This window comes from Hymenobacter sp. DG25B (assembly GCF_000801315.1).
Classification (GTDB): domain Bacteria; phylum Bacteroidota; class Bacteroidia; order Cytophagales; family Hymenobacteraceae; genus Hymenobacter.
Genome location: NZ_CP010054.1, coordinates 286,041 through 341,739, shown reverse-complemented (window position 1 = coordinate 341,739; position 55,699 = coordinate 286,041). Strand labels below are relative to the sequence as shown.

The window sequence follows — 55,699 nt, the reverse complement described above, 5'->3', positions numbered from 1 at the left end:
AACATCACCTCCAAAAAGACCCCCACAGATGCCCCCGCCGGCCACGAAAACTGGTTTGTGATGGTGAACGTGCCCCACGACCAGGGCCAGGACTGGCCGGCCCTCATTACCCACACCCGCGCCGCCGTACTGCGCCGCCTGCAGCAGGCCCTGGGCCAGGATGTGGCGCCGCTTATCCGGGCCGAGCAAGTGTGGGATCCGCCGGGCATTGCGCGCCAAACCTCTTCGTTCGGGGGCGCGTTATACGGCAGCTCCTCCAATAATATGTTGGCCGCTTTTCTGCGACACCCGAATTTTTCCCGTAAACTGGATGGCTTGTATTTTTGCGGGGGCAGCGTGCACCCGGGCGGGGGCATTCCTTTGTGCCTGCTTTCGGCCGCTATTGTAGCCGACCTGGTTCCTGCCTGACCTATTGTTTCTCATGCCGATTACTGACTCTATGTTACATCCGCCCGCGGCTCCGCCCGTTCTGCCGGCGCCCAGCCGCCAGCGCCTGCGCGTGGCTCAGGGTATTGTGCTGTTATTTCACGCAACCGGGTTTCTGGGACTGGCGTTTTCTCAGGACCCCAGCTTCTACCTGCGCTTTGTTCCCCTGAATCTGCTGCTGACGGCGGCCCTGCTGCTGGCTTTTCAACCCAACCGCAACCGGGAGTTCTACTGGTTTTGCCTGGTAGTGATGGTGGTGGGCTTTGGGGTAGAGGTACTGGGCGTGCGTAGCCAGGTTATCTTCGGCAACTACGAGTACGGGCCTGTGCTGGGCTTCCAGCTCTGGGGCGTGCCCCTGATTATTGGCCTGAACTGGCTGATGCTTACCTATATGTCCGGGGTGTTGGCGCGCTACCTGCCCCTGCCTAATATTCTGCGGGCCGTAGTGGGCGCTCTGCTCATGGTGGGCATGGATGTGTGCATTGAGCCCGTGGCCGTGCGCTATGATTTCTGGCACTGGATGGCCGATGTTATTCCCTTGCAGAACTTTAAAGCCTGGTTTGCCCTATCTTTCATTCTGCAGGTGTTTTTTAACCGCAGCCATTTCGTGAAAAGCAATCAGTTGGTACCTTTCGTGTACCTGGTGCAACTGCTGTTTTTCTTTGGGCTGGGTATGCTGCGTTAAGCAGTAATACATTAAGCTTTTATTGAGTGGGGCATCTTGCGCCCACCACCTCTATTGCCGGTTTCCTCCACGCCATGAATTCTACTCCCACTACTACGCTGCACCACACCTTGCTGGAGGAAGTGCGCGTGCTTTTTCTGCGCGAAGGCATCGGTCCCTTGTCCCTGGAGCAGATCATTCAGAAGCTGAACGTGTCGCCGGCTACTTTTCACGGCATGTTCGAGGATAAGGACGACCTGGTAACGCAGGTGGTGGTGCACGACATGGAGCGCCAGCAGCGGGAGCACGCTGCCCTGTTCGCCAAAACCGATAACCCGGTGGAGCGTATCCTGCTGCTGTTGCAGGACGGCATCCAGGAATTACAGCAAACGCCCAGCACCAACTACGCCGACATTCAGCGGGAGCACCCCGCCGCCTGGAACCTGATGATGGACCACCTGGTGACGTACTCCTACCCGCAGATTCACGGCCTGCTCAACGACGGCATCCTGCGCAAGCAGTTCCGCGGCGACATCAATATTGAGCTGGTCACCAAAATCATTCTGGAGCAGATCAACCTGATTCTGAACACCGATATTTTTCCGCCCAGCCGCTACAACCTGGCCGAGGTGTTCCGCAGCATTTATCTCTACTACATACGGGGTATCTGCACCGAGGAAGGCATGCAGCTGGCGGCTTCCCACTTTGCCCGCCTGTAGCGCCTTTCAGCAAAACGCCCTAAACTAAACTGCCCCGGCAAGTACCGCTTATAGCAGGTGCTTGCCGGGGCAGTAGTATGAAAAGACAGCCGTTTAGCTAATGGAAACGCGCACTTTCTTGGTGTATTCGCGCAGGGCGTCCTTGAACTCGCTGCCGCTGTCGCGCATGTGGTTCAGGATAAAGATGGCAGCAAACACGTGGGTCAGCTTTTCGCCTTCGTCTTCGCCGGGCACTTCAAAAGCGGGCTGCTGCTCTTCCAGCAGGGCTTCTTCGGCAGCCACCAGGGCATCCAGCGTCTGGGTTTCTACCAGCTGTTTAATAGCAGGAATTTTCATAGGGCGGTGCTTTAGTTTAGTTGACCAATAAGCGCGGCTACGGCTTCTTCCTTACTGGCCGAAACGGTATCTACCAGCTCGCCATTGCGGAAAATAGCAAAGAAGGGCAGCGTGGTTACGTTAGCCAGCTTACGGGCCTCGGGGCTGGTTTCGGCGTTTACATCCAGAAACGCAATGCCCTCGTTGGCCTCGGCCAAACGCTTGAACTTGGGCGAGAACAGGCGGCAGTTGCCGCACCAGTCGGCGTAGTATTTCACTACTACTTTCTCATTGGAATCAAGAAGCTGACGGAATTCGGTATCAGTTGCTTTCGTAACAGACATAACGGAAAAACAAGGTTGGTCTTACAAAGGTACGCATCCCAGATAAGAACTATTCTTATCTGGTTGCCTGCTTAAAGTCAGAACTGGGCAAAAGGTTTCGTGGGCGGCTTGTTTTGCGCCGGGCAAACCCCAGAGCCCGGCCGGCCGTTGGGAGGGAGAATATGGTCACGTTCCTTTTCCTGCGGTGCATGCGTAGCGTGGGCAGCTGCCTGCTGCCGGCCTTGCTATGCCTGGTGGGAGCGTGCTCTTCGCCCACGCCGGCGCAGCCCCTGGCCGGGCAGCCGGCAGCTCCTCCTGTTCGTATGCAAAACATCATCTTCTTCGGTAATAGCCTCACGGCCGGCTACATGCTGCGCGCCAGCGAATCGTTTCCGGCCCTGCTGCAACTGCGCCTCGACTCCCTGCAGCTGCCCTACAAAGCCTTTAACTACGGCGTGAGCGGGGAAACCAGCGCCGGGGGCAAGCACCGCGTAGCCAGCGTGCTCACGCGCCAGCCGGTAGACGTGTTTGTGCTGGAGCTGGGCGCCAACGACGGCCTGCGCGGCATTCCCGTGCGCGAAACCACCCAGAACCTGCAGGAAATCATCGACCAGGTGCGCCTGAAATACCCCCAGGCCCGCATCGTGCTGGTGGGCCTGGAGTTTCCCTTTGATCTGGGCCCGCTGGGCGGCCACCGGTTTGTGCACTACGCCCAGGAGTTCAAAGCCCTGTTCCGCACGCTGGCGGAAAAAAACAGCGTGGCCTTTGTGCCGTTTCTGCTGCAGGACGTGATGGGCCGGCGGGAGCTAAACCTGCCCGATGGGGTGCACCCCAACGCCGAGGGCCAGAAAATTCTGGCCCGCAACGTATGGGCCGTGCTGGAGCCCGTGCTTACCGCTACAGAGTAGCCCAAGGCCGGAGCGGGCCCGGGCTCAACCTTCTATCTGGTAGCCAATGGGCTTGAAGGCGTAGTTGTTCGACATTTCCGCGGAGCACGCTGTGAGGCCCACCAGCAGATCCATGCGGGCTTCCAGCACCACGTAGTCGCCGGCTTTGCTTTTGGGCGGCAGCACGGCCACACGGCCAGTGTCGCCATCCACGGTTACGTGCATGAAGATGTTGAAGCTGATGGGAATAGCATCGGGACGGATGCCGTGTTCCTCCAGCGCGGCGCACAGGTTGCCAAAGCAGCCCCGGTGCGGGTGGGTGTGGCCATAGATAATGCGGAATGTATCGGCGCTGCAGGGCGTGAGCAGGAAGTCGTGGCGGCCCACGGTATCTTCCACCAGATCAAACATCACATTGCTGCGGTTGGAGTAGAACGGGTGGCCCTTGGTCAGCAGAATGGTTTCGGCATAGTCAATGGTGCGGCCCGAGGAAAGGTACTCGGCTTTGTCGGCCAGGTTGTAGCAGACAAAGTCCGATACCTGTTCGCCTTCGATATCCACCACTTTCAGGCGCTGGCCTTTTTTGAGCAGAAAGGAAGTGCCGCTACGCGGCGGAATGATGGTTAGTTGGGAGGACATGTTGGCTTAAAAAAGGACACTTCCAGGCCTGATCATAGGCCTTTCCGCTGTATTGATACACTTCCGAGGATTGCCCGTAGTCTTCGAGCATGGGGTTGATGGAGCCAGAGTACACCACGTCGCGCGTGCGAATGGTCTGGCGCAGGTTATCATACCGGCCCGCCTCCCGGATGCGCTCAAACTGGTCGTGGGCATTAAACACCAAGGTGGGGCACTTAAACTGCCGGGCCGGCCGGCTGCTGCCGGGGTGCAGCCCAATCACAAAAAAGGCTTCCTCTTTCAGGCTGTAGCTGAAATCCGGGGAGTTGGGGTCGGCTACCACGCGCGGGTCGTAGCCGTAGCGCTGGGAATCCAGGTTAGATACCGCCTGCAGGCGCTGCCAGAAAAACTCTTCGAACTGGGCTTCCGTAGGGTTTTCGGGGCCTTTAAAGATGATGGCGGCGCTGTGGTAGAGCTTATCGGCGGTGCGGTAGGTATCTACAAAATCATAGATAAACTCCAGAATGGCGGCATCGTCTTTGGGGCAGGCCAAGTGGTCTACTACCAGGCATTTTATCTGATTCCAGGTAAGGGCAGTTTTAGCAGCAACGCAAGGGAATTCTCGGTTTTGTATAAATTCAAAATATTCTCTTGTTGCTATATTTGATTCTTCTTCAGTCATATCCAGCAATTTTGTTCGAAATCGGGAGAGGAATAAGCATATTCCTGAATTCCGATACGGGCAAACTCCGGACGGGGTTGAGGCAGAGTAGCCGCTGACGCAGGGCCGGCACTTCTGACTTTCTGGTAGCGCCCCTCCGGCCCATACCTCGTTATTTTCCCGGCTATATCACCAACGCCGCTGCTTTCAGCTACTTAGGTGCCCCACTCCACCAGCTCAACCCGCGAATAACCACATACGCCGTGCGCCGCTAAGCGGACTTGAAAATGCCACAAAAAAAGCCGCCCAGCTGCTAGGCTGGGCGGTAAGGCAAGCAGGAAAAGGTGCCGGGGCAGTTACACCGTGTACATTTTCTCGTAGTATTCCCGCGCCATGCGGCCGGAGTCGAACGCCGGCTCTACCTCGTGCATAGCGTTTTTTATGAGCTCCAGAAACTGCTCGGGCTTATCATAATACAATGGCAGGATTTCCTGCTCCAGCACGTCCAGCACGCCGGTAGCCTCCACGTCGTCCTTCACGTGCTCCGGCTCATTAATGTTGGCCAAGGGAATCAGAAAGCCGTTTTCACCCTCGCGCACGAACTCCGGAATCCAGCCATCGGCAATGCTCAGGCTCAGGCTGCCGTTCATGGCGGCCGTCATGCCGCTGGTGCCGGAGGCTTCGCGCGGGAAGCGCGGCGTGTTCAGCCAGATATCGGAACCCTTCTTCAGCGCTGCTGAAAGGCCCAGCTCGTAGCCCGTAAGCACAGCACAGTTCTTATAGGCTTTGGTTTTCTGGATGATGCCGTTGAAGGTGGCAATTGCGCCGTAGTCCTTGGGGTAGGGCTTGCCCGCCCAAATCATCTGAATAGGCCGTTTGGTGTCCTGCAGCAGGCGCTGAAACCGCTCAAAGTGGCGCAGAATCAGGTCGGCGCGCTTGTAGCCGGCAAAGCGGCGGGCCCACACAATGGTCAGCACGTCGGGGTCGAAGAGGTTGCCGGTCTGGTCGGCCACGATGTCGAACAGTGCCTTTTTCATTTCCCGCTTACGGGCCTTCAACGCTTTGTCGTGGTGGCCGGTCAGGGCGTGGTGCAGGGCCGGGTCGCGCCAGTAGGTGCCGTTCTGGGCGTTGGTAATGGAGATAATGGGGCAGATACCCTGGTAGGAGCCCCACATCTGGTTGGCCACCTTGCCATGCACTTTGGATACGCCGTTGGCCCGGCGCGCCATGCGCAGCGCGGCCAGCGTGTAGCTGAGGACATTGTTTTCTACACCGGCTATCCGGCGCACTTCCTCGGCCGGCACGTTGCCGAAAAACGTCATGTCTTCCAGCAGCTTCATGGGGTGCTCCTCGTTGCCGGCCAGTTCCGGGGTGTGGGTCGTGAAAACCAAACGCTTCTGCACTTCCGCCAGCTGGCGGCCGTGCTTCTCATACAGGTAAAACGCCAATGGCAGCCCGTGGCCCTCGTTCAGGTGATACACATCTACCTGATGGCCCAGCAAATCCAGCAGGGTGCCGCCGCCGGTACCCAGCAATATGCTTTGCGCTACGCGGGCGGCCGTATCAGCGTCGTAGAGGTGGTGGGAAATGGTGCGCGAGATGTAGTCGTTTTCCGGAATGTCGGTGGTCAGGAAAAACATGGGGGCCGTGCCGAAAACCTCGGGGGCCAGGTACAGGGCCTTTACCTGCACCTGCGCGCCATGAATGATGATGGGGAAGATCAGGCCGGTGTCTTCGAGGAAAGAGTAGGCCTTATGGCGGTAGTCCACGCGCATGGTCTGGTCTTCGTTGCGCGTCTGGTCATAGTAGCCATAGGTCCACAGGATGCCGATGCCGACCAGGTTCTGCCGGAGCTCATAAGCAGAGCGCATGTGAGAGCCGGCCAGGAAGCCCAGCCCGCCGGAGTAGGTTTTCAGGGCCTGATCAAGGGCAAACTCCATGGAGAAGTAAGCGGCCGACGTGTAAAATTCTGGCGCGGCAGCGTAAGAACGGAAGGTAAAAGCCATAAAAAGAAGCGGGTAGAAAAGGGCGCGATAAGCAGTCTTGAAGGTGAGAAATAAGCGGCAGAAAACCGCAAAGCGGCGGGTTTTTGCTGAGTGCTGGTGAGGTAGCCGCCCGCCTACGTAGCCGGCCCGGCCCGGGATGCATCTGTTTTGGGAGAAAAGTTTCGATGGAAGTCTGTTGATAAAATATAGTAACAAAACGGTAACCTTGTATTACTCTCAGTTAATGGGTAAGCCGGTAGCTTTGCCGTCTCTACCTCTTTTTTTACCACCCCAACTCCTTTCTTACATGCACATTAACCGTATTCTCACCACGGCCTTCCTGGGCCTGGCGGTAGCCTGCACCTCGGTTCAGGACCCCATGCCACAGGCGCCGGCCGCCACCACCGCCACGCAGGCCGTTAGCGCCACCGGCTTCCCCGAGGGCTTCGAAACCGGCACCAAAACGGCTTACTCCTTGGGCTCGGTTACCCTGGGCTCCGGCTCCTGGACCCTGGACGATGCCCTGCTCGGCAACACCACCGCCGACCACAAAACCGGCGCGCAATCAGCCAGGGTGCGCAACGTGGGCAAGCTCACCATGAACTTCAACACTACGGCCGGTGCCGGTGCAGTAACCGTGCAGCACGCCGTGTACGGCACCGATGGCAGCTCCAGCTGGGAGCTGTGGGCCTCCACCAACAGCGGCAGCACCTACGCCAAAGTGGGCAGCACCATCACCACCAGCAGCACCTCGCTGCAAACGGCTTCCTTCACGGTAAATCTGAGCGGTAACGTACGCCTGCAGATCCGCAAGACCTCGGGCGGCACCAACCGCATCAACTTCGATAACATCACCGTTCAGCAGTATGGTGGCACCACCCCGCCGCCTACCGGCACGGGCAAGAAATTCCTGTTCGATGGCTCGCACGGCGAGCTGGCCGGCAACGCCGACTGGGTACTGGATGTGGACGGCGGCCTGGCCGTATCGGTTCCTACGCCCGCCCAGTCCGGCATCACTGCCACCACTTCCGAAACCTACTGGACCGGCGCCATCTCGGCCTGGGGCGTAGCCCTGGCCAAGCAGGGCCACACGGTTTATCAGCTGCCTGCCGGCGGCCGCATTACCTACGGTGATGCTACCAACTCGCAGGACCTGAGCAACTACGCCGTGTTTGTGGTAGATGAGCCCAACGTGGTATTCACCTCCGCCGAGAAAACCGCCATTCTGCGCTACGTGCAAAACGGCGGCGGTCTGTTCATGATTTCCGACCACATCATCTCCGACCGGAACAACGACGGCTGGGACTCCCCCCAGATCTGGAACGACCTGATGACCAACAACTCGGTGCAGGCCAACCCCTTCGGCTTCTCAGTAAACTCCGACAACGTGGTGGAGGACAGCAACAACGCGCTGGTAAGCTCCACCAACCCCATCATGAACGGCTCGCAGGGCCTGGTGTCGCAGCTCTCGTTCCACAACGGCGCTACCATGACTCTGAACCCCACCGCCAACAGCACCGTGCAGGGCCTGATCTGGCGTCTGGGCGTGGCTAAGGGCAACAGTAGCGTAATGGCGGCCAGCAGCACCTTCGGCACGGGCCGCGTGGTGATTATCGGCGACTCCTCGCCAGCTGATGATGGTACCGGCTCGCCCGGCAACACGGTGTACGATGGCTGGAACGAAAACGTAAGCCACGCCCGCCTGCACCTGAACGCCTCGCTCTGGCTGGCCAAGGTGCAGTAAGCGAATTGGATTTAGCATAGGCAAACGCCCGTGGTTCCTGAGGAGCCACGGGCGTTTTATTTAGGCCGTTTTCGGGCTTTGGAGCGAAATTTCGCTGTTTTTGAGGCTACGGGAAATGCAGGGCTGATTTTGGATAGCGCCGCCGGAGAGGATAACTTGCACCTCGCCCGTTGAATTACGCCCTTCCCTTATGCGACTTTCCCGCTTCCTGCCCTTAGCCCTTGGCCTGGGTTTCACCGCTCTGCACGCTGCCCCTGCGCCGGCCGCTACGCCTGCCAGTGTAATCGTGGCAGAAGCAACGGCCGCTCCGGTTAAAAAGACTGCCGCCATCACCCGCATCGACCCCACTTTCTGGTGGGTGGGTATGAAAAACCCTAAACTGCAGCTGCTGGTGCACGGCCCCGGCATTGCGGGCAGCAAAGTGGAGCTCAGCAACTACCCCGGCGTTACGCTGGAGGGCTTTCAGAAGCTGGAGAGCCCGAATTACCTCTTGGTGAACCTGACTATCAGTCCCGAAGCGAAGCCCGGCAAGCTGAAGCTGGAGTTCGAAGGCGCCAAAAAGACCAAATACGAGTACGAGCTGCGCGCCCGCACCACCCCCGGCGACAAGTCCAAGGTACAGGGCGTGACCAGCGCCGACTTTATCTACATGCTGATGCCCGACCGGTTTGCCAACGGCAACCCGAAGAACGACATCGTGAAAGGCATGAAGGTGCAGCGCATTGCCCGCGACTCCATGTATGCCCGCCACGGCGGTGATTTGCAGGGCATCGAAAACCACTTCGACTACCTGAAGGAGCTGGGCGTAACGGCCATCTGGCCCACGCCGGTAGTAGAAAACGACATGCCCCGGGCCAGCTACCACGGCTACGCCCTCACCGATTATTACGCCGTGGACCCCCGCTACGGTACTAATGAGGAGTACGTGCAGTTTGTACAGCACGCCCACCAGCAGGGCCTGAAAGTGATTCACGACGTGGTGCTCAACCACATGGGCAGCTACAACTACCTGTTCCTGGATCAGCCGGCCAAAGACTGGTTCCACCAGTGGCCCACCTTCACGCGCGGCAACTACCGCGACGGCACCGTGAACGACCCGTACGGCTCAGAGCTGGACCGTAAGATGTTCAACACCACGTGGTTTGATACCACCATGCCCGACCCGGCGCAGGAAAACCCGCTGGTGGCCAACTACCTCATTCAGAACTTTATCTGGTGGGTAGAATACACCGGCCTGGATGGCTACCGCATTGATACTTACCCCTACTCCAACCCGCAGTTCCTGATGCAGTGGGGCAAGGCCGTGCTGGACGAGTACCCCCAACTGGGCATGTTTGGCGAAACCTGGGTGCAGAACGCCGAGGGCGTGGCGCAGCAGGCCTTCTGGTCGCGCAACAATTTCCCGGCGGTAAACGGCTTCAAAAGCAACCTGCCCGGCGTCACGGACTTCATGATGAAGTATGCCATTGAAGACGCTCTGACGAAGGAAGCTGGTTGGGCCGAGGGCATTGCCAAAATCTACTACACCGCCCAAGGCGACTGGATGTACGAGGACGCCTCGCGCAACGTCATCTTCCTGGATAACCACGACATGAGCCGCGTTTTCTCGGTGTTGGGCGAGGACGTAAAAAAGCAGAAAATGGCCCTCACGTGGCTGCTCACGGAGCGCGGCATTCCGCAGCTGTACTACGGCACCGAGATTCTGATGAAGAACTTCTCCAACCCCGACGGCCTCGTGCGCTCCGACTTCCCCGGCGGCTGGGCCGGCGACAAGCACAACGCCTTCACGGCCGCCGGCCGCACGCCCCAGGAGCAGGACATGTTCCAGCACGTGAGCAAGCTGGCTAACTACCGCAAAACCCACCCCGCCCTGCAAACCGGCAAGCGCATGCACTTTGTGCCGGAGGGTAGCGTGTACACCTACTTCCGCTACAACGACCAGGGCCAGTCGGTGATGGTGGTGATGAACGCGGGCAAGGAAGACAAGACCATCGACACCGCCCGCTTTGCCGAGCGCCTGCAGGGCTACACCAGCGCGCAGGACATCATCGGCGGCACGGCCGTTTCTGACCTTAAATCCCTGAAAGTGCCGGCCATGACCACGCTGGTGCTGGAGCTTAAAAAATGAGTTGCCGGTTGCCAGTTGTCAGTTGCCAGGAAATTATCCTGCAGCTGGCAACCGGCAACTGGTAACTGACAACTGAAAACTACCTACATGGCAACAATCAAAGCCTGTCTCTTCGACCTCGACGGAGTTATCGTGGACACAGCTAAATTCCATTATCAGGCCTGGAAGTCATTGGCAGACGGGCTGAACATAGATTTTACCGAGCACCATAACGAGCGGCTGAAGGGCGTAAGCCGCATGCGTTCCTTGGAAATCATCCTCGAAATAGGTGGCGTAACCATGCCCGAGGACGAGCAGGTGGCCCTGGCTACCCGCAAAAACGAAGTGTACCTGGAAGACGTGCACCGTATGACCGAGGCCGACTTGCTGCCCGGTGTGCGCCGCTTCCTGGAAGAGTGCCGCGCTGCCGGCCTGAAAACGGCCCTGGGTTCCGCCTCTAAAAATGCCCGCCTCATTCTGGAGCGCGTGCAGTTGCTCCCTCTGTTCGATGCCATCATCGACGGTACTGACGTAGCCAACGCCAAGCCCGACCCCGAAGTGTTCCTGAAAGGCGCCGAGGCGCTGGGCGTTGCGCCCGAAGAATGCGTGGTGTTTGAAGACGCCGTAGCCGGCCTGGAAGCCGCCCGCAACGGCGGCATGCACTGCATTGGCGTGGGCGACGCTACCATTCTCAGCGAGGCTGATTTTGTGATTCCCGGCTTCGAAGAAATGACTGTAGCCCGCCTGCAGGAGCTGAAAAGCTAAAACTAAAAACTAGTTCCCCTCCTCAGCTGAGGAGGGGCTAGGGGTGGTTGACCAACCGTCAGAACGATTACTAGTGCTAGTTCTAACTTGTCGTTCAACAATTAACCACCCCGGCCTCCGGCCACCCCTCCTTAAAAAGGAGGGGAACTGAAAATAGCCTTAAATGGCACTTGAATTTCGCTTACCCTTTCTCTTCCCTTACAGATGAAAGATTACCTGAAAACAGATGAGTGGCGGATTATTGAAGAAGGCTTCGATCCGCACCTGAATAAGATTTCCGAAAGCATTTTCTCGCTGGGCAACGGCCGCATGGGTCAGCGCGCCAACTTTGAGGAGCAGTATTCCGGCGAAACCCTGCCCGGCAACTACGTGGCCGGCGTGTATTACCCCGATAAAACCCGCGTGGGCTGGTGGAAAAACGGCTACCCCGACTACTTCGCCAAAGTGCTGAACGCCGCCAACTGGATTGGCATCGGCGTGGAGATTGACGGCGAAGAGCTGGACCTGGCCAAAGCCACCGTGGAAGACTTCCGCCGCGTGCTGAACATGCAGGAAGGCTACCTGGAGCGTACCTGCACGGTGCTGCTCAGCAACGGCAAGCGGGTGAAAATTAAATCGAAGCGTTTCTGCAGCATTGTGGACGACGAGGTAGGCGTGGTGCAGTACTCCATTAAGCCGGTGGGATTTTCGGGCAAAGCCACGCTCACGCCCTTCATCGACTTCGACGTAAAAAACCAGGACGCCAACTACGACGAGAAGTTCTGGGAAGAAGTAAGCCGCTCGGTGCAGGAGCAGGGCGCTTTCGTAACGGCCCGCACCCGCAAAACCGAGTTTGACGTGTGCACCGGCATGGTGTTCACGCTCACGCAGGGCGGGGTGGAGGTGAAGCCCCACACGCACCCCATTGAGAGCGAGAAGTACGTGGCGCACATCTTCACGGTGAATGTGCTGGACGGGGAGGAAACTGTGCTGACCAAGTTTGCCGCCAATATTTCCTCCGAAAACCATGAGCGGGGCGTGCTGCAGGATGTGTGCCGCCGCGCCGTGCAGCAGGCCCGGATCAAAGGGTTTGCCGCCATGCTGAAGGAGCAGGCCGCCGCCTGGGCCGCTAAGTGGGCCGAGAGTGACATCATCATTGAAGGCGACCCGGCCGCGCAGCAGGCTATCCGCTTCAACATCTTCCAGCTCAACCAGACCTACACCGGCGAAGACCCGCGCCTGAACATCGGCCCCAAAGGCTTTACCGGCGAGAAATACGGCGGCAGCACCTACTGGGACACCGAGGCCTACTGCCTGCCTTTCTACCTGGCCACGGCCGATCCGCAGGTGGCCCGTAACCTCTTGCTCTACCGCTACAAGCAGCTAGGCAAAGCCATTGAAAACGGCCAGAAGCTGGGCTTCACGGGCGGCGCCGCGCTGTACCCCATGGTGACCATGAACGGCGAAGAGTGCCACAACGAGTGGGAAATCACCTTCGAGGAGATTCACCGCAACGGGGCCATTGCCTTCGCCATTTATGACTACGTGCGCTACACCGGCGACGAGAGCTACCTGGCTGACTACGGCGTGGATGTGCTGGTGGCCATTTCCCGCTTCTGGGCGCAGCGCGTGAACTTCTCCGAGGAGAAAGGCCAGTATGTGATGCTGGGCGTAACCGGCCCCAACGAGTACGAAAACAACGTCAACAACAACTGGTACACCAGCACCATTGCCCTCTGGACGCTGGAGTACACGCTGCACGTACTGGAGAAAATTCAGCAGGAAAACCCCGGCCGCTACGCCGCGCTGGCCATGGAGCTGAAGCTGGATGAGCAGCACGACTTTGCCGCCTGGCGCGACATTATGGGCAATATGTTCCTGCCCCGGGATGAGAAGCGCGGTATTATGCTGCAGCAGGAAGGCTATATGGACAAGGAGCAGATTCTGGTACAGGACCTGCCCGCCGTAGACCGCCCCCTGAACCAGAAATGGTCTTGGGACCGGATCCTGCGCTCCTGCTTTATCAAGCAGGCCGATGTGCTGCAGGGCATGTTCCTGCTGGAAGAGCGGTTTGATGAAGACACCATCCGCCGCAACTTCGAGTTCTACGAGCCGCGCACCGTGCACGAGTCGTCCCTTTCGCCGTGCGTGCACGCGGTGCTGGCCGCCCGTTTGGGTATGCAGGACAAGGCCTACGAAATGTACCTGCGCACCGCCCGCCTCGACCTGGACGACTACAACAACGACACCGAGGACGGCTGCCACACCACCAGCATGGCCGGCACCTGGATGGCCGTAGTGCAGGGCTTTGGCGGCATGCGTGTGCGCAACGGCGAGCTGCACTTCCGGCCCATGCTGCCGGCCAAATGGTCGGGCTTCAGCTTCCGGATCCGCTTCCGCGGGGCCGTGCTGAAAGTACACGTGGGCCGCGAGGGCGTCAATATTGAATCTGACAAGCCGCTGACGGTGCATGTGAACGGCCAGGCCCGCCAGGTAGGCTAATCAGCACGGGGCGGCCCAGGTGGGCCGCCCCGTTGCGTTGATTGCCAGGCAGGATTTGCGTACATTTTGATCATTGGCTGATGGCTATTAGCTGATAGCTATTGACTTACCATGTTTACTAAGCGACATAGCCATCAGCCAACCGCCATCCGCTAACAGCTAAACATATGACCGACCTCACCGACCAAGTAGCTATTGTAACGGGTGCCAGCCGCGGCATCGGGCGGGCCATTTCGCTGCTGTTGGCCATGCAGGGTGCCCGCGTGGTAGCTCTGGCCCGGGGCGCCAACGAGCTGAAAGACGTGGCCCATTCCCAGCAGATTCTGCCCCTGTCGGCGGACGTGACGGACGAGGCCGACGCCCAGCAGGCCGTGGACATTGCCATGGAGCACTTTGGCCGCCTGGATATTCTGGTGTGCAACGCCGGCGTGGGCAGCTTTGGCCTGCTCGAAAGCTTTGATGCCGCCGAGTGGGACCGTATTTACAATGTGAATGTGAAAGGCACGTTCCTGCTCTGCAAAGCCGCCGTGCCGCACTTTAAGGCGCAGGGGCGCGGGCATATTGTGGGCGTTACCTCGGATGTGGCGCGGCGCACCTTTGAGCACGGCTCGGTGTATGGTTCCAGCAAATACGCCCAGGATGCCCTGTTGGGCTCTTTGCGCAAAGAGGTGCGCCCGTTCGGCATTAAAGTCAGCACCATTTTCCCAGGGCTGGTCGATACCCATTTCAACAATGCCCAGCCCGGCAGCCCGGAGGTAGAACACACGCACCTGCGCCCTTCGGATATTGCCCAGGCCGTGCGCTACGTGCTGGAAGCCCCGGCCCACGTGGTGGTGGATGAGCTCATGATTCACCCGCTTACCCAGCAATGGTAAATCAGTTGCCGTTGATAGTTGCCAGGGTTTTATTAAACGAACTGATAACTGGCAACTATCAACGGGCAACTGATTATCTTACGCCTGACTATGAAAAAGCTGTTATTGCCTGCTGCCGGTGCTTTGTTCGCACTGGCATCTTTTCAACTACTCTCCCCGGCCCCGGCGCCGCGTGCTGTGACTTCTTACCAATCTGACCCCAATACCACCGACGAGGTACCCCAGGACAATAAGCTGGTTATCTATCAGATGATGACCCGCCTCTTCGGGAACAAAGTAGCTACCAACAAGCCCTACGGCACCATCACGGAGAATGGCGTGGGTAAGTTCAACGACATCAACAGCGTAGCGCTGCAGGCTATTAAGAAGCTGGGCGCCACGCACGTATGGTACACCGGCGTGATTGAGCACGCCACCATGACGGACTATACCAAGTTCGGTATTGCCCTGGACGATGCCGACGTGGTAAAAGGCCGCGCCGGCTCGCCCTACGCCATTAAGGACTACTATGATGTGGACCCCGACCTGGCCGTGAACGTGAAAGCGCGCATGCTGGAGTTTGAGGGTCTGGTGAAGCGCACCCACGCCAACGGCCTGAAAGTTATTATTGACTTCATTCCCAACCACGTAGCCCGCACCTATAAGTCGGATGCCAAGCCCGCGGGTGTGGTAGACCTGGGGGAGAAGGACGACAAGACCAAGGCTTTTGCCGTCAATAACAACTTCTATTACCTGCCCGGGCAGCCCCTGGTAGTGCCCGCGGGCAATAACCCGTTGGGGGCGCAGAAAGGCCCGAAGGAAGACGGCAAATTTGCCGAGAACCCCGCCAAAGTAACCGGCAACGACGTGTTTTCGGCCACGCCCAAGGTAGACGACTGGTTTGAAACCATTAAGCTGAACTACGGTGTGGACTACCAGCACGGCCGCGCCAAGCACTTTGCGCCCATTCCGGATACCTGGCTGAAAATGCGCGATATACTGGTGTACTGGGCCAAAAAGGACGTGGACGGCTTCCGCTGCGACATGGCCGAGATGGTGCCCGTGGAGTTCTGGGCCTGGGTTATTCCGGAGCTCAAAAAGGTGAAGCCCGAGCTGGTGTTCATCGGCGAAGCCTACGACGCCAAGACGTACAAAATGTACATCGAGCAGGGCCACTTTGATTACCTCTATGACAAAGTAGGCCTCTACGACGGCCTGCGCCGCCTGATGCGCGGCGAGGGCAACACCGAGGACATTACCCGGGTGTGGCGCGAAGAAAGCCGCGGCTTCTCCTCCCACATGCTGCGCTTCCTGGAAAACCACGACGAGCAGCGCATTGCCTCCCCGGACTTTGCCGGCGACCCTAAAGCTGCTATTCCGGCCATGGTGGTATCGGCCACGCTGGGCTCGGGCCCCGTGATGCTGTACTTCGGGCAGGAAGTGGGCGAGCCCGCCAACGGGGCCGAGGGCTTCTCGGGCAACGATGGACGCTCCTCCATCTTTGATTACTGGGGTGTGCCTAACCACCAGCAGTGGATGAACGGCGGCAAGTTTGACGGTGGTAAGCTGGATGGTGGCCAGAAGCAGCTGCGCGACTTCTACAGCCGCCTGCTGAACCTGGCCGGCAGCAGCGAAGCCATTCGGCGCGGTAAGTTCTACGAGCTGCAGGACGCCAACAACTTGGGCAAAGACTACGACCAGCGGCAGGTGTACACCTTCCTGCGCTACACCGACAAGCAAAAGCTGCTCATTGTGGCCAACTTCAGCAAAGACAAAACCATGCGGCCCACGCTGCGCATTCCCCCGCAGGCCTTCACCGCCATGGGCCTCGACCCCAACCGCGTGTACGCCTACCAGGACCTGCTGAACGGCATGCCCGCCACCGATAACCTGACCATGACGCTCACGCCCCAGAGCGCCTATATCTTTGAGATACAGGAGCGCCACTAAGGCGTTGGTATTCTGAAAGCCAGTAAATTACTCCCTTAATTTCTCCCCTTCAATCCTACCTATAGCGAATGGCAACTTCCGTAGCAACGGCGAGCAGTACCCGCGAAAAACCCCGGCTGAGCTTCTGGCAAATCTGGAACATGAGCTTCGGCTTCCTCGGCATCCAGTTTGGCTTTGCCCTGCAAAACGCCAACGTCAGCCGCATTTTTGAAACGATGGGGGCCAAGACGGATGATATAGCCATTCTATGGCTGGCTGCGCCTACCACTGGCTTGTTGGTGCAGCCCATCATCGGCTATATGTCAGACCGTACCTGGAGTCCTCGCTGGGGGCGCCGGCGGCCTTACTTTATGATTGGAGCTATTCTGGCCTCGCTGGCGCTGCTGGTGATGCCGAACGTAACAGCCTTGTGGATGGCGGCGGGTATGCTCTGGATTATGGATTCCAGCATCAATATTTCCATGGAGCCCTTCCGGGCGCTGGTTGGCGACTTGTTGCCGTCCTCGCAACGCACCACGGGCTTTGCTGCCCAAACTTTCTTTATCGGCATTGGCGCCATTGTGGCTTCGTCGCTACCTTGGATTTTTACCAACTGGTTTAACATTTCGAATACTGCTCCCGCGGGGCATATTCCGCTGTCGGTGAAATACGCTTTTTATATCGGCGGTATTGTGTTTTTTCTGGCAGTACTCTGGACGGTGTTGCGCACCAAGGAGTATCCGCCAGAAGACATGAATGCTTTTGAGGAGGAGAAGCGCCGGACTGCCGGTTTCTGGAATGGCGTGCGCGAATCCTTCATGGGCGTGTTCAACATGCCCCAAACCATGCGCCAACTGGCCATCGTGCAGTTCTTCTCTTGGCTAGCCCTATTTGCCATGTGGATTTACACCACGCCGGCCATTACTAGTCACATCTACCATACCACCGATACTACCTCTAAGCTCTATAATGAGGGGGCAGACTGGGTAGGGGTATGCTTTTCGGTGTACAATGGTGTATCGGCGGTATTTGCACTATTGCTTCCCATTATAGCCCGTCGCACCAGCCGCCGCGTCGCGCATATGCTCTGCTTAATAGCCGGGGGATTGGGTCTGATTTCAATTTACTTCATTCAGGACCCCAAAATGCTGCTGGTATCTATGGTGGGCGTCGGTATTGCCTGGGCTTCTATCCTGAGCGTGCCGTATGCCATGCTGGCTGGGGCTCTGCCCTGGAACAAAATGGGCTACTACATGGGCGTGTTCAATTTCTTCATTGTGATTCCGCAGATGGTGGCAGGCGTTACATTGGGGTTCTTCACCAAGCACGTATTCGGCGGAGAGTCAGTGATGACGCTGGTACTTGGAGGCGCCTCTATGATAATTGCCGGCCTGTTCACGCTGCGCGTCCACGATGCCGATGACATCCGGCTGCCCGCCGACCCAACGGCCCTGGCGCCGGAAAGCCCTGCCTACGACGCGCCGGCCCAGACCAACCCGCAGCTCTAACCCAAAGCGCATAATGCATTTACAAAAGCCCTGGCTGCCAGCAGTCAGGGCTTTTTTGTGTCCTTGTTTTCACTTGGGCTCCGCATTAATACGGATGCCTATCGGGGTAAAAATCAGCGTTTTCCACCGCAACGGTAGCTCCTTTATTCGACGTATGCTATTCTATCAGACTACCCGCGGCTTACTTGTTGAGGCTGCGCAGCTCAAGTGCTAATCCGGTGGGTATATGTTATTCGCTACCGTCTTTTTTAGCGTGTTCTTTGGCCTGTATGTGCTGGCGCTTCTGCTGCTTGTATGGCCCCGGCCCCGCTTGGCTGGCTGCACGGCTACTCCCCGCGTAAGCATTCTGATTGCCGCCCGCAACGAAGCCGCCACCATTGAGCGCTGCCTGCGGGCCCTGGCGCGGCTGCACTACCCTGCAGAGCAGCTTGAAATCCTGATTGGGGATGATGCCTCCACCGATGACACCCGGGAAATTGTGCGGCGCTTTATTGCTGATAAGCCTTGGTTCCGGTTGCTGCCTATCCGGCAGCGCCTGGGCACGGCCCGTGGCAAAAGCAACGTACTGGCCCATTTGTGCCGCGCCGCCACCACCAATTATTTCCTGATTACTGATGCCGATATGGCCCTGGCGCCCAACTGGGTGCAGACCATGCTGGCCGCCGCCCCGGCCGGGGTAGGCGTGGTTACAGGCATTACCACGGCCGGCGGCAACCTGTTTGGGCGCCTGCAGGGACTGGACTGGCTGTTTGGCCTCAACCTCATCCGCCTGCTCACCGACCTAGGCCTGCCCGTTACGGCCGTGGGCAACAACATGCTCGTCACGCGCGCCGCCTACGAGTCTATTGGGGGCTACGAAGCGCTGGCGTTCAGCATTACGGAAGACCTGCAGCTTTTCGGGCTGATTGTAGGGCAGGGCTGGGGCTTCCGGAACATTATTGCGCCTGGTGTCCTGGGCGTTTCCGTGCCGCAGCCCACCCTGCGGCACCTGCTGCAGCAGCGCAAGCGCTGGATGAAAGGGGCCGGGCGGCTGCCCTGGCAGCTGGTGGTGTTGTTCAGCTCCTACGGCGTGTTCTATGCTGTACTGGGCTGGCCGGCGCTTTTGCCTCTGGGCACCATAAGCGTGCTATACGCGGGCAAAGTGTTGTTACAAACTCTGTTTCTGGCTATTACCCTGCGCCAGGCCGGGCATCGGGAAAGTATGGGCGTGTTGCTGCTCTATGATGGCTACCTGCTGCTGATGTCCCTGGCCGTGCTGGCGTATACCGCGTGGCCGGGGGGCATTTGGTGGAAAGAGCGCCGGTACCGGTGGGCAGAGGTGTAGCCGGGCCCGCTGTAACGGCTAGGAAGCCTCGGCCATGGGCGTCCCCAACCACTGGTAAGCGTCTTTTTCCTCAATAAAGCTCCGAAACATCTTTTCCTCAGCCACCAGCCGGCTGGTAATCACTTCCTGATGATAGGGGGTAACCAGGTAGGCAATGCGGAAAGAGATACCCGGCAGGGCCTGCTGCATCTGCGGCCTGAATTCCTGCAAAATCCACTTGAAGTCGGCGGCCTCCGCCAGGCCCCGGGTGCGCAAATCCACCAGCCAGTGGCCGGCCTGGTGCTCCCGGGCAAACTGCAGGCCCTGCAAATACCCGGTTCTGTGCTCCTGCGAGGAAACCAGCCGCGTCCAGCGCATAAACAGAATGCGTAAATCGGGCCGGTAGGTCAGGCGCAAATAAGAGTGTTCGGCAGTAGGAATAGGCACAGGAAAGGGAAGAAACTCGAAAGGAAATGCCGCAGTAGGCAGCCAGCATTCAACAAGGAGCCCTGGGCCTAATGTTTTACGCAAAAAAGCCCCCGCGGATAGCGGAGGCTTTGTGAATATTTCAGGCCGACCAGGTAGCTTATTTTCTGGTGCCCATGCTCTTGTCCCGGGCAGCCTTAAACTCAGAACCGGCTTTCCATTGCGGGAAAGTGGTTTCGCCGGCCAGCCGGCGGCCAATGGTAAACAGCAGGCGGGCGTCCTGCTCCATCCCGCGCAGGTCCCAGGCGGGGTTGTACTCGTCGCTGGGCTGGTGGTAATGCTGGGCCGTGAAAGTTTTGTTCTGCTCCTCTATATACTCCTTGCCCCGGGCGCGGCTGTCGAAGGCGCCGCTGGCATACAGGGCCGGCACACCCACTTTGGCAAAGCTGAAGTGGTCGGAGCGGTAGAAATGGCCTTCTTCCGGGGTTTTATCCGGCTGCAGGTAGCGCTGCTGTTCCTTAGCCGCCGTGCGGGCATAGTCATCCAGATCCGACTGCCCGTAGCCGATAACCGTTACGTCGCGCATGGGGCCGTAGGGCCGGAGCATGTCCATGTTCAGGTCGGCCACGGTTTTGTTGAGCGGGAATACGGGGTGTTCCGCGTAGTAGGCCGAGCCCAGCAGGCCCTGCTCTTCGCCGGTAACGGCCAGGAAAACAATGCTGCGGTCGGGGCTTTTAGGAAGCTGCGTGTAGGCTTTGGCAATGGTGAGCAGGGCGGCCACGCCGCTGGCATTGTCCAGCGCCCCGTTGTAAATAGAGTCGCCCTTCACGGTGGGCCCAATGCCCAGGTGGTCCCAGTGGGCCGTGTAAATAATGTACTCCTGCGGCCGCGTGGCGCCGGGCAGCACGGCCAGCACGTTTTTGGAGGAGGTGCGCCGGATTTTGTTGTGGATATTGATGCTCACATTCAGGCCCAGCGGCCGGGCTTTGAAGCCCCGCAGATTGGCGGCCGCATACAGGTCATCGTAGCGCAGGCCGGCGGCCGTAAACAGGCGGCGGGCGGCGTCCAGCGTTATCCAGCCTTCCAGCTTGCACTTGCTGGCACCCCGGTCGGGCGTTTGCGGGCGCAGCTTGGCGCCGGAGTAGCTGGTCTGCACCACCGACCATGGGTAAGCGGCCGGTCGGGTTTCGTGAATGATGAGCAGGCCGGTGGCGCCGTGGCGGGCAGCCTCCTCGTACTTGTACATCCAGCGTCCATAGTAGGTCATGGCCTTGCCCTTAAACATGGTGGTGTCGTTGCCGGCATTGCCGGGGTCGTTTACCAGCACCACCACGGTTTTGCCCTTCACGTCCAGCCCGGCGTAGTCGTCCCAGTTATACTCGGGGGCCACCACGCCGTAGCCGGCAAACACCAGCGGCGAGTTGCTGACCGATACCTGCGGCTTTTCCTGCTCGGTAAAGGCCATAAAATCAGTTTTATACTGGAGGTTAAACGGCTTGCCCTTGCCGCCCGAGATGCGCATGATGCTATCGGGCCGGCCGGTAATTTCCACCAGCGGCACCTCCTGGAAATACGTGCCGTTGGGCCCGGGCTTCAGCCCCAGTTTTTTAAACTCACTGGCCAGGTACTCCGTGGTTTTAGTTTCGCCGGCGGTGAAGGGCTTGCGGCCCTGAAAATCATCGGCGGAAAGCACTTTAATGTACTGCCCGATGCCCGCGCCGGTAATTCCGTCCCGGGGCGCGGCCACCACGGCCGTATCGGTGGGGGCGGCCTCGGTAGAGTCCGGGAGCGTGCTGCGGGTAATCAGCTCGGGCGGGGAGTTGCGGCTTTGGCAGCCCGCCAGCAGCCCGCCGGTCAGGGCCGGGGCCAGCAGAAATAACGAGGAGAAACGCATAAGCAGACCAGTGAGGAAAATGGAAAAGGAGAGAGGAGTAGTAGCGGCTAAAAGTGTCGAATTACCAGGCACTTCGCAACTGCTGAATGCAGATGCAGCTTCTTGTTGTCGGGAAATGTCTGTAGACTTGTACCTTCACTTTGCCTTGGTACTTTATACATCATCTTTTTAAAATTTCTTATGCTTCAAAAGCATTTGTGGCTGCTGGGAATGAGCACGCTGCTGGTGGTAACGCCCGCGGCCGCCCAGCAGAAAAAATCGGCGCCAACAGCCAAAACCACCACTGCCGGCCCTCGCCTCGTCGAAAAAGTAGCCAGTAAGCTCGGGGAAGTGGTGATTCCCTATGAGAAGTATAAGCTGCCCAACGGCCTCACGGTCATCGTGCACGAAGACCACTCCGACCCGGTGGTGCACGTGGACGTAACCTACCACGTGGGCTCGGCCCGCGAAACCATTGGCAAGTCGGGCTTTGCGCACTTCTTTGAGCACATGATGTTCCAGGGCTCCGACCATGTGGGCGACGACCAGCACTTCAAGCTGGTATCGGCCGCGGGCGGCGACCTGAACGGCTCCACCAACCGCGACCGGACCAACTATTACGAAACCCTGCCCAGCAACCAGCTGGAAACGGCCCTGTGGCTGGAAGCCGACCGGATGGGCTTCCTGCTGGATGCTGTTACGCAGCAAAAGTTTGAAATTCAGCGCTCTACGGTGAAGAACGAGCGGGGCCAGAACTACGACAACCGCCCCTACGGCCTGGCCTCCGAATACGTAGCCAAAACCCTGTATCCCTACGGCCACCCCTACAGCTGGCTCACCATCGGCTACCTGGAAGACCTGGACCGCGCCGACGTAAACGACCTGAAAAACTTCTTTCTGCGCTGGTACGGCCCCAACAACGCTACCCTGACCGTGGGTGGCGATGTGAAGCCCGCCGAGGTAATAAAGCTGGCCGAGAAGTACTTCGGTACCATTAAGCCCGGCCCCGCCGTGCAGAACATGAAGCTGCCCGAGCCCAAGCTGGACCAGGACCGCTACGTGAGCTACGAAGACAACGTACGCTTCCCCATGCTGCAAATGGTGTTCCCCACCGTGCCCCGCTACCACCCCGATGAGCCGGCCCTGGATGCGCTGGCAGAAATCATTGGCGGTGGCAAGACCTCTTTGCTCTACAAAAACCTGGTAAAAACGCAGAAAGCCGTGCAGGCTTCGGCCAGTCACCCTTCGGCTGAGTTGGGGGGCGAGTTTACCATCATGGCTCTGAGCTACCCCGGCAAAGGCCTCGACAGCCTGGAGCTGATTGCCCGCCGCTCCCTGCAGGAGTTTGAGAAGCGCGGCGTTTCGGATGAGGACCTGCAGCGCTTTAAGGCCGGCCGCGAGTCGCAGACCATCAACGGCTTAGCCAGCGTAAGCGGTAAAGTATCGGCTTTGGCTGCTGCCCAAACGTTTACCGGCTCGCCTAACCGCATTACCAAAGACCTGCAGGAACTGCGTGCCCTTACAAAGGCCGATGTAATGCGCGTGTACAACCAGTACATTAAAGGCAAAAAGGCCGTTATTCTGAGCGTGGTGCCTAAGGGTGCTACGGCCCTGGTGGCCAAGCCCACCAACTTCACGGTTTCCAAGGATGGCTTTAAAGCCCCCGCCGATGAATATAAAGGCCTGACCTACGTGAAGGCCACGGATTCCTTCGACCGCAGCAAGCAGCCAAAATCCGGCGCTAACCCCGTAGTGCAGGTGCCCGCCTATTGGCAGGAAACCATGCCCAACGGCCTGAAGGTGATTGGCACGCGCAACACCGAAATTCCGGCCGTTACCATGCAGCTCACCATTCCCGGCGGCCACCGCCTGGAGCAGCAGGACCCCTCCAAAGCCGGCATTGCCTCGCTCACGGCGGCTATGCTGAATGAGGGCTCGCAGAAGTACACCAGCGAAGAAATGACGGCGGCCCTGGAAAAACTGGGCAGCTCTATTTCCGTATTCTCCGGCAGCGACAACACCACCATCTATGTGCAGTCTCTGACCAAGAACCTGGACAAGACGCTGGCCCTGCTGGAAGAGCGCCTGATGCGCCCCCGCTTTGATGCCGCCGATTTTGCACGCATCAAAAAGCAGACGCTGGAAGGCATTGCCAACCAGAACACCCAGGCCACGGCCATTGCCAACAAAACCTTTGCCCGCCTGGTGTATCCTGCCTCGGATATTATGCGCGTGCCCACCAGCGGTACCGTAGCCAGCGTGCAGGGCATTACCCTGGAGGATGTAAAGCAGTTTTACGCCCGCAACTACGCGCCCAACATCTCTTATCTGGTGATTGTGGGCGATGTAGACCAGAAGCAGGTAACGCCTAAGCTGGGCTTCCTGCAAAGCTGGGCGAAAAAGGACGTTGCCCTACCGGCTCCAACTACCGCCTCGGCGCAGCCCGACAAAACCCACATCTACTTCGTGAACAAGGACGGTGCGCCGCAGTCGGAAATCCGGGTGGGCTACCTGAGCATGCCCTACGATGCTACCGGCGACTACTACCGCGCCGGCCTGGCCAATCACCTGCTCGGTGGCGACTTCAGCAGCCGCATCAACCTGAACCTGCGGGAGAACAAGGGGTATACCTACGGGGCCTTCTCGTACTTCAACGGCTCGCAATATGCGGGTCCCTTCACGGCCCAGGCCGGCGTACGCGCCGATGCCACGGCGGCTTCCGTGAAGGAGTTTGTAAGCGAAATGAAGAACTACCGCAATGGTATCAGCGACGAAGAGCTGCAGTTCCTGCAAACCTCGGTGGGCCAGAGCGACGCGCTGAAGTATGAAACCGGCCGTCAGAAAGCCGCTTTCCTGGGCCGTATGGTAGAGTACAATCTGAACAAGGATTATGTGCAGCAGCAGAATGAGATTCTGCGCACCTTGAAGAAAGAAGATGTACAGGCTATTTCCCAGAAGTACTTCACGCCCGATAATATGTACATTGTGGTAGTGGGCGACCGGGCCAAGGTTTTCCCCGCCATCAATGAGCTGGGCTACGAGGTAACAGAGCTGGATCTGGAAGGCAACCCGGTAGCGGCTGCCGTTGCTCCGGCCGCCGCGCCTACCGCCGTAGACATGGCCAAGCAACTCTCCGACAGCGACGTGAAAAAAGCTAAGGAGAAGACCAAAGGCGAAAACGGCAAGAAAAAGCGCAAGATGAAAAACGACGAAAACAGCACTAAAGTGAAAGAGAAGGCCGACGCCAAGTAAGCGGCATACTCCAACCAAAAAACCCGGTTCCTGCCAAGGAGCCGGGTTTTTTATGTTTTATGCCCTTTTTATATCCTTTATAAAGTTGTCATGTCGAGCATGTGGCGCATCAAGCCAGGGAACGAGACATCTCGCGTGCTGACGTTGTGGTGATAATAATAGTATACCACACTAGCGAGATGTCTCGACTGCCTCGACATGACCGTGCTTTTCCAACAACATCAGCAGGTGAGATGCTTCGACTGCGCTCAGCAGGACGTGCTTTTTCGGCAAAGCCAGCATACGAGCCTGCCTGGCTGTGCCGGGCATAACACGCGGTATTAATTTTTCAGCAGCGCCTCCGCCACCCGGCGGCCGGTGGCCATGGCAGCGTTTAGCGAGGGGTATGCGGCATAGTCGCCGGCCCGGTATAGGGTATCCGTAAGCCGCAGGGTGTGCGGCGCCGTTAGTTCCGGCGTGTAGGTGGGCAGTGCCTGCGGGATGTTGTAGGTGCGCAGGTGTCGCCATTGCTGCGCGGCCGGGCCAAACCAGGCCGTCAGTTCCTGGCGTAGCCGCTGCGTGAGGGCTTCCTCCTCCAAGCCATGCTCCCCGTGGGTGCTTACCGATACCAGCGTCTGGCCGGCGGGCGCATAAGCGGGGCTGACATCAGACGGGAAGCACACATTGTGGGCCAGGGAGGGTTCAGTGGCGTTCAGGCGGAGCAGCCGGTCGGAGTGGCCGGGGGAGTTGCCGGGCGCGGCAAAGTAGGTGCAGGTGGTATGCCGAAAGCTGGTAGCCGGCCCATCCATAATGGTGTGCGGCAGCAGCCGGGCGGTGGCTTCGCCATCGGTAGCAATTACTACGGCCGCGGCTTCCAGAGTCTGGTCGGTCCAGAGGCGCACGGTGGTACCGTCTATGGCGGCCACGGGCGTGCTCAGACGAACGGAGCCGGCGGGTAAGCGTGCCGCCAGCTGCTCCGGAATCTGCTGCATGCCCAGCGCCGGCACCACGGCTTCGCCTTCCACAAACTGCTTGAATACAAACTGGAAGAAATTGGCGGCGGTACTCAGGTCGCGGTCCAGAAACACGCCTCCGAAAAAGGGCCGGAAAAACGTGTTGATTATGGTTTCGCTCCAGCCATACTCCCGCAAAAACTGCCGGGTGGTCTGCTCTTTCAACTCCAGCCGGGCCAGTAGCTCCTCGCTGGAGTGCTGCAGCACGTGGCGTGCCAGACTCAGAATCCGGAACTTGTCGGGCAGGGAGCCAATGGGCGAGGAGAGGGCAGAAAAGGCACCCGTGGGCTGCTGCAGAGGGTTGCGCAGGGTGGTTTCCCGGCCGTTGGGGAGGCGGATAACGGCGCCGGAGGCGAAGGCTTTGAGCTGCAGCGCGCCGTAATCGAGCATGCGCTGCACCTCGGGGTAGCGCGTGAGCAGCACCTGAAAGCCGCGGTCCAGCCGGAAACCCTCGGGAGTAATATCGGTGCGCACGCGGCCACCTACGGCATCGGCGGCTTCCAGCACCAAAACGGGGCGCCCGGCGCGGTGCAGGTAGTTGGCGCAGGTGAGGCCGGCCATGCCGGCCCCAATAATTACGATGGGTTTCTCAGCGGAAGCAGTCATACCTGCCCAAACTGAAAATGGTAGCTGAAGGTTGGGAATGGGCTTTTGGCTCCGGCTTGAATTATTACCTAGAAGGCAGCAAATGCCATTACAGAAGGAAGCTTTCTGAACGTGAATCGGGCTATAAAAGCCAGGTTCTAAACAGTAAATCCCCGCACCGCCAGCATAAACCGGCGCAGCTTGTTGGGGTCCAGCTGCCCGTTGGTGCGCACGCCGCTGCACACATCTACTCCAAAAGGCTTCACGGTGTGCAGGGCTTCCTGCACATTCTCGGGCGTGAGGCCGCCGGCCAGGAAGAGGGGCAAATTCAGCCGGTCCCGGATGCGGCGGCTCAGCTCCCAGTTATGCACCCGGCCGGTGCCGCCCAGCTCCTTCACCGCCAAGTTGGGGTTGCCGGAGTCCAGCAGAATGGCATCTACGTGCGGGGCCACGCGCCGCGCCTCCTCAATAGCCGACTCATCTACCACGTGAATTACCTGCACCAGCTGAATGCCGGGTAGCGCGGTGCGCAAATCCTGGTAGGAGCCGGTGCTGAGCGTATCCACTAGCTGCAGGGTAGTGGTGGCCGTGCGGCACTGGTGCGCAATAATGGCGCTGGTGGTGGTTTCGCTGGTGAGCAGGAAGGAGCCCACGGCCGGGGGCGTAAGCTGGGCCAGCTTACGAACCTGCTCATCGGTAATAATGCCGGGGCCGCTGGGCATTTTGGCTATCAGGCCCAGGGCATCGGCGCCGGCCGCTACGGCAATAGCCAGCTCCTGCGGCGTGCTGATGCAGCAGATTTTAATGCGGGGGTAGTAAGCAGGAAAGGCCATTGGGGAAGCTCTGGGCAAGTACGTGAAAATCAGTTAAAACAGCTTGCTTCGCTTCATAATCTTGCGCGTTTTCATGGTGTAGAACTCCGCTACGCCGGGACGCTGCAACTGCACCTGCCAGGCACCCATTACTTGGCCCAAGCGGTAACCGGTAGCCTGGTCCTGGGGGTACTGCTTTTGAATGAGAGCATAGTCGGCCGCGGAAATGTCCTTGCCCACCTCGCCATGGCAGCGTAGGCACTCCTGGCTGCTGAGCACAATGGGGCGCTGGTAGAAAAACACTTCGGCCGAGGGGCGGCGCACCACGCGCTGGGTATCCGGTTGCAGCTCCGTGGCGGGCAGGGCGGCCCGGTTGGCGGGGTTGCGCGGGCGCGGGCTCACGCGGCGCACGCTAGCCTGCAGGGTGCGGGCCAGGGTATCCATAGAAGCGTAGTGCTCCGGGCGGCAGTAGGGCAGGGCTTGGGCTACGCCGCCTTTTTGCAGTTCGGAAGCCATGAGAAGCTGCAGCTCCCGGTTGCCCTGGTTGCTGAGGGAGTCGCCGGCCCAGCGGGTGGCGCGCAGCAGGTCCTGGGGCATAATGCGCTTTACCTGCCAGTTTTCGGCCTCAATGGCAATGCGCTTGGTGTCCTTAAGGTGCTCTATCTGATCGGGGCGGCAGCCGGCCGCCAGCAGCGCCAGCAGCAAAAGGGCAGAAAAACGGAGGGGCATGGCGAAGGTGAAAGACGGGTGGGAGCCAGCAAGAAAGTCGGCTACCGGAAAACAAAGAGACGACAGCCGGGGCATTTTCACAAGGAAAAACCTGGGCAACAGCCACAAACGTACAAGCTAACTGATTGATTCTGCGTTTCTCTAACCGGGAACCGGCCGGCAGGTTCCTCGGGTTTGTTTCCGTACCTTTGTACTCCCAATACAATACTCTGAAGGCAAGATGCTAGATAAACTGGAGGCCATTCAACAGCGCTTCAACGACGTAAACGAACAGCTCATGCAGCCCGATGTCATGAGCGACATGAAGCGTTTCAAGACCCTCAACAAGGAATTCAAGGACCTGAACAAAATCGTGACGGAGTACAAGGCGTATCAGAGCGTCCTCTCCAACATCGATAGCGCCAAGGAGGTTATTTCAACCGAGAAGGACGAAGAATTCCGCCAGATGGCCAAGGACGAGCTAGAAGCGCTCTACCCCGAGCAGGAGCGCCTCGAAACCGTCATCAAAGACCTGCTGTTGCCCAAAGACCCCAACGATTCCAAGGATGTTATCATGGAAATCCGGGCCGGGGCCGGCGGTGATGAAGCCGCTATTTTTGCCGGCGACCTGCAGCGCATGTACATGCGCTACGCCGAAAAGAACGGGCTGAAAATGGACCTGATTGACGCCACCGAAGGTACTTCCGGCGGCTACAAGGAAATTATTCTGGCCGTGAAGGGCGAGGACGTGTACGGCAAGCTCAAGTTTGAGAGCGGTGTGCACCGCGTACAGCGCGTGCCGGCCACTGAAACCCAGGGCCGCATTCACACCTCCGTGGCCTCCATCGTGGTGATGCCTGAAGCCGAGGAGCTGGACGTGGAAATCGACATGAACGATGTGCGCAAGGACCTGTTTATGTCGTCGGGCCCCGGTGGTCAGTCGGTAAACACTACCTACTCGGCCGTGCGCCTCACCCACTTGCCTACGGGCCTGGTGGCTCAGTGCCAGGACCAGAAGTCTCAGCTCAAAAACTTCGATAAAGCCCTGCAGGTACTTCGCTCGCGCCTGTATGAGATTGAGCTGGCCAAGAAAAACGAAGTGGAAGGCGCAGCCCGCAAGAGCATGATTGGCGGCGGCGACCGTTCCGATAAAATCCGCACCTACAACTACCCCCAGGGACGCGTAACCGACCACCGCATTGGCTACACGGTGTACAACCTGGCCAGCGTGATGGAAGGCAACATCGATGACTTTGTGGAGCAGCTGCGCCTGGCCGAAAGCGCCGAGCGCCTGCGCGAAGGGGTGGCGTAAGCTGTAAAAAAGATAGAAAGGACGTCATGCTGAGCGCAGTCGAAGCATCTCGCTAGTGTAGTAATCAATAGATTGCAACATTAGCCCGCGAGATGCTTCGACTACGCTCAGCATGACGCTTTTATAAGTATTCCGGATCCTCTCCTATGCGCTTTCTGCTCCCGTTGCTACTGATTTTCTCCGCGGCCCTCTCGCTGCTGCCGGGCTGCGAGCCCAAGGAAGATATCGTAACCCGGGATGCCAGCGCCCGCCTGGCGTTTTCCGCCGATACGGTGCTTTTCGACACCGTTTTCACCCAGATTGGCACCGTTACCAAGCGCCTGTGGGTGTACAACCGCAACGCCCGCGCCGTGCGGGTAGAGCAAGTGAAGCTGGCCGGCAAAGCCGGGGCTACTTATTCGCTTATTATAGATGGAGACGCCCGGCAGTCGGCCGAAAACCTGGAAATAAAGGGCAAAGACAGCCTGCAGATTCTGGTGCGCGCCGTGCTGGGCCCCGGCACCGAGAACAAGCCTTTTCTGGTAGAAGAACTGCTGCAATTTCGCACCAACGGCAACGACCAGGACGTGAAGCTGGTGTCCTACGGGCAGAACGCCTACTACCACTCCGAGGAAACCCTGCCCTGCGATGAAGTGTGGCGCAACGACAAGCCCCACGTGGTGTATGGCTATGCCCTGGTGGATGCCGATTGCCGCCTCACCATTGAGGCCGGCGCGCGGGTATACTTCCACGCCGGGGCCGCCCTGGTAGTGCGCGGCCAGCTGCTGGTAAACCCTGATCTGCAGCCTGATGCTCCCCTGAAGCCCACCGACCCGCGCATCGTGCGCTTTGATGGCGACCGGCTGGAACCCGCCTACGACAACATTCCCGGGCAGTGGGCCGGTATTCAGTTTGATGCCGGCAGCCGCAACAGCGTAGTGCGCTACGCCGAAATCCGCAACGCTGCCTTTGGTCTGCTGGTCAACAACTTTGAGGCGAAGGAGCCTTTCCCGGGCGTGAAGGTAGAAAACACGGTATTCCGGAATATCTCCGGCGGCGCCCTCAACTTTGGGAGTACCTCACTGCCCTTCGGCGGCGGCATCCTGGGATTCTCGGGTAATTTTGAGGTGAACAACTGCCTGTTCTCCAACTGCGGCGAGTTTGCCCTGGCGGGCTTTCAGGGCGGCACCTACACGTTGCGCTACTGCACCATTGCCAACTTCACTCCCGAGTTCCTGCGCCGCGAGACGTCCTCGCTCACGTTTTCCGATGAGCTGCCCGTTCAGGACCCCAAGCGCCGCATTAGCCCCACCATCAGCGTGCAAAACAGCATTTTATGGGGAGATTATAAGGATGAGCTGTTCTTCCACCATGCTGAGCGGTACCTCGCCAATATCCAAATAGACCACAGCCTGCTGCGCACGCAGGAGTACAAAGCCACCGCCAACAGCGCCACCAAGCCCGGCCTGGCCAACAACGGCAACATCCTGAACCAGGACCCCAAATTCCGGAAGACGCCCTACAACAGTTTCCCCGAGAAGTTCGACTTCAGCCTCGATACTCTCTCTCCCGCCAGCAACCAGGCCCTGCCGCTGCCCGCCTTCCCCCATGACCTGCTGCGCGTACCCCGCGACCCCGCCACGCCCGACATGGGCGCCTTCGAGCGGAAAAACCCGTAACCCATGCTCTGGACGCAAAAGCGCCTGCGCCTGCCGGCCGTGCAGCGGGGCTTTCATCTGATTACTGATCTGCTGGTGGCCGAGCTGCCCGAGCTGGAGAAAATCCGCGTGGGCACAGCGCACTTCTTCATCCAGCATACCTCCGCCAGCCTCAGCCTCAACGAAAACGCTGACCCCACCGTGCGCCACGACTTCGAGCAGTTCTTCAACCGCGCGGTACCCGAAAACGCCCCCTATTTCCGCCATACCCAGGAAGGCCCTGATGACATGCCGGCGCATATTAAAGCCAGCCTATTGGGCCATGCCGTCAGCGTGCCCATCAGCAACGGCGAGCTGGCTTTGGGCACCTGGCAGGGAATTTACTTAGGTGAGCACCGCAACCACGGCGGCCGTCGCTGGGTGGTAGCTACGCTGATGGGAGAGGAAAAATAAGCGCCTACCTGCCAGCCATTTCCTCGTATAGCGGCATATCCTCCCTTCGCCCGCTATGCTTTTCCTTCTAACTTCAGCCGCAAAACACGGTGGCCAGACCCTCACTCTGGGCCTAAGCCTGCTGCTTTCGAGCTGCCAGGAAAAGGCGCCCGCCGTAGTAGAGCAGCCCAAGCCGGCTGTGGAGAAACCAGTTCCGGCTAAAACTACCCCCACCGCACCCCGCGCAGCCTGCACCCTGGTAGACGATGCCGTGGCCGAAGAGCCCTTTGAGCAGGAAATAACCACGGAAGAGTTACTGGCCGATGGAGGAACCGTAGAAAAACGCACCCCCATAAAAAACCGCCACGTAGCCGGGCAAGTGGATACCGTGATTACCATCCGGCACCATCATAACCGTTTCGAGTACTACCAGACGCCGGAGAAAGACCTGCTGCAGCAAGTCAACATCACGGATTTCTCCCCGGTGTATGGGAAACAGCTGCGGAGCAAGCTGGGCGCCGCTTACAAAGCCCGCTACGCTGCCAAAACCGGCCGCTGCGACAGTCTGCGCATTGCCGACACCAACCGCCTGAACACCGTTGCCTTAACCATGCGCAACGGCCAGGTAAATGCCGTGCAGATTGAGTATTACGTTGACTAAAACTAAAAACTAGTTCCCCTCCTCAGCTGAGGAGGGGCTAGGGGTGGTTGACCTAACCTAGAACGATAACTAGCTTTAGTTTCTAGCTCTAGTCTTTCAACCACCCCTAACCCCTCCTCAGCTGAGGAGGGGAACTTCTAATTCTAGTCTTACGGCAGCAGCCGGGACGAAGCGCTATAACGCAGGGTATCAAACAGCACCAGCTTCTGTACCCCACGCACTTGGTAGTCGGCTAGCTTATTTTGCTGAGCGTGCAAGGTAAACTGCTTTTCAGAGTAAAATAGCGGGTTGTCCTGGGTTATCACGGCTTGCACCTCGCGCACCTGCGGGCCCTCCGTGACTACCGTAAGCGTACGGACGGGGTTTTCAATGCCCTCCCGGCGCGAATAGGTGCGCCGCAGCAGGCCATCGGCTACAACGGAGTCAATAGTATAGGCGCCGCGCAGGGCGGGCTTGGTGATATCAGCCTGATAGAAGATCTGTAGCTCCTTGGTCCAGTCTACCTGGGGCACGCGGGTGGTTTCCAGCTGGCCATTGCGCAGCTGCACCCGCTTCTCCACCGCCGGCCGCTGCTGATTCAGCAAATCTGCCTGCGCATCGAGAAACCCTTTCAGGTTGAAATAGCGGGACCGGATGACGGGCTTGGGCGCCCCGGCATCGGGGTTGCAGGCCGCCAGCAGCAGGCTAACCGCACCGGCCAGCCACAGCTTACGCATGAGTTACCTCTGGCGCCGCCGACAACAGGGAGTGCCCGGTCATTTCAGCAGGTTGAGGCAGGCCCATGAGCTCCAGTACCGTGGGAGCAATATCCCCCAGCTTGCCATCGGCCAGCATGCCCGTATAGTCATTATCGGCCAGCACGCAGGGCACCAGGTTGGTAGTATGCGCCGTGTTGGGCGTGCCATCGGGGTTTATCATCATGTCGGCGTTGCCGTGGTCGGCAATGATGATGCAAGCGTAGCCGGCCGCCAGCGCGGTTTCTACCACGTCGCGGGTGCAGGCATCCACGGTTTCCACGGCCTTCACGGCGGCTTCAAACACGCCGGTGTGGCCCACCATGTCGGGGTTGGCAAAGTTCAGCACCACAAAATCGGCCGAGCGGGCCTGCAGCTCCGGCACCAGCGCATCGCGCAGGTCGTAGGCGCTCATCTCGGGCTGCAGATCATAGGTGGCTACTTTAGGCGAAGGGCGCATGATGCGGGTTTCGCCGGGAAACTCCACCTCGCGGCCACCGGAGAAGAAGAACGTCACGTGCGGGTATTTCTCGGTTTCGGCAATGCGAATCTGGCGCTTGCCATTGGCAGCCAGTACCTCGCCCAGGGTATTCTCGAGGTTGTCCTTCTCAAAAATAGGCGTGACGCCCACGAACGTATTGTCGTAGTTCGTCATGGTGAGGTAGTGCAGGTTCAACCGGTGCATGTTGTAGGCGTGGAAGTCCTGCTGCGTGAGGGCCTGCGTGATTTCGCGGCCCCGGTCGGTGCGGAAGTTAAAGCAGATAACCACGTCGCCCTCCTGAATGGTTGCCAGGGGCAGGCCATCGGCCCCTACTTTCACAATGGGCTTCAGGAATTCGTCGGTTACGCCGGCTTTGTAGGAGTCCAGCATGCTCTGGATGAGGTTTTGCGAAGGTGTGCCTTTGCCGTTCACCAGCAAATCGTAGGCTTCCTTCACCCGCTCCCAGCGGTTGTCGCGGTCCATGGCGTAGTAGCGGCCCACAATGGAGGCTATTTTGCCGCTGGCCCCGCGCTGCAGGTGCTGCTCTAAGTCGTTTACGTAGCTCACGCCGCCTTTGGGGTCGGTGTCGCGGCCATCGGTAAAGGCATGAATAAACACGTTGTGCACGCTTTCATCGTGCGCCAGGGTGCACAGAGCCTTCAGGTGCTCAATGTGCGAGTGCACGCCACCATCGGAAAGCAGGCCAATGAAATGAACGTTCTTACCGGTTTCGCGGGCGTACTCAAAGGCTTTCACCAGGGCCGGAATCTGGCCCAGCTTCCGCTCCCGAATGGCTTTGTTGATGCGCACCAGATCCTGGTACACTACGCGGCCGGCCCCAATGTTCATGTGGCCTACCTCGGAGTTGCCCATTTGCCCCTCGGGCAGCCCTACGGCCTCGCCGGAAGCCTGCAGCTTGCTGTGGGGGAAGCGCTGAAAGAGAGAATCCACGTAGGGCGTATTCGCTTTATCAATAGCCGACACCTCGGGGTTCGTGGCCAACCCCCATCCATCCAGAATGACCAACAATACCTGTTTATTCATGATGCAAAGATAACGGCCCGGCGCCGAACCGCCGGGTTTTTCTTACTATTGTCCTTTGCAAAGCAACGGAGATTATTATCACAGGCTTACGCGGTTGGCATAGTTTTAGTGAATGGCCGGGTATTCTAATATTACTTATGAAAACTTCCTTTTTCCGTGTTGTAGTTCTGGTTGGGTTGTGGCTGCTGACGACAGTGGGGGCCTACGCTCAGGGCGAAGCTTTCGGGGCTGTGAAGGGTGCCGTCCGCGGTGGCTCTTCCCACGGCGTGGCGCAGTACTTCGGCTCGGCCGTGGAACTAGGCTTCGATGGCGACAAGCAAAGCTATAGCGCCACCCAGGCGGAGTTTGTCCTGAAGGACTTCTTTGCCAAGAACGCGCCCACCAGCTTTGAGTTTATTCACCAGGGTTCTTCAAACGAAGGCATTCAGTATGCCATTGGCAAGTACGTGGGCAAAAGCGGCACTTATCGGGTGTTCATTAAAATGAAGCCTGCCCAGGGTAAGCTGCTCATCGATACCATTGACTTCACCAAAGAATAAAGACCCGTTTAGCACACAAGCGGTAAAAAGCAGGCGAACCGGGCCGGCAGCCAGCCCCGAGCGAGCAGCCCCTGTTCCGGATCAGCCACTGCTTTAACTTCTTACCTATTCTGTCCTCCTGAAAAAAGGCCCCGGCGTATGTCGGGGCCTTTTTCTATTTTTGCACCGTGCAAAACGCCCCGTACCTCACCCCGAACGCTCTTTCAGAATTCATCCGAACTGCCCTGACCGAAGATGTTGGTGACGGCGACCATTCGTCGTTGGCTTCTATTCCAGCCTCTGCCCACAACCGGGCGCGGCTGCTGGTAAAAGGCGAGGGGGTTTTGGCGGGCGTGGAGCTGGCCGAACTCATCTTTAAGCAGGTAGATCCGGCCCTAACGGTGGAAGTGCTGCTGCCCGATGGCACCCGCGTGCGCCACGGCGACGTGGCTTTCACCGTGGAAGGGCCCGCCCGCAGCATTCTGACGGCGGAGCGGCTGGTACTCAACTGCATGCAGCGCATGAGTGGCATTGCCACCTACACGGCTCACCTGATGGAACTGCTGGCCGGCACCCAGGCCCGGCTGCTGGATACGCGCAAAACCACGCCCAACTTTCGCCTCTGCGAGAAATGGGCCGTGCTGATTGGCGGCGGCACCAACCACCGCTACGGCCTGTTTGATATGATTATGCTGAAGGATAATCATGTGGATTATGCGGGCGGCATCCGGCAGGCTATTGAGGCTACCCACGCTTACCTGAGCCAGCTGGGTCGCACCTTGCCTATTGAAATTGAAACCCGCACGCTGGCCGAGGTGCAGCAGGTGCTGGACACGGGCGGCGTAGACCGCATCATGCTGGATAATATGGCGCCCGCCCAGCTGCAGGAAGCCGTAGCCCTGATTGCCGGGCGCTTCCCCACGGAAGCCTCCGGGGGCATTACGGAGGAAACTATTGGGGAAGTAGGCGCCACCGGCGTCGATTTTATCTCCGTAGGCGCCCTCACGCACTCGGCCGGCAGCCTGGATATGAGTTTGAAAGCTTTTTAAATGAGTTGCTGGTTGTTAGTTGTTAGTGGTCAGTTCGTACAGCGAATCCTGACAACCGGCAACTGGCAACTGACAACAGACAACTGAACTAATGCAACAACCCAATCAACGCGGATTCCGCCAGGCCCAGGGGGCTTCCCCGCTGGCTATCCGCACCAAAAAAAGCCAGCTCGACTCGAACACCTACGTCCGCATGGCCCTCACGGAAGTCTGGAAAAAGGAGTGGTGGTACGCCCTCATTCCGCTGGTTGTCGTGCTCCTGCCCGCCATTTTTGTGTTTTCGTGGTGGTGGGTAGTGGCGGCTGTGCTGGTTACGGTGCTGTTCGTGGTGCTGCGCTCGGCGCAGGTGCAGGCCCTGGCCCAGATGGAGCAGAGCAAAGCCCTGTTTGAGCGGGTGAACTACGAAATTGACCAGCGCCAGATCCTGATGCGCCTGAACGACAAGCAGGGCATGAACATTCCGTGGGAAATGATAGAGAAAGTACGGCAGCAGGATGGCGCCTACCAGCTCTACCTGAAAGCCCCCGCCAATGCCGACATGCCTACCGGCTGGAAAGGCTGGGTAGCCCGCACCTTCACGGTGCCCATGTTCCTGTATCTACCCTCGCGTATCTTCAACTCGCCCAACGACTTAAAGCTGTTTGAATCGATGCTGCGCCGCAAGAGCCTGCTGGCCGCCGAGGCGAAGCCAGCAGCTTAACCGGAGTGGCGGCTGCCTCGTACCTTTGTTTACGTCTTTTGCTGAATATCTATATGAACTCCAAACAACTGCTCTCCTGCCTGGCCGCTGGCCTGATGCTGGCCTCCTGCAGCGCCGAACCTTCTGACTGGCGCCCCGAAAAGAAAGTATCCCTGGACATGGTGGCCCCCGGCACCCGCTCGTCGCAGTACTTTGATCAGCACACTGCCGAAGCGCCAAGCCAGCACAAAGGCGCCGCTATTGAGGAGCCCATTAGCTCCGGCGTAGATCTGGAGCGCCATGGCAAAGAACCCGCTGAGCATACTATTTCAGCTGATGCTGAGAAGGTAGAGCTGACCAAGCGGGAAAAGGATGCGCCCAAGCCGGCAAAAGCCAGCGATTCGCCCATCGGAGAGTAAGCCCCATCCATGTTGAAGTCAATCAAAGCAACCGCGGCTGGCCTCGTGCTGGTCGCGGTTAGCGCTTTAGCCTCCTGCCAGAGCGAGCCGGCTACCACCACGCCCGCCACGGCTGCTGTGCCTTCTACCGCGCCTGCCACGGCTCCGGTAGCCAAGGTAGCAGCCTACGTGTGCCCCATGAATTGCGAAGGCAGCGCCAGCGACAAGCCCGGCAAGTGCCCCGTGTGCGGCATGGACCTGGAGGCTAATCCTGCCGCTGCTCAGCCGGCTGCGGCCGCCCCCGATTCGCTGTAGTAATAAACGGCTATGCCGGCCGCGCCTATTTTATTGGTTTATTTTCTCCCGCATGGCGCAGTCGTTTGATCCGGAATGGTTCAGCACGTGGTTTGATTCTCCCTACTATCACCTGCTGTACCGCGACCGGGACCAGCAGGAGGCGGAGCATTTTATTGACCGGCTGCTGGAGCATCTGCACCCCAAACCCACGCACCACCTGCTGGATTTGGGCTGTGGCAAAGGCCGCCACGCCATTTACCTCAGCCAGCACGGCTACGATGTAACCGGCGTCGACCTTTCGCCCCAGAGCATTGCCTACGCCCGGCAGTTTGCGCACGAGCACCTGCACTTCCACGTGCACGATATGCGCGAACCGCTGCCCTACGGCCCGTTCGATTTCATCTTTAACCTCTTTACCAGTTTCGGCTACTTTCAGAATGAAACCGAGAACGTAGTGGCCCTGCGCTCAGCGGTGCAGGCTCTGAAGCCGGGTGGTAAGCTGGTGATTGATTTTATGAACACGGAGCGCACCGTGCGCGAGCTGGTCAGCCAGGAGGAAAAGACCGTGGATGGCATCACCTTCCACCTCACTCGCCACCTCGACGCCGACTTCATTGTGAAGGATATTCGCTTTGAGGATGAGCACGGGCGGCCGCACCATCATCAGGAGCGGGTGCGGGCCCTGCGGCGGGAACAGTTTGAGGAATATTTCTCCATGACGGACCTGCGCCTGGCCGAAGTGCTGGGAAATTACCACCTGGCGCCCTACAACGAGCAGACCAGTCCCCGCATGATTTTCGTGCTCAAAAAATAGGGTGAAATGGAGAGGTGATGAGATGGTGAAAAAACAGCTGTCATCCTGAGCCTGCGAAGGACCTTATCACGTAAGCCCGGCCATCGTAACCATGACTCGTTCAACTGGCATAAGGTCCTTCGCAGGCTCAGGATGACAGGACAGAAAAACTCACCATTTCACAACCTCACCACTTCACCATTTTACCTATGTGGTTAGCCATTGCCGTCTTATTCGGATCGGTGCTCGGGGCTGGCTGGCTCACCCGCCTCATTCCTACGGCGCATACCACCTGGCTGAAGCCGCTGCTGGCTTTCAGCGGGGCCTACCTGTTCACGCTTACGGTCACGCACCTGCTGCCGGAGGCCCTGCAGCTGTCCCCCGATTCGCACCGGGTGGGCTACTTTGTGCTGGCCGGCTTTTTTGGGCAGCTGCTGCTGGAGGTATTCTCGCAGGGCGTGGAGCACGGGCACATTCACCATCATACCGGCCATGCCGGGCGGGTACCGTTTCTTTTGCTGTTTGCCCTGGTGCTGCACTCGTTTATGGAGGGGAGCATTCTGGTGCGCACCCCGGCGGCCGGCGACATTGCCCGGAATTTTTATACCGTGGTAGCAGGCGTGGCGCTGCACCATATTCCGGCGGCCATTGCCCTGATGGCGGCGCTCATGCTGCGGTTGGGCCGCTTTACGCGGGCCCTGCCTTATCTGCTGCTGTTCGCGCTGGCTTCCCCGGCCGGCGTGCTGGTGAGCAACTACGTAGCGCTGGATGCCCTGTTGCAGAATGGCTGGTATGCGGCGCTGCTGGGCCTGGTGGCCGGCAACTTTCTGCACGTATCCACCACCATTCTCTTTGAAACCAGCCCCGAGCACCGCCTGAATATGCCTAAGCTCACGGCCACCGTGCTGGGTGCCGGGCTGGCGCTGCTGGTCAGCTAATCAATATCGAAGGTAGGGGCGGAGCCGCCCAGCAGGCGCTCCAGCTGAGCGGCGCGGGCCTGCTGGCGCTGCAATTCGGCCTGCAGGCTCAGTAGACGCTGGCGCATGGCCAGTACAATATCCACGCCTTCCGGGCTTAGGCCCAGGTCGTGCTGCAGGCGCGCCAGGCGGGCCAGGTGGTCGGGCTCGGCCAGAATGGTATCAGGCGCTTCGGCGCGCTGCACCAGCCCAAACTCGGTAAACTCCCGCAGGTCGGTTTCGCTCAGCCCATAAACGGCGGCGCACTCCCGGTAGGTAATGGTGATGATGTGCGTTTCCATGAATCAATTGCCAGTTGTGAGTTGCCAGTAGCCAGGTGCCGGTTGCTCGTTGAAAGAACGGACAACGGATTACGGCTAACTAAATTTACTCTTTTCGCAGCTCTGCCAGCTGTTGAAACAGCTCCTTCTCCTTGTCGGTCAGGTGCTGAGGCAGCGTCAGGGTAAGACGCAGGTACAAGTCGCCGAACTGTCCGGCGTGCCGGTAAACCGGGAAGCCCTTGCCGCGCAGCCGCAGCCGCGTGCCATTCTGGGTTTCGGGCTTGATGTTGATTTTAACCGGGCCGGATAGAGTTTCTACCACCTGCTCGCCGCCCAGCAGGGCTTTGTAAATGCTGACCGGCACCTCCATGGTCAGGTCGTGGCCGGTGCGGGTGTAGCGCGGGTCGGGCTTGATGCGGAAGGTGATGTAGAGCGAGCCATTGGGGCCACCGTGGCGCCCGGGGCCGCCCTGGTCGCGGAGCCGGATGGTCTGGCCATCTTCTACGCCGGGCTGAATGGTGATGCGCAGGTTTTTGCCGTTGACGGTGAGCGTACGCGGCCCGCCCCGGTAGGCTTCTTCCAGCGTGAGCTCCAGCTCGGCCTGGAAATCCTGGCCGGCGCCGGCGCGAGTGCCGCCGCTGCGGCCACCTCCGCCACCCATGCCGCCAAAAATGGAGCTGAAGAAATCGGAGAAGTCAGCGTCGCCGAAGGGATTCTCGCCGCCGCTGAAGCCGCCGTACCCGCCCGCGCCGGGCTGGCCGCCGTACTGGGACCAGTCGAACCCGCCGCTGCCCCGGCCTGGCCCGCCAGCTTGCTGGTAGCGCTGCCAGTCGGCGCCCAGCTGGTCGTATTTTTTACGCTTCTCTTCGTCGCTGAGCACCTCATTGGCCTCATTCACTTCCTTGAACTTGCGCTCAGCGTCCGGGTTATTCGGGTTTACATCGGGGTGATACTTGCGGGCCAGCTTGCGGTATTGCTTCCGGATCTGGTCTTTGGTAGCCGACTTATCGAGCTCCAGAATCTTATAGTAGTCTTTGTAATCCACGGGGTACGAGGCTGGGCGTGAAAGAGCGGACAAAAGGTAGCGCTAATGCGGCGGTCCTGCATGAGGGTACGCAAAACAAGGGCGCTTGGCCGGTGTCAAAAACGAATCGGCAAAAAGAGAAGTTGTGGGCATGGACTTGTTGGCACTTTCTGGCCTGTAATTTGTACTTTGTGGTCCCATTCCCACCCCCTTTGCTTATTTCTTTTCTATGAAGCGCATTACTTATCTCACCTTAGCGCTGGCGCTGTTCGGCCTTACGGCTCAGGCCCAAACCAAGAAGCTGCCGCCGCGCCGCCCGGTAGCGCCCAAGTCCCGCACAGCGCCCACCACTGTTTCCCTGAAAGAGGGCTATACCATAAAAGATGGTAAGCTACTGGTAACGCGCAGTGGCCACACCGACCCCGTACTGCAGGACGAAAGCCTGCTGAACGGCACCCGGATTAAGGCTGATGGCACGGTGGTACTACGTGACAGCACCACCGTACAAATGAAGGAAGGCGACTTTATGTCCCTCACAGGCCGCGTAACCACTAAGGAAATGCGCATGGAGCAGGACAGCCTCTCGAAGGCCGCTTTCCAGGGCACGCAGAAATCCAAAATGAAGCTGAAGACCAAAAAGGGCCGCCGCAACTAATTCCTGCTACGTTCTTTACTAAGGTATACAGGGGCAATCCGGCGCAGGCGGGGTTGCCCCTTATCGGTTGGGGCCGGTCTGGGTGTAGTCCTGCAAAATGGCCAGGGCTTCGGCATCATCGGCGGCTTCCACTACCTCATCTATCACAAACTGCACCTCGGCCTCGGTCCAGGTCTGGGCTTCGGCGGCTTTTACAAAAGCCCCCAGCGCAGTATACCGGCTGGTATAGTTGGCAAGCGGCCACTGTACTTTCTTTTTAATGCGCATAAGAGGAGGTTGCTATAGAGGTTTTTAGCGGGCTTTTTTCACCACTTTCAGCTGCACCGGCGCTACGCCGGCTTTATCTACCCCAATTTTGTGGGCGGCCTTGCGGGAAAGATCAATAATGCGGCCTTTCACGTGTGGCCCCCGGTCGGTAATGGTGACTTTCACGGAGCGGTGGTTGCGCGGGTTGGTGACGCGCACCACCGTGCCAAAGGGCAGCGTATTGTGCGCGGCCGTGCGTTGCCCCGGCCGGTACACCGAGCCGCTGGCCGTTTTACGACCGTTGAATTTATCGGCGTAATAAGAGGCCTGCCCGGTTTGGGTAAAGGCTTTGCCGCCGGCGCAGCCCGTTAAGAAAGCCAGGACCAGCAGAAGAAATGAAATGGAGCGCATGGCGGAAAGTAGCAAAAACTAACGGGGAAGGGGAGCTGCCGGGCGGCGCGGCGCTGCTAAACGCAAGGCCAGCAGGCTGTTGTAATTACCCTGAAACACATTGAAATCTACCGTGCCCCGGATGCCTGGCACGTAGGATTCGTCGCTGTGCTGCCAGATAATCCATTTCTCCCGGGCCAGAGCCGGCTGGGCCACCTCATAGTGCGCCAGCCACAGCGGGTACTCATCAAAATGCCCGGCCAGGTAGCGGCGGTAAAAGCTGTAATTGGAATACAGGATAGGGCGGGCGCCGTAGTGGCGCTCCACCAGCCGCAGCCAGGTAGCAATGTTGCGGCGCATTACGGCTACATCATGAAAATCAGGGGCTTCCACGTCCAGCACCGGGGGCAGGTCGCCGGGCTGCAGGGGCACGGTGCGTACAAACAGGTTGGCCTGCTGGGCGCCATCGTAATTGGGCTGGAAGTAATGGTAGGCTCCGCAGAACACCCCCGCCTTGCGGGCCTCGCGCCAGTTGCGCGGGAAGCGCGGGTCGCGCAGAGTTACGCCCTCCGTGGCTTTAATAAAGGCAAACCGAACGTTGTTGGCCGCCACGCGGGGCCAGTCGATGTGCCCCTGATACGCCGACACATCAATGCCGTGCACGGAGTAGCCATCCAGCAAAGGGGTGCGCTCTGAGCCCGTGAGGTGCGGATTTACCAAGGTAGTATAAAGGCGGCGCGCATAGCGGTTTACCTGGCGGCGGTACTGGCTATAAAGACCGCCGGTCAGCACCAGCAGCGCGAGCAGCACCACCGCCCAGCGACGGGTAGGGCTGGCCCGGCGGCGGGCAACGGGCGTACGGCGGCGGGAACGACTCATAAGCGGATACTGGACAAAAGTAACGCACATCGGCCGGTTCTGGTACCTGCCGGGCGGCTGCTACCCGCCGGAAAGCCGCCAGAGTTTTTGCAACTTCGCCGCAAAGTCTGCTTGTATGTCTGTTTCTGATGACGCCCGGGACGAGTCCGGGTACCTGATCCGCGAGCTGCACGGCGTAAAGCTGGCGCAGATACTGGAGTACCTGGTAGCCCATTATGGCTGGCCGGAGCTGGATAGCCGCATCCGGGTAAACTGCTTTGCCGTGAACCCCAGCATCAAATCCAGCCTTACCTTTTTGCGGCGCACGCCCTGGGCCCGCGCCAAGGTAGAAGAGCTTTATATTCAGGCTCGTACGGCTGAGGTGCTGGGCAAACCCCGGCCTTAAGCAAAACTTTAGCCCTAACCCCATAATAGCTATGGCCGACGCCTCCCGGAAATCCAGTCCGCCAGCCCTACTCCTTGGGGCTGGCCTGTTTGTGGTGTTTGAGCTGGTGGCTTTTTACCTGCTCCAGCTGCTCACCTCCGGGCTGGGCATGAACAACCAGCTGCAGCCGGAGAATACCATTGTCAGCAACTGGGTGAAAACGGTGGTGTTTCTGCTCTTGCATCTCACGCTGGTAGTAGTGGCCGTACTGATGCTCAGCAACTGGCTGCCGCGCCGGTACCGGGGGCAGCTGATGGGGTGGTTCTACCTTTCCCTACTGATGAGCTTTGTGCTGCTGTGGCCGCTGTTTAGCTAGTGCCGGCGGCCCCATAATGCATAAAAAAAGAGCCACCGCCGTAGGGCAGTGGCTCTGTAAAACCAAAGGTGAAAAGCAGGCTTAGCGCTGCCGGATGTCGATTTCGCGGGGCTTGCCGGTGGCATCCTTATAGGGAATGCGCACCTGTAGCTCGTTGTTCTCGTGCACGGCATCAATGCGGGTCAGGTCCAGCGTATCGGGCAATTCCAGGGACTGGGCGAACAGCGGAGCGCCGAGCTTGTCTGCTGGCTGATGCCGGAAGTCGCAGTACACCGTGAGGCGGTTGTGGTGCAAAACCACGTGGAAGTTTTCGGGCTGCACGGAAGGCGCCGCAACGTGAATAACGACGCCCTTCTCGCGCTTATCTACTCGCAACGTGCCCTGCGCCGTGCCGCCACCCAGGGTGTTGAGCAAGTCCAGCTGGGGGGCCAGGTTGTGAATAAATTCTTTGCTGATGAGCTTCATAGTTACATCTGTAAGGTTAGCAACCGTTATTCAAACCCCGTACCAATCTGTAGCGCACACTTAATAAGCCATAATGGCGCAGAAAAAGGGTAGTAGGAGCGCGCATTCGGTCATATTGTCTGCAATCCAGACGCAAAAAAGCAGGCATTCCGGGCGAAGAATGCCTGCTTTTTAGTCTGTTTACGGTATGAATATCTTGCTCAGGAGCCTACGCCGGAGCCCTGCTTAGAGGCGCCGGGCGCGTTTTGCTGGCCGGCCGCATGCTGCTGGCTGCCGCCTCGTTGAGCAGAAGAAGCATCCTGCACAGGGATATCCGTAGCATCACGCCCCACCCGCTCCGACATTTTTCCGCTGGTGCTGCCTTTGCCAACATTGCCGTCGCCCCCACCCGGCTGGCTGCCCTGCGCACCCCGCACCTCAATCTGGTGACGCATGGTTTTCTGCGTGTCTTTGGGCACGTGCACGTGCAACACCCCATCCTCAAAAGTGGCCTCTATCTTCTGGGCGTCCACCGTATCGGGCATATCAAAGGCGCGGTAAAAAGAGCCGTAGGAGTTTTCTACCAAGTGGTACTGCCGCTCATTCCGCTCATTGTGGAACCGCCGCTCGCCGGAAATGGCCAGGCGGCCCTGCTGAAAGTCCACCTTTATTTCGTCGCGCTTCAGGCCGGGCAGGGAAGCTTCTATTTCGAAGCCCTGTTCAGTTTCAAAGGCATCTACCTGAGGAGAAAAACTGGCAACTCTGCCCTGTGAGGCCAATGAGTCATTGAAGAAGCGGTCCAGCATGGAGGAGAAGCTGGAGGGCGTGCCGGGAAAGGAACTTTGATACTTTTGGATAGCCATGGTGTGCAGTAGTTTAAACAGGTGAAACCATTAGAGATATAACTAATTAAATATACATTATAAATTTATAGCTGTGGCCGAAAAGACGCTATATAACTTTGGCTTTTTAGGCGCTTCCTGATAGCCAAAACTTTGCCTTGATGCCCTGGCTACAGGCAGGACATACGAAATTCCCCGCCCCGCCTTCCTACCTTTAGCCTTCTTCTTTCTGCTCTTTTCCTATGCACGTTTCCGACTTTCTCCATGTGGTTTATCGGGCCGACCTGGATATTCTCTTTGGTCGATGGATGCGGTTGGTTTCCGGGGCGGAAATGCAGGCAGGCTACCGCTACCTGCTGGAGCAAGCGGCCGGGCGTCAGTGCCGACACTGGCTGCTGGATGCCCGCCGCCGCATCAATACCGATAAGGAAGGCGCGCAATGGATGGTGGGCACCTTTCTGCCTGATGCCGGAACGCACCTGGGCGGGCACCTGCGGCTGGCCTACCTGCTGGGCCCGGTAATACTGCGCAATCAGGAGGCCGATGCTGCCTTTCCGCCACCTTCCTTTTTTGTGGGCAAAGCCTTTATGGCGGAGCGGTTTATTGAAGAGGGTGAGGCCATTGCCTGGCTGCAAGGCCAAAATGTTTCCACCGTCTGAGTATCCGTAGTTTATATTCTGCTTTATGTCTGCTAAACGCAACGCGGCCCTGGGCTTCATTTTCATCACTATTCTGGTAGATGTTATTGGGCTGGGCATCATTATTCCCGTAATGCCCCGCCTGATTGAGCAACTCACGGGCGGCGGGCTCAGCGAGGCTTCCCAGTACGGCGGGTGGCTCACGTTTTCCTACGCCATTATGCAGTTTCTGTGCTCCCCCGTGCTGGGCGGGCTCAGTGACCGGTTTGGGCGGCGCCCCATCCTGCTGTTTTCCCTGCTGGGCCTGGGCATCGACTACATATTCCTGGCCTTGGCCCCTACTATTGGGTGGCTGTTTGTTGGGCGCCTGATTGCCGGCATAGCCGGGGCCAGCTTCACCACGGCTACCGCCTACATTGCCGATATCAGCACCCCGGAAAAGCGGGCCCAGAACTTTGGCATGGTGGGCGCCGCCTTTGGGCTGGGGTTCATCATTGGGCCCACGCTGGGCGGTATTTTCAGCCATTGGGGGCCGCGGGTGCCCTTTATGGTGGCCGCCGGCCTCAGCCTGGTTAATTTCCTGTATGGCTACCTGGTGCTGCCCGAGTCGCTGGACCAGCAGCACCGGCGCCGCTTTAACTGGCGCCGGGCCAACCCGGTGGGCTCTCTGCTGCAGCTGCGCCGCTACCCGGTGGTGGCCGGCCTCATCGTATCCCTGGTGCTGGTGTACATTGCTTCCCACGCGGTGCAATCTACCTGGACGTATTATACCATGCTGAAATTCAGCTGGACGGAGCGCTGGGTGGGCTATTCCCTGGGCTTTGTAGGGCTGCTGACGGCTATTGTGCAGGGCGGGCTCATTCGTTTTATTATTGCCCGCCTGGGCCAGCGCAACACGGTATACGCCGGCTTGCTGCTATATAGCTTTGGCCTGCTGCTGTTTGCGTTTGCCGGCCAGAGCTGGCAGATGTTTGCCTTCCTGGTGCCTTACTGCCTGGGCGGTATTACGGGGCCGGCGCTGCAGGGCATTATTTCCGGCCAGGTGCCGCCTAATGAGCAGGGTGAGCTGCAAGGAGCCCTCACCAGCCTCGTGAGCCTGACCACCATCCTGGGGCCACCGCTCATGACCAATCTGTTTGCTTATTTCACCAGCCCCGGGGCGCCAGTCCACTTTGCGGGCGCTCCGTTTCTGATGGGCTCCGTGCTGGCGCTGGCCAGCCTGCTGTTCACCCTCCGCTCCCTGGCGCACTACCGGCACCCGGCCCCCGTAGCGCAGCAAACTTCCGCCTAACGCCGTCTGCTTCCTTCTATGCTTCACGTTCGCCTGGCTACCACCCAAGATTTGCCTGCTATTCTGCGCATCGTGCAGGCTGTAGTGCCGCTGATGCAGGCTGCCGGCAATTTTCAATGGGAGGCCACCTACCCTAATGAGCAGGTGTTTCAAGAAGATATTGCCAAGGACTGGCTCTGGGTGGCCGAGCTGGATGGGCGGGTGGTCGGCGTAGCGGCCCTCACCACGGCCCAGGACCCGGAATATGCCCAGGCCGACTGGGACGCCGCCGAGCCCGCCGTGGTTACGCACCGCCTGGCCGTACACCCCGCCGCCCAGGGCAAAGGCATAGCCGCGGCGTTGCTGGCCCAGGCAGAAGAGCAGGGCCGGGCCTGGGGCCTGCGCGTGGCCCGCGTAGATACCAACTCCGAAAATCGTGCGACGCAGGCCCTGTTTCCCAAGCTGGGCTACCGCTTTGCGGGCGAAATCACGCTGGCCTTCCGGCCCGGGTTGCGTTTTTTTTGCTACGAAAAGGAGCTGGCTCTTTAGTGAGATAATAAACTGTTAATGAGTTTTTTATGGATTGTTAGGTAAGCCCGCGCCAACGGATGCTGGTAGCAGACAGGCCGCTTTTTGCCTCTGCTCCGGGAAAGCGGCTCTACTTTTGTGGCGCCGCGCCCGTACCCTAGCTATGCACTTCCTTCGGTTTCAGTATCAAAGGAAAACCTATTGGTGGTGCAACGTGTCTATTAAAAGTACCAAATCCATTTCTTGATGAAGAATACGGCTCCTCACACTGGCATTCCTGTTTCCACCTCGCTCGACCTGGCCCTGGCCTCCGAAAATATGCAGACCCAGCGCCTGCAGAATACCCGACGAACGATTTGGATTGCAGTGCTGGCCATAGGTATTGCCGTAGTCATCAGTGTGGTAGCCCGCCTGTTGGTTTACCTGATTAACCTGGTTACCAACCTGTCGTTTTTCGGGGAGCTTTCGGTGCGGTACCACAGCCCGGCCGATAACCACCTGGGGCTGTTTGTGATATTGTTGCCCGCCGTGGGAGGCCTGCTCGTCGGTCTTATGGCGCTGTATGGCTCCAAGGCCATTCGGGGCCACGGTATTCCGGAGGCCATGGAGCAGATTCTGACTAATAAAAGCCGCATCAAGCCTTCCATTATGCTGCTGAAGCCTCTTTCGGCGGCCATTTCCATTGGTACCGGCGGCCCGTTTGGCGCCGAGGGGCCCATTATTGCCACGGGCGGCGCTTTTGGCTCCACGGTGGGTCAGCTGCTGAAAATCACCCACTCTGAGCGAAAGGTGCTGCTGGCGGCCGGCGCTACGGCCGGCATGACGGCCATCTTCGGCACGCCGGTAGCGGCCATTTTCCTGGCTATTGAGCTGCTGTTGTTTGAGTTTTCGCCGCGCTCCATTATTCCCGTGGCCCTGGCCTGTATTACCGGGGCGGCGGGCCATCATGTGTTATTCGAAGCAGGACCTACTTTTCCCATGCCGCTGGTGGCTGCCCCCGGCAACGAAGCACTGGCAGTTTATAGCGTAATGGGCCTGCTGATTGGGGCCATTTCCGTTCTGGTTACCAAGCTGGTGTATTGGATTGAGGATATGTTTGAGGAGCTACCCATTCATTGGATGTGGTGGCCGGCGCTGGGCGGTCTGGCCGTGGGCCTGGTGGGCTATTTTGCCCCGCGCACCCTGGGGGTGGGCTATGAGAATATCATTGATTTGCTGTCGGGCAAGCTGCCCCTGCAGGTTATTCTGTCGTTGTGCCTGCTGAAGTTTACTTCCTGGGCTATTTCCCTAGGCAGCGGCACCTCTGGTGGCACGCTGGCGCCCTTGCTTACTATTGGCGGGGCTACTGGGGCGCTGTTGGGTTTGGTAGCGCAGCAGCTGTTTCCCGAGGCCGGCGTAGTGCTGCCGCTGGCAGCATTAGTGGGTATGGCGGCCATGTTTGCGGGTGCCTCCCGGGCCCTGCTCACATCCATCATTTTCGCTGTAGAATTTACCGGGCAGTCTAACCCTTTGCTGCCTTTGCTGGGAGCCTGCGTGGGCTCGTACCTGGTTTCTACCCTGCTGATGGACAACACCATTATGACGGAGAAAATAGCCCGTCGCGGCGTGAAAACGCCCGATTCCTACGAGCCCGACGCCCTGGAGAAAATCCGGGTAGAGCAGGTGCTGCGCGAAGGCGGCCTCACGGTTAGCGCCGAAAACTCCCTGCAGGAAGTGCGCGAGTGGCTGGGCCGCAAACCCGATAACCGGGCCAATTACTTTGTCATCGTCGACAATAATGGGGTATTCGAAGGCATAGTGAGCGTAGCGGAGCTCTACGGTCCCTACCCTGATTTGGCGGCCTCCATCCGCAGCATTGTTTCGGCCCAGCTGCCCTCCGTGCAGGCCACGGATACGCTGCGGGCGGCGGTAAGCACTATGGCCCGCGCCGGCGTAGATGTGCTGCCGGTGGTATCGCCGGAAAACCCGCGCCTGGTCACGGGCGTGCTGTCGTACCACGATATTATCCGCTCCTACCGCTTCCGGCTGGAAGAAGAGGAGGGCTCCCAGACGGATATTTCCCTGCGTCGCCACGGCATCCGGATTATGCTGCGCGGCAACAAGCTTCTGCGTGGTAACCGCGTGCGCAGCTAGCTGGCTGCCGTGGGCGGCTGCTCCAGGAGCGCCAGCTGGGCCATAATATCAGCCTCGGTTATGGGGTAGGGCTGCCCATGCCGGATGGTGCGGTAGGCCGCTTCAAATAACCCCATGTAGTGGCCGCGGGGGGCGGGTAACACAGCGTGAGAAAGGCTACCGTTGGACGCGGCCAGCGTGAGCTGGCCGGCGGCTTCTGCCGGTTCCAAGCCGTACTCATCCGCCAGCGGCGAAATGCCCTGCAGTAGCTGGGCTTCCTGCACATCGGCGCGGAGCTTGCTGAAGCTGCCGGCGGTGCCATGCAGCGCAAAGGCCGGGCCGGGGGCGGCTACCAGCAAACTGCTGGTCACCGTTACGTGCAGCCCGGATGCGTATCGAAAGTGAAAGGTGAAGTAATCATCTACCTTGGAGCCGGGGCGGTAGCTGCTCAGGGCCTTGTAGCTGTGTTGGGGCGGGCCGAACAGACTGATAACCTGATCCAGCAGGTGCGGGCCCAGGTCGTAGAGCAGGCCGCTGCCGGGAATTGGGTTTTCCTTGAAGGTTTTTTTGTTGAGGGCCAGCTTGTAGCGGTCGAAGCGGAAGTGGACTTCTACCAGCCGGCCCAGCTGCCCGCTTTCCACCACCTGCCGCACCAGCTGAAAGTCACTGTCCCAGCGGCGGTTCTGGTAGGGAAGCAGGTGGCGGTTTACGCGGCGGCTCAGGACATACAGCTCCCGTATTTCCGCCACGGTAGTAGCCACGGGTTTTTCCAGGAGCACGTGCTTGCCGGCCAGCAGGGCCTGCCGGGCAAACTCCACGTGGGTGTTGTTGGGCGTGTTCACCACCACCAGCTCCAGGGCTTCATCGGCCAGCAGCGCTTCTACGCTGGCCACGCTCCGCACCGCCGGGTACTGAAGGTGGGCCTGCTGCTCATGCCGCTCGGTTACGGCGGCCAGCGCAAAGCCGGGGTGGGCCTCCAGAAAAGGCGCGTGAAATACCCGCCCCGACATTCCGTAAGCAAGCAAACCAGTTTGAATAGGGGTAGGCATAAGGCACAAGCAAATAAGCCGCCGGGCAGAACCGGCCTAGGGTATCTCCCGAAACGGCAGATCCAGGCAAATGGCTTCAATGGCCGTTTCCCCGTTCCCGGCAATAGCATACAGGGAATCCTCGTAGCCGCCGTAAACCTGGCCGGTTGCGCTCATCAGCAGCAACAGATTCTCCGTGTAGGCCTGCCCAATAATGTATAAGGCCAGCTCGCCGGCCCGCAGGGCATACTCGGCCAGGGGGTAGCCGGTGGCGGAATTCTGATACGCCCGGGCCACATCAAAGTGGAGGTAGGCAATACTGTCGTCGCGGCGGATGAAGTAGAGCATGAGGCCGCCAAACTCGGCTAAAAATGCCTGCACCGGCGCCGGCCAGCCGACCACGATAGAAACCGGCAGCCGGCAGTGGCTTAGCTCCACCGTCCGGCTTCGGTGCCAGCCGGCTTCTACCAGCAGGTGGTGCACTTCGGGCGTAAATAAGAACGAACGGCTGGTGGGGTTACTCATAAGCCGAGTAAGGTAAAGAAGTTCAATCAGGGAAACTAATGCGTTTTAACCCTGCCAGGTGCCAAATTTTCCCGACTGATAATCGTGGTAGGCCTGGCGGATTTCGGCTTCCGTATTCATCACGAAAGGACCGTACGCCACAATGGGCTCGTTGAAAGGCCGGGCGTGGCCCAGCAGAATCTTGGCATCCGTCAGGGCTTCTATATGCAGCTCGTCGCCTTCATGCGTAAATTCTACCAGCTGGCGGGCTTCGGTGTCCTGCCCGTTCAGGCGCAGCTTCCCGGTAATGGTATAGAAGAAGATGCTGCGCTCCGCGGCAATACTTAAATCCAGGGTGCTGCCCGCCTGCAGGTCAAGGGTAGCCAGCTGTACATCAGCCAGCGGCTGAATGGCCCCGGCTGTGCCCGCCCACGTCCCCGATACGGCATGAATCAGAATTCGGCCTTCATCCAGCGCCACGGTGGGAATCTCATCCTGCTGCAGCCCGATGTAGCGCGGCGCTACCATCTTGTTTTTGGCCGGCAGGTTCACCCACAGCTGGAGAATTTCCAGGTCGCCGCCGGTGGCTTTAAACTGCTCTGAGGAAACTTCGGAGTGAATCAGGCCGCTGCCCGCCGTCATCCACTGAATGCCGCCGGCTTCAATCACGCTTTTGTGCCCGCCGCTGTCCTGGTGCATAATGTCGCCGGCCACAATAAATGTTACCGTCTCAAAGCCGCGGTGCGGGTGCGGCCCAAACGGCAGCCCCTGGTTTTTAGGCCGGTATACCTGCGGGCCGTGGTGGTTCAGAAACAGAAACGGGTCGATGTGCTCCACGGCCTGCGTGGGCAGGGCGCGGTAGGTAATCAGGTCAGCAATAGGGGCGCTAACGGCACGGTGCTGCTGTTTTATTTGGCGAAGCGACATAGAAATCAGGCAGAGAATAGATAATGGGAAGGGATACTGGCTTTACCGGTCCGAGGTTGAGGCGGCCTGCAGCACCCGCGCCGTTACCAGCAGCTGGCCCACATGGCGCTGGGTATGCTCGGCGGCATGAAACAGCAGGCCCAGTACTGTGGAGGGTAATTGGGCCCGGCCCACTCTGCGCGGCTCCGTGGCGGTGTCCTGCGGCGTTAGGCGCAGCTGCTCCAGTGCTTTATCTACCTGCTCAGAAAACTGCCCGACTAACTCAGTCGCCGTGGCGCTGGTGGGCTGGCCTTCGGCGCGGAGCGCCTGCAGCTGCTCCGGCGTCAGCGTTTCGGCGCGGGCATAGGTAAAGAGACGGGAGAGCACACCTATCAGGTGCTGCAGGTGAAAGCCCACGGAAGCCACGCCCGCGGGCCGTTCCCAGAGCAGGTCGGCCGGAAAGTCAGCCAGCAGCGCCGTTACTTCTTCCCGGGCCTGCAGCAGGGCATGCGCCACGGGTTGAAACAAAGGGGGTATGGCGGGCAACGGGCCGCGCAGCCATACTTCCAGGGATTCAGCCACAATAATTGAGGAAAAGGCAGTTAAAATAATTCGTTAAACCCAGCCACCGGGCAAGTGTTTGGGGCCGGGCCCAGCGGACTCTATGCCGGCGGCGCCACTTATATGATCTATCGGGAGCGGCGGGCCAGCAGCCACAGGCCGGCTACGGCTACCCCTGCCACGGCTGCTACCGCCAGGGTGCGCTGCGGCCGGGGCTGGGCAGCGGCTTCTCTGCCCGCTTCCTGCCCAATATACTCGCCCTGGGTTACCTGCAGAATCAGGCGGACGGTTTCCTGGGGCTGGTCCCACTGCGGAAAGTGGCCGCAGCCCGCAAACCAATGCAGCCGGGCATCGGGAAACAGGGCCTGGGCCCGCGCTGCCTGCCGCGGCAGGCAAACCAGATCCTGCCGGCCCCAGCCAATAACCAGCGGCGCCGGAACAGACCCTTCGGGCGCGCCCTGCTGCTTTTCGCCGTAGGCCAGGCTATCCAGCAGCTCATCGAAAGAAGGTGCGGCGGCAAAGGTGCGCATCTCATCCAGCGTAATTTTTGGCGACAGACGCCAGGGCTTGGCTGAGAACTGCGCAAACAGGGCCGTTCGGCCCACTGCGCTGCTGGTCAGGGCGGGCATAACGGGCTGCAACGCCCGCACCAGCCGGATGGAGCCGGCCACGGTGTAGTAGAAGAAGGGAATTTCCCAGCCCTGCCAGAATCCGCCGGGGTCCAGGGAAACCACCGCGCCCAGTACACCGCCCCGCCGGGCCATTTCCAGCACCAGGCGGGCCCCCATGGAGCTACCTACGGCATCAATCCCCAGCAACTGGTGTGCCTCCAGGAATTCGGTGAGGGCATCGGCCAGTGTGCCAATGGTAACCGGACCGGACAGCGGGGGCGTGTCGCCAAAGCCCGGTAAATCCACGGCAATAACCTCGCGCTCGGCGGCCAAATCATCCAGAATGGTATTCCAGGAGCGCCAGCTGCCGCCAATACCATGTACCAAAAGCAAAGGCTTGCCGGTGCCGCGCCGGATGTAGTGCATATTCATAGAAGTCAGGAAAAGAGGTCAGGAAACAGATAGGTGACTGCCGGGCTTTACGGAGGCCGGGATAATTGGGTATTAATAGTGCGCCCGGCGCCGGACCTGGCCAGGGGCAGCTTCTAAACCCCGGGCCCCGCAATAGAGTTATGAAGACTTTCTGTATCACCTCAGCCCGCTATACCGTGTCTCAGCTCTTCACGCCGCTTACTCTGCGCGGCATTACGTTTAAAAACCGCATTGCCGTGTCGCCGATGTGCGAGTACAGCAGCCAGGATGGCTTTGCCAACGATTGGCACCTGGTGCACCTAGGCAGCCGCGCCGTGGGCGGGGCCGGACTGGTCATTACGGAAGCCGCCGCCGTTTCGCCGGAAGGCCGCATCACCCCCGATGACCTGGGGATTTGGGACGATGCCCACGTGCCTTTCCTGAAGCGCATCACCGATTTTCTAAAAAGCCAGGGCGCCGTGTCCGGCATTCAGCTGGCGCATGCCGGCCGCAAAGCCAGCCACCGCAGCCCCTGGAAAGGCGGCACGCTCATCGGGCCTACCGAGGAAGGCGGCTGGGTGCGGGTAGCGCCCAGCGCCCTGCCGTTTTCCGGGGACGAAGCAGCCCCGCAGGAACTCTTCCCGGCCGGTATTGAAAAGGTGGTTGCTGATTTCCGGGCGGCGGCAGTTCGCTCCCTGGAGGCTGGCTTTGAGGTGATTGAAGTGCACGCGGCCCACGGCTATCTGCTGCACGAGTTCATGTCCCCGCTCAGCAACCAGCGCACCGATGCCTACGGCGGCTCCTTTGAAAACCGCATCCGCCTACTGCTGGAAGTAGTGGAAGCCACCCGCAGCGTGTGGCCCGCTGAGTACCCGCTGTTCGTGCGCATCTCCGCTACCGACTGGACTGAAGGCGGCTGGACCGCCGATGACTCCGTGGCCCTGGCCCGCGTGCTGCAGCACAAAGGCGTCGACCTGCTGGACTGCTCCACCGGCGGTAACGTGCCCGTGGCGCCTATTCCCGTGGGGCCCATGTACCAGCTGCCTTTTGCCGCCCGCATCAAACAGGAAACCGGCCTGCCCACCGGTGCCGTGGGTATGATTACCACGGCCGAAGAGGCCGAAAGCATCATTGCCAACCACCAGGCCGATATGGTTTTGCTGGCCCGGGAGCTGCTGCGCGACCCCTACTTTCCGCTGCATGCCGCCCACGAGCTGGGTGCCGACATTGCCTGGCCGGACCAATACGTGCGGGCCCGCCCTCGAAAAAGATAAAGTGGGCCATTGCGAGCTGGAGAAACCGAGTAGGAAGTGGCTCATGCAGCCTAACTTGCAGGAGCGGGTCTTTGCCTGGCAAAGGCCCGCTCCTGACTTTTCCCCACCCTTCTCTTGTCAATGCAGAAGACTTCTATTCTCACCCGTTCACTTGCCGCGGCAGCCGTATGGGCCGTAGCGGGCTGTGCCACCAGCCAAAAGGCACCTTCCACTCCCACCGCCGCCGCACCGGCGGCCCCCACCGAAGCCGTAGTAAAAGGGGTGGGTCTGGATGTAGCCGACCTGGACCCAAGCGTTTCGCCCTGCGAGGACTTTTTCCAGTATTCCGGCGGCGCCTGGCTGAAGAACAACCCCATTCCGGCCTATGCCTCCAGCTGGGGCCCGCGCAACCTGCTCGGCGACCGAACCCAGGCCCTGCTGCGCCGCATTCTGGAAGAAGCCGCCGCTAATACCGCCGCTGAAAAGGGCTCTAACCTGCAGAAGGTCGGCGACTTCTATGCCTCGGCCATGGACACCGTTGCCATTGAAAAGGCCGGCCTGGCCCCGCTGCAGCCCGAGCTCAGCCGCATTGCCGCCGTGAAAGATTTGCGCGGCCTGCAGGACATAATTGCCCGCCACAAGCTGCTGAAAACCGGGGCCTTCTTTGGTGCCGGGGTGGAGGTAGACGAGAAAAAAACCACCCAATACGCCGTAGGCCTGTACCAGGGCGGCCTCACGCTGCCCGACCGCGACTACTACTTCAAGCAGGACGCCCGCACCGAAACCATCCGGGCTGCCTACCGCAAGTACCTGACGAATATGTTTGCCCTGCTGGGCGACAACCCGGCCACCGCGCAGAAAAATGCGGCTACGGTAGAGCGCATCGAGACGCGCCTGGCCAAGGCCTCCCGCACCCGCGTAGAGCTGCGCGACCCGCAGGCCAACTACAACAAAATGGCGCTGGCCGAGGCAAGCAAGCGCTACCCCAACCTGAACCTGCCCCGCGTACTGGGTGCCCTGCAGCTGGGCGCGGCCCAGGAGGTGATTGTGGGCCAGCCCGCTTTCCTGGATGAAGCCAACAAAGTGCTGAAGACCGAGCCGCTGGCCGATCTGAAAACCTACCTGCGCTGGCACCTGGTGCGCTCCGTTTCCTCAGCCCTGACAAAGGCGTATGTGGATGAGTCGTTCCGGTTTAGCCAGGTGCTGGGCGGCACCAAGCAACTGCCCACCCGCTGGAAGCGCATGCTGGCTTCTACGGACCAGGCGCTGGGCGAAGCCTTCGGTCAACTTTATGTTGACAAAGCCTTTTCCCCCGCCGCCAAGCGAAAGGCCCTGGAAATGGTCACCAACATCAAGGCCTCCATGGCCGAGCACATCCAGACCAACACCTGGATGAGCGACGCCACCAAAGCCGAGGCGCTGAAAAAGCTGAACGCCCTGCGCGTGAA

At 59.3% G+C, this 55,699-nt stretch carries 57 protein-coding genes (2 of these 57 only partly in view); 33 read left to right on the top strand and 24 right to left on the bottom strand.

Going from position 1 to position 55,699, the window contains the following annotated elements; all coding sequences use genetic code 11:
• The 3 genes from crtD to PK28_RS01490 form a co-directional block, all read left to right on the top strand.
• On the top strand, positions 1–408 hold the end of the coding sequence (gene crtD, locus PK28_RS01500; RefSeq protein ID WP_044510670.1) for a 1-hydroxycarotenoid 3,4-desaturase CrtD. It extends 1,089 nt beyond the left edge of the window; 408 of the gene's 1,497 nt are visible here — the last part of the coding sequence; the start codon falls outside the window, past its left edge; the stop codon is at positions 406–408.
• A 31-nt stretch (positions 409–439) separates the two neighbouring features.
• Positions 440–1,111: a carotenoid biosynthesis protein gene (locus PK28_RS01495; protein WP_044510669.1), complete on the top strand. Its 672-nt coding sequence runs from the start codon at positions 440–442 to the stop codon at positions 1,109–1,111.
• A gap of 74 nt (positions 1,112–1,185) precedes the next feature.
• The gene (locus tag PK28_RS01490) at positions 1,186–1,809 is read left to right on the top strand and encodes a TetR/AcrR family transcriptional regulator (protein WP_044516028.1); all 624 of its coding nucleotides are present in this window, start codon (positions 1,186–1,188) and stop codon (positions 1,807–1,809) included.
• A 93-nt stretch (positions 1,810–1,902) separates the two neighbouring features.
• Here PK28_RS01490 and PK28_RS01485 read toward each other — a convergent pair whose 3' ends face one another.
• Both PK28_RS01485 and PK28_RS01480 read right to left on the bottom strand, forming a co-directional pair.
• Positions 1,903–2,145, bottom strand: a complete 243-nt coding sequence (locus tag PK28_RS01485) for a DUF6952 family protein (protein WP_044510668.1) — start codon at positions 2,143–2,145, stop codon at positions 1,903–1,905.
• Between the two features lie 11 nt (positions 2,146–2,156).
• Positions 2,157–2,468 (bottom strand): thioredoxin family protein, encoded by a 312-nt coding sequence (locus tag PK28_RS01480; RefSeq protein WP_044510667.1) that lies wholly within the window; start codon positions 2,466–2,468, stop codon positions 2,157–2,159.
• Positions 2,469–2,656: 188 nt separating this feature from the next.
• Between PK28_RS01480 and PK28_RS01475 the strand changes: the two genes are divergently transcribed.
• On the top strand, positions 2,657–3,355 hold the full coding sequence (locus tag PK28_RS01475) for an arylesterase (protein WP_071885031.1): 699 nt from the start codon (positions 2,657–2,659) through the stop codon (positions 3,353–3,355).
• A 24-nt stretch (positions 3,356–3,379) separates the two neighbouring features.
• On the opposite strand, the gene PK28_RS01470 is transcribed toward PK28_RS01475, so the two are convergent.
• From PK28_RS01470 to glgP, 3 genes are all read right to left on the bottom strand, one after another.
• On the bottom strand, positions 3,380–3,973 hold the full coding sequence (locus PK28_RS01470; protein WP_044510663.1) for a DUF1989 domain-containing protein: 594 nt from the start codon (positions 3,971–3,973) through the stop codon (positions 3,380–3,382).
• Positions 3,939–4,634: a guanitoxin biosynthesis heme-dependent pre-guanitoxin N-hydroxylase GntA gene (gene gntA, locus PK28_RS01465; protein ID WP_044516025.1), complete on the bottom strand. Its 696-nt coding sequence runs from the start codon at positions 4,632–4,634 to the stop codon at positions 3,939–3,941. The genes PK28_RS01470 and gntA overlap by 35 nt, the downstream gene beginning before the upstream one ends.
• Positions 4,635–4,969: 335 nt before the next feature.
• Entirely contained in the window at positions 4,970–6,619 is a 1,650-nt protein-coding gene (gene glgP, locus PK28_RS01460; RefSeq protein ID WP_044510661.1) for an alpha-glucan family phosphorylase, read from the bottom strand.
• 286 nt (positions 6,620–6,905) lie between these two features.
• Between glgP and PK28_RS19485 the strand changes: the two genes are divergently transcribed.
• From PK28_RS19485 to PK28_RS01420, 8 genes are all read left to right on the top strand, one after another.
• A complete protein-coding gene (locus tag PK28_RS19485; protein WP_052430510.1) occupies positions 6,906–8,342 on the top strand; it encodes a hypothetical protein in 1,437 nt (478 codons plus the stop codon).
• A gap of 190 nt (positions 8,343–8,532) precedes the next feature.
• Complete coding sequence (locus PK28_RS01450; protein WP_052430509.1) at positions 8,533–10,470, top strand: glycoside hydrolase family 13 protein; 1,938 nt, start codon at positions 8,533–8,535, stop codon at positions 10,468–10,470.
• A gap of 87 nt (positions 10,471–10,557) precedes the next feature.
• Entirely contained in the window at positions 10,558–11,214 is a 657-nt protein-coding gene (gene pgmB / locus PK28_RS01445; protein WP_044510658.1) for a beta-phosphoglucomutase, read from the top strand.
• 204 nt (positions 11,215–11,418) lie between these two features.
• A complete protein-coding gene (locus PK28_RS01440) occupies positions 11,419–13,695 on the top strand; it encodes a glycoside hydrolase family 65 protein (protein ID WP_044510656.1) in 2,277 nt (758 codons plus the stop codon).
• 167 nt (positions 13,696–13,862) lie between these two features.
• The gene (locus PK28_RS01435; RefSeq protein WP_044510654.1) at positions 13,863–14,570 is read left to right on the top strand and encodes an SDR family oxidoreductase; all 708 of its coding nucleotides are present in this window, start codon (positions 13,863–13,865) and stop codon (positions 14,568–14,570) included.
• Positions 14,571–14,660: 90 nt separating this feature from the next.
• Positions 14,661–16,499 (top strand): alpha-amylase family glycosyl hydrolase, encoded by a 1,839-nt coding sequence (locus PK28_RS01430; protein WP_052430508.1) that lies wholly within the window; start codon positions 14,661–14,663, stop codon positions 16,497–16,499.
• Between the two features lie 68 nt (positions 16,500–16,567).
• Positions 16,568–17,986, top strand: coding sequence for an MFS transporter (locus PK28_RS01425; RefSeq protein ID WP_065814123.1), 1,419 nt, complete (start codon positions 16,568–16,570; stop codon positions 17,984–17,986).
• A gap of 226 nt (positions 17,987–18,212) precedes the next feature.
• Positions 18,213–19,310 (top strand): glycosyltransferase, encoded by a 1,098-nt coding sequence (locus PK28_RS01420; protein WP_048825422.1) that lies wholly within the window; start codon positions 18,213–18,215, stop codon positions 19,308–19,310.
• 18 nt (positions 19,311–19,328) lie between these two features.
• Here the strand turns inward: PK28_RS01420 and PK28_RS01415 are convergent, their stop codons facing one another.
• Positions 19,329–19,736 (bottom strand): hypothetical protein, encoded by a 408-nt coding sequence (locus tag PK28_RS01415; RefSeq protein ID WP_156126192.1) that lies wholly within the window; start codon positions 19,734–19,736, stop codon positions 19,329–19,331.
• Positions 19,737–19,875: 139 nt separating this feature from the next.
• On the bottom strand, positions 19,876–21,609 hold the full coding sequence (locus PK28_RS01410) for a M28 family metallopeptidase (RefSeq protein WP_052430507.1): 1,734 nt from the start codon (positions 21,607–21,609) through the stop codon (positions 19,876–19,878).
• A gap of 180 nt (positions 21,610–21,789) precedes the next feature.
• Between PK28_RS01410 and PK28_RS01405 the strand changes: the two genes are divergently transcribed.
• Positions 21,790–24,840 carry a M16 family metallopeptidase gene (locus PK28_RS01405; RefSeq protein WP_044510646.1) on the top strand — a complete coding sequence of 1,017 codons (3,051 nt, stop codon included), beginning with the start codon at positions 21,790–21,792 and terminating at the stop codon, positions 24,838–24,840.
• A gap of 320 nt (positions 24,841–25,160) precedes the next feature.
• On the opposite strand, the gene PK28_RS01400 is transcribed toward PK28_RS01405, so the two are convergent.
• The 3 genes from PK28_RS01400 to PK28_RS01390 all read right to left on the bottom strand — a co-directional run bounded on the left by PK28_RS01400 (position 25,161) and on the right by PK28_RS01390 (position 27,958).
• On the bottom strand, positions 25,161–26,438 hold the full coding sequence (locus tag PK28_RS01400) for a protoporphyrinogen/coproporphyrinogen oxidase (protein WP_044510644.1): 1,278 nt from the start codon (positions 26,436–26,438) through the stop codon (positions 25,161–25,163).
• A 137-nt stretch (positions 26,439–26,575) separates the two neighbouring features.
• A complete protein-coding gene (locus tag PK28_RS01395; RefSeq protein ID WP_044510642.1) occupies positions 26,576–27,250 on the bottom strand; it encodes a phosphoribosylanthranilate isomerase in 675 nt (224 codons plus the stop codon).
• Positions 27,251–27,283: 33 nt separating this feature from the next.
• The gene (locus PK28_RS01390; protein ID WP_197070449.1) at positions 27,284–27,958 is read right to left on the bottom strand and encodes a c-type heme family protein; all 675 of its coding nucleotides are present in this window, start codon (positions 27,956–27,958) and stop codon (positions 27,284–27,286) included.
• A gap of 220 nt (positions 27,959–28,178) precedes the next feature.
• Here PK28_RS01390 and prfA point away from each other — a divergent pair, with 220 nt between their 5' ends.
• The 4 genes from prfA (at position 28,179) to PK28_RS01370 (ending at position 31,979) form a co-directional block, all read left to right on the top strand.
• Complete coding sequence (gene prfA / locus PK28_RS01385) at positions 28,179–29,249, top strand: peptide chain release factor 1 (RefSeq protein ID WP_044510640.1); 1,071 nt, start codon at positions 28,179–28,181, stop codon at positions 29,247–29,249.
• Positions 29,250–29,395: 146 nt separating this feature from the next.
• Positions 29,396–30,907, top strand: a complete 1,512-nt coding sequence (locus PK28_RS01380) for a right-handed parallel beta-helix repeat-containing protein (RefSeq protein ID WP_044510638.1) — start codon at positions 29,396–29,398, stop codon at positions 30,905–30,907.
• Between the two features lie 3 nt (positions 30,908–30,910).
• Complete coding sequence (locus PK28_RS01375) at positions 30,911–31,339, top strand: secondary thiamine-phosphate synthase enzyme YjbQ (RefSeq protein ID WP_044510636.1); 429 nt, start codon at positions 30,911–30,913, stop codon at positions 31,337–31,339.
• A gap of 55 nt (positions 31,340–31,394) precedes the next feature.
• Positions 31,395–31,979: a hypothetical protein gene (locus tag PK28_RS01370; RefSeq protein WP_044510633.1), complete on the top strand. Its 585-nt coding sequence runs from the start codon at positions 31,395–31,397 to the stop codon at positions 31,977–31,979.
• A 149-nt stretch (positions 31,980–32,128) separates the two neighbouring features.
• On the opposite strand, the gene PK28_RS18755 is transcribed toward PK28_RS01370, so the two are convergent.
• Both PK28_RS18755 and gpmI read right to left on the bottom strand, forming a co-directional pair.
• Positions 32,129–32,695 carry a hypothetical protein gene (locus PK28_RS18755; RefSeq protein WP_048825418.1) on the bottom strand — a complete coding sequence of 189 codons (567 nt, stop codon included), beginning with the start codon at positions 32,693–32,695 and terminating at the stop codon, positions 32,129–32,131.
• Positions 32,688–34,238, bottom strand: a complete 1,551-nt coding sequence (gene gpmI / locus PK28_RS01360) for a 2,3-bisphosphoglycerate-independent phosphoglycerate mutase (RefSeq protein ID WP_044510630.1) — start codon at positions 34,236–34,238, stop codon at positions 32,688–32,690. The genes PK28_RS18755 and gpmI overlap by 8 nt, the downstream gene beginning before the upstream one ends.
• Before the next feature lie 137 nt (positions 34,239–34,375).
• Between gpmI and PK28_RS01355 the strand changes: the two genes are divergently transcribed.
• The 7 genes from PK28_RS01355 to PK28_RS01325 all read left to right on the top strand — a co-directional run bounded on the left by PK28_RS01355 (position 34,376) and on the right by PK28_RS01325 (position 38,910).
• Positions 34,376–34,777 carry a DUF4783 domain-containing protein gene (locus PK28_RS01355; protein WP_044510627.1) on the top strand — a complete coding sequence of 134 codons (402 nt, stop codon included), beginning with the start codon at positions 34,376–34,378 and terminating at the stop codon, positions 34,775–34,777.
• A 167-nt stretch (positions 34,778–34,944) separates the two neighbouring features.
• On the top strand, positions 34,945–35,805 hold the full coding sequence (gene nadC, locus PK28_RS01350; protein ID WP_044510624.1) for a carboxylating nicotinate-nucleotide diphosphorylase: 861 nt from the start codon (positions 34,945–34,947) through the stop codon (positions 35,803–35,805).
• A 91-nt stretch (positions 35,806–35,896) separates the two neighbouring features.
• Positions 35,897–36,505, top strand: coding sequence for a YcxB family protein (locus tag PK28_RS01345; protein WP_048825416.1), 609 nt, complete (start codon positions 35,897–35,899; stop codon positions 36,503–36,505).
• 53 nt (positions 36,506–36,558) lie between these two features.
• The gene (locus tag PK28_RS01340) at positions 36,559–36,903 is read left to right on the top strand and encodes a hypothetical protein (protein WP_156126190.1); all 345 of its coding nucleotides are present in this window, start codon (positions 36,559–36,561) and stop codon (positions 36,901–36,903) included.
• A gap of 9 nt (positions 36,904–36,912) precedes the next feature.
• Positions 36,913–37,197: a heavy metal-binding domain-containing protein gene (locus PK28_RS01335; protein WP_044510619.1), complete on the top strand. Its 285-nt coding sequence runs from the start codon at positions 36,913–36,915 to the stop codon at positions 37,195–37,197.
• A 52-nt stretch (positions 37,198–37,249) separates the two neighbouring features.
• Positions 37,250–37,993, top strand: a complete 744-nt coding sequence (locus PK28_RS01330; RefSeq protein ID WP_044510617.1) for an SAM-dependent methyltransferase — start codon at positions 37,250–37,252, stop codon at positions 37,991–37,993.
• 188 nt (positions 37,994–38,181) lie between these two features.
• The gene (locus tag PK28_RS01325; RefSeq protein WP_048825414.1) at positions 38,182–38,910 is read left to right on the top strand and encodes a ZIP family metal transporter; all 729 of its coding nucleotides are present in this window, start codon (positions 38,182–38,184) and stop codon (positions 38,908–38,910) included.
• Here PK28_RS01325 and PK28_RS01320 read toward each other — a convergent pair.
• Together PK28_RS01320 and PK28_RS01315 are read right to left on the bottom strand one after the other, a co-directional pair.
• A complete protein-coding gene (locus tag PK28_RS01320) occupies positions 38,907–39,230 on the bottom strand; it encodes a chaperone modulator CbpM (RefSeq protein WP_044510614.1) in 324 nt (107 codons plus the stop codon). The two genes, PK28_RS01325 and PK28_RS01320, sit on opposite strands and share 4 nt — an antisense overlap.
• An 85-nt stretch (positions 39,231–39,315) precedes the next feature.
• Complete coding sequence (locus PK28_RS01315) at positions 39,316–40,254, bottom strand: DnaJ C-terminal domain-containing protein (RefSeq protein WP_044510612.1); 939 nt, start codon at positions 40,252–40,254, stop codon at positions 39,316–39,318.
• A gap of 208 nt (positions 40,255–40,462) precedes the next feature.
• Between PK28_RS01315 and PK28_RS01310 the strand changes: the two genes are divergently transcribed.
• Positions 40,463–40,888 carry a DUF6799 domain-containing protein gene (locus PK28_RS01310; protein ID WP_044510609.1) on the top strand — a complete coding sequence of 142 codons (426 nt, stop codon included), beginning with the start codon at positions 40,463–40,465 and terminating at the stop codon, positions 40,886–40,888.
• A 60-nt stretch (positions 40,889–40,948) separates the two neighbouring features.
• On the opposite strand, the gene PK28_RS01305 is transcribed toward PK28_RS01310, so the two are convergent.
• Genes PK28_RS01305 through PK28_RS01295 form a run of 3 tightly spaced genes read right to left on the bottom strand, consistent with a single transcriptional unit; the run spans position 40,949 to position 42,403 of the window.
• Positions 40,949–41,155 carry a hypothetical protein gene (locus PK28_RS01305; RefSeq protein ID WP_044510607.1) on the bottom strand — a complete coding sequence of 69 codons (207 nt, stop codon included), beginning with the start codon at positions 41,153–41,155 and terminating at the stop codon, positions 40,949–40,951.
• A 24-nt stretch (positions 41,156–41,179) separates the two neighbouring features.
• Positions 41,180–41,545 (bottom strand): septal ring lytic transglycosylase RlpA family protein, encoded by a 366-nt coding sequence (locus tag PK28_RS01300; protein ID WP_044510605.1) that lies wholly within the window; start codon positions 41,543–41,545, stop codon positions 41,180–41,182.
• 18 nt (positions 41,546–41,563) lie between these two features.
• Entirely contained in the window at positions 41,564–42,403 is an 840-nt protein-coding gene (locus tag PK28_RS01295; RefSeq protein WP_044510603.1) for a glycoside hydrolase family 25 protein, read from the bottom strand.
• Between the two features lie 115 nt (positions 42,404–42,518).
• Between PK28_RS01295 and PK28_RS01290 the strand changes: the two genes are divergently transcribed.
• Positions 42,519–42,788: a VF530 family protein gene (locus PK28_RS01290; protein ID WP_044510601.1), complete on the top strand. Its 270-nt coding sequence runs from the start codon at positions 42,519–42,521 to the stop codon at positions 42,786–42,788.
• A gap of 31 nt (positions 42,789–42,819) precedes the next feature.
• The gene (locus tag PK28_RS01285; protein WP_044510598.1) at positions 42,820–43,143 is read left to right on the top strand and encodes a hypothetical protein; all 324 of its coding nucleotides are present in this window, start codon (positions 42,820–42,822) and stop codon (positions 43,141–43,143) included.
• An 81-nt stretch (positions 43,144–43,224) separates the two neighbouring features.
• On the opposite strand, the gene PK28_RS01280 is transcribed toward PK28_RS01285, so the two are convergent.
• On the bottom strand, positions 43,225–43,608 hold the full coding sequence (locus tag PK28_RS01280) for an Hsp20/alpha crystallin family protein (protein ID WP_044510595.1): 384 nt from the start codon (positions 43,606–43,608) through the stop codon (positions 43,225–43,227).
• Between the two features lie 200 nt (positions 43,609–43,808).
• Entirely contained in the window at positions 43,809–44,450 is a 642-nt protein-coding gene (locus tag PK28_RS01275; protein WP_065814122.1) for an Hsp20/alpha crystallin family protein, read from the bottom strand.
• Between the two features lie 221 nt (positions 44,451–44,671).
• Here PK28_RS01275 and PK28_RS01270 point away from each other — a divergent pair, with 221 nt between their 5' ends.
• The 4 genes from PK28_RS01270 to PK28_RS01255 all read left to right on the top strand — a co-directional run bounded on the left by PK28_RS01270 (position 44,672) and on the right by PK28_RS01255 (position 48,998).
• Positions 44,672–45,088: a hypothetical protein gene (locus PK28_RS01270; protein WP_044510592.1), complete on the top strand. Its 417-nt coding sequence runs from the start codon at positions 44,672–44,674 to the stop codon at positions 45,086–45,088.
• 25 nt (positions 45,089–45,113) lie between these two features.
• On the top strand, positions 45,114–46,358 hold the full coding sequence (locus tag PK28_RS01265) for a TCR/Tet family MFS transporter (protein WP_044510589.1): 1,245 nt from the start codon (positions 45,114–45,116) through the stop codon (positions 46,356–46,358).
• 18 nt (positions 46,359–46,376) lie between these two features.
• Complete coding sequence (locus PK28_RS01260) at positions 46,377–46,886, top strand: GNAT family N-acetyltransferase (protein ID WP_044510587.1); 510 nt, start codon at positions 46,377–46,379, stop codon at positions 46,884–46,886.
• Positions 46,887–47,111: 225 nt separating this feature from the next.
• Positions 47,112–48,998 carry a chloride channel protein gene (locus tag PK28_RS01255; protein WP_044510585.1) on the top strand — a complete coding sequence of 629 codons (1,887 nt, stop codon included), beginning with the start codon at positions 47,112–47,114 and terminating at the stop codon, positions 48,996–48,998.
• On the opposite strand, the gene PK28_RS01250 is transcribed toward PK28_RS01255, so the two are convergent.
• The 5 genes from PK28_RS01250 to PK28_RS01230 all read right to left on the bottom strand — a co-directional run bounded on the left by PK28_RS01250 (position 48,995) and on the right by PK28_RS01230 (position 53,019).
• Positions 48,995–50,026, bottom strand: a complete 1,032-nt coding sequence (locus PK28_RS01250) for a Gfo/Idh/MocA family protein (RefSeq protein WP_044510583.1) — start codon at positions 50,024–50,026, stop codon at positions 48,995–48,997. The genes PK28_RS01255 and PK28_RS01250 overlap by 4 nt on opposite strands.
• A gap of 36 nt (positions 50,027–50,062) precedes the next feature.
• A complete protein-coding gene (locus tag PK28_RS01245) occupies positions 50,063–50,530 on the bottom strand; it encodes an SUKH-3 domain-containing protein (protein WP_044510581.1) in 468 nt (155 codons plus the stop codon).
• A gap of 45 nt (positions 50,531–50,575) precedes the next feature.
• Positions 50,576–51,436 carry a pirin family protein gene (locus PK28_RS01240; protein ID WP_044510579.1) on the bottom strand — a complete coding sequence of 287 codons (861 nt, stop codon included), beginning with the start codon at positions 51,434–51,436 and terminating at the stop codon, positions 50,576–50,578.
• A 42-nt stretch (positions 51,437–51,478) separates the two neighbouring features.
• A complete protein-coding gene (locus PK28_RS01235) occupies positions 51,479–52,003 on the bottom strand; it encodes a DinB family protein (protein ID WP_156126189.1) in 525 nt (174 codons plus the stop codon).
• A 101-nt stretch (positions 52,004–52,104) separates the two neighbouring features.
• Complete coding sequence (locus PK28_RS01230) at positions 52,105–53,019, bottom strand: alpha/beta fold hydrolase (RefSeq protein ID WP_044510575.1); 915 nt, start codon at positions 53,017–53,019, stop codon at positions 52,105–52,107.
• A gap of 176 nt (positions 53,020–53,195) precedes the next feature.
• Here PK28_RS01230 and PK28_RS01225 point away from each other — a divergent pair, with 176 nt between their 5' ends.
• Positions 53,196–54,272 (top strand): NADH:flavin oxidoreductase/NADH oxidase, encoded by a 1,077-nt coding sequence (locus PK28_RS01225; RefSeq protein ID WP_044516000.1) that lies wholly within the window; start codon positions 53,196–53,198, stop codon positions 54,270–54,272.
• Positions 54,273–54,392: 120 nt separating this feature from the next.
• A protein-coding gene (locus PK28_RS01220) for a M13 family metallopeptidase (protein ID WP_044510573.1) crosses the window boundary here: on the top strand, positions 54,393–55,699 show its 5' portion. 796 nt of this gene lie beyond the right edge of the window; 1,307 of the gene's 2,103 nt are visible here — the first part of the coding sequence; it begins with the start codon at positions 54,393–54,395; its stop codon lies off the right edge, out of view.

Coding starts and splice junctions, on each gene's coding strand:
- PK28_RS01295 (WP_044510603.1), bottom strand. CDS start 42,403: ATGAGTCGTTCCCGCCGCCGTACGCCCGTTGCCCGCCGCCGGGCCAGC.
- gpmI (WP_044510630.1), bottom strand. CDS start 34,238: ATGAATAAACAGGTATTGTTGGTCATTCTGGATGGATGGGGGTTGGCC.
- PK28_RS01310 (WP_044510609.1), top strand. CDS start 40,463: ATGAAGCGCATTACTTATCTCACCTTAGCGCTGGCGCTGTTCGGCCTT.
- PK28_RS01480 (WP_044510667.1), bottom strand. CDS start 2,468: ATGTCTGTTACGAAAGCAACTGATACCGAATTCCGTCAGCTTCTTGAT.
- PK28_RS01280 (WP_044510595.1), bottom strand. CDS start 43,608: ATGAAGCTCATCAGCAAAGAATTTATTCACAACCTGGCCCCCCAGCTG.
- PK28_RS01265 (WP_044510589.1), top strand. CDS start 45,114: ATGTCTGCTAAACGCAACGCGGCCCTGGGCTTCATTTTCATCACTATT.
- PK28_RS01475 (WP_071885031.1), top strand. CDS start 2,657: ATGCGTAGCGTGGGCAGCTGCCTGCTGCCGGCCTTGCTATGCCTGGTG.
- PK28_RS01400 (WP_044510644.1), bottom strand. CDS start 26,438: ATGACTGCTTCCGCTGAGAAACCCATCGTAATTATTGGGGCCGGCATG.
- PK28_RS01370 (WP_044510633.1), top strand. CDS start 31,395: ATGCTTTTCCTTCTAACTTCAGCCGCAAAACACGGTGGCCAGACCCTC.
- PK28_RS01250 (WP_044510583.1), bottom strand. CDS start 50,026: ATGCCTACCCCTATTCAAACTGGTTTGCTTGCTTACGGAATGTCGGGG.
- PK28_RS01450 (WP_052430509.1), top strand. CDS start 8,533: ATGCGACTTTCCCGCTTCCTGCCCTTAGCCCTTGGCCTGGGTTTCACC.
- glgP (WP_044510661.1), bottom strand. CDS start 6,619: ATGGCTTTTACCTTCCGTTCTTACGCTGCCGCGCCAGAATTTTACACG.
- PK28_RS01425 (WP_065814123.1), top strand. CDS start 16,568: ATGGCAACTTCCGTAGCAACGGCGAGCAGTACCCGCGAAAAACCCCGG.
- PK28_RS01270 (WP_044510592.1), top strand. CDS start 44,672: ATGCACGTTTCCGACTTTCTCCATGTGGTTTATCGGGCCGACCTGGAT.
- PK28_RS01375 (WP_044510636.1), top strand. CDS start 30,911: ATGCTCTGGACGCAAAAGCGCCTGCGCCTGCCGGCCGTGCAGCGGGGC.
- gntA (WP_044516025.1), bottom strand. CDS start 4,634: ATGACTGAAGAAGAATCAAATATAGCAACAAGAGAATATTTTGAATTT.
- PK28_RS01305 (WP_044510607.1), bottom strand. CDS start 41,155: ATGCGCATTAAAAAGAAAGTACAGTGGCCGCTTGCCAACTATACCAGC.
- PK28_RS01300 (WP_044510605.1), bottom strand. CDS start 41,545: ATGCGCTCCATTTCATTTCTTCTGCTGGTCCTGGCTTTCTTAACGGGC.
- PK28_RS01245 (WP_044510581.1), bottom strand. CDS start 50,530: ATGAGTAACCCCACCAGCCGTTCGTTCTTATTTACGCCCGAAGTGCAC.
- PK28_RS01285 (WP_044510598.1), top strand. CDS start 42,820: ATGGCCGACGCCTCCCGGAAATCCAGTCCGCCAGCCCTACTCCTTGGG.
- PK28_RS01335 (WP_044510619.1), top strand. CDS start 36,913: ATGTTGAAGTCAATCAAAGCAACCGCGGCTGGCCTCGTGCTGGTCGCG.
- PK28_RS01410 (WP_052430507.1), bottom strand. CDS start 21,609: ATGCGTTTCTCCTCGTTATTTCTGCTGGCCCCGGCCCTGACCGGCGGG.
- PK28_RS19485 (WP_052430510.1), top strand. CDS start 6,906: ATGCACATTAACCGTATTCTCACCACGGCCTTCCTGGGCCTGGCGGTA.
- PK28_RS01255 (WP_044510585.1), top strand. CDS start 47,112: ATGAAGAATACGGCTCCTCACACTGGCATTCCTGTTTCCACCTCGCTC.
- PK28_RS01330 (WP_044510617.1), top strand. CDS start 37,250: ATGGCGCAGTCGTTTGATCCGGAATGGTTCAGCACGTGGTTTGATTCT.
- PK28_RS01430 (WP_052430508.1), top strand. CDS start 14,661: ATGAAAAAGCTGTTATTGCCTGCTGCCGGTGCTTTGTTCGCACTGGCA.
- PK28_RS01345 (WP_048825416.1), top strand. CDS start 35,897: ATGCAACAACCCAATCAACGCGGATTCCGCCAGGCCCAGGGGGCTTCC.
- PK28_RS01355 (WP_044510627.1), top strand. CDS start 34,376: ATGAAAACTTCCTTTTTCCGTGTTGTAGTTCTGGTTGGGTTGTGGCTG.
- PK28_RS01435 (WP_044510654.1), top strand. CDS start 13,863: ATGACCGACCTCACCGACCAAGTAGCTATTGTAACGGGTGCCAGCCGC.
- PK28_RS01260 (WP_044510587.1), top strand. CDS start 46,377: ATGCTTCACGTTCGCCTGGCTACCACCCAAGATTTGCCTGCTATTCTG.
- prfA (WP_044510640.1), top strand. CDS start 28,179: ATGCTAGATAAACTGGAGGCCATTCAACAGCGCTTCAACGACGTAAAC.
- PK28_RS01440 (WP_044510656.1), top strand. CDS start 11,419: ATGAAAGATTACCTGAAAACAGATGAGTGGCGGATTATTGAAGAAGGC.
- PK28_RS01485 (WP_044510668.1), bottom strand. CDS start 2,145: ATGAAAATTCCTGCTATTAAACAGCTGGTAGAAACCCAGACGCTGGAT.
- PK28_RS01395 (WP_044510642.1), bottom strand. CDS start 27,250: ATGGCCTTTCCTGCTTACTACCCCCGCATTAAAATCTGCTGCATCAGC.
- PK28_RS01275 (WP_065814122.1), bottom strand. CDS start 44,450: ATGGCTATCCAAAAGTATCAAAGTTCCTTTCCCGGCACGCCCTCCAGC.
- PK28_RS01420 (WP_048825422.1), top strand. CDS start 18,213: ATGTTATTCGCTACCGTCTTTTTTAGCGTGTTCTTTGGCCTGTATGTG.
- PK28_RS01325 (WP_048825414.1), top strand. CDS start 38,182: ATGTGGTTAGCCATTGCCGTCTTATTCGGATCGGTGCTCGGGGCTGGC.
- PK28_RS18755 (WP_048825418.1), bottom strand. CDS start 32,695: ATGCGTAAGCTGTGGCTGGCCGGTGCGGTTAGCCTGCTGCTGGCGGCC.
- PK28_RS01380 (WP_044510638.1), top strand. CDS start 29,396: ATGCGCTTTCTGCTCCCGTTGCTACTGATTTTCTCCGCGGCCCTCTCG.
- PK28_RS01390 (WP_197070449.1), bottom strand. CDS start 27,958: ATGCCCCTCCGTTTTTCTGCCCTTTTGCTGCTGGCGCTGCTGGCGGCC.
- PK28_RS01320 (WP_044510614.1), bottom strand. CDS start 39,230: ATGGAAACGCACATCATCACCATTACCTACCGGGAGTGCGCCGCCGTT.
- PK28_RS01490 (WP_044516028.1), top strand. CDS start 1,186: ATGAATTCTACTCCCACTACTACGCTGCACCACACCTTGCTGGAGGAA.
- PK28_RS01340 (WP_156126190.1), top strand. CDS start 36,559: ATGAACTCCAAACAACTGCTCTCCTGCCTGGCCGCTGGCCTGATGCTG.
- PK28_RS01405 (WP_044510646.1), top strand. CDS start 21,790: ATGCTTCAAAAGCATTTGTGGCTGCTGGGAATGAGCACGCTGCTGGTG.
- pgmB (WP_044510658.1), top strand. CDS start 10,558: ATGGCAACAATCAAAGCCTGTCTCTTCGACCTCGACGGAGTTATCGTG.
- PK28_RS01290 (WP_044510601.1), top strand. CDS start 42,519: ATGTCTGTTTCTGATGACGCCCGGGACGAGTCCGGGTACCTGATCCGC.
- PK28_RS01495 (WP_044510669.1), top strand. CDS start 440: ATGTTACATCCGCCCGCGGCTCCGCCCGTTCTGCCGGCGCCCAGCCGC.
- PK28_RS01470 (WP_044510663.1), bottom strand. CDS start 3,973: ATGTCCTCCCAACTAACCATCATTCCGCCGCGTAGCGGCACTTCCTTT.
- PK28_RS01230 (WP_044510575.1), bottom strand. CDS start 53,019: ATGAATATGCACTACATCCGGCGCGGCACCGGCAAGCCTTTGCTTTTG.
- PK28_RS01240 (WP_044510579.1), bottom strand. CDS start 51,436: ATGTCGCTTCGCCAAATAAAACAGCAGCACCGTGCCGTTAGCGCCCCT.